49 protein-coding genes and 1 pseudogene (2 of these 50 running past the window's edge) are annotated in these 57,276 nt (G+C 64.9%); 25 read left to right on the forward strand and 25 right to left on the reverse strand.

Going from position 1 to position 57,276, the window contains the following annotated elements:
- Positions 1–432, reverse strand: the start of a protein-coding gene (locus tag RP6297_RS00240) for a class I SAM-dependent methyltransferase (protein WP_037028766.1). 762 nt of this gene lie to the left of the window's left edge; the window shows 432 of its 1,194 coding nt (coding positions 1–432); its start codon is at positions 430–432; the stop codon falls past the left edge of the window.
- A gap of 16 nt (positions 433–448) precedes the next feature.
- On the opposite strand from RP6297_RS00240, the gene RP6297_RS00245 reads away from it, so the two are divergent.
- Positions 449–1,267 (forward strand): SDR family oxidoreductase, encoded by an 819-nt coding sequence (locus RP6297_RS00245; protein ID WP_037027964.1) that lies wholly within the window; start codon positions 449–451, stop codon positions 1,265–1,267.
- Positions 1,268–1,285: 18 nt separating this feature from the next.
- Positions 1,286–1,684, forward strand: coding sequence for a dihydroneopterin aldolase (locus RP6297_RS00250; protein ID WP_004635799.1), 399 nt, complete (start codon positions 1,286–1,288; stop codon positions 1,682–1,684).
- Positions 1,685–1,982: 298 nt separating this feature from the next.
- Here RP6297_RS00250 and RP6297_RS00255 read toward each other — a convergent pair whose 3' ends face one another.
- A complete protein-coding gene (locus tag RP6297_RS00255) occupies positions 1,983–2,912 on the reverse strand; it encodes an arginase (protein WP_037027966.1) in 930 nt (309 codons plus the stop codon).
- A 25-nt stretch (positions 2,913–2,937) separates the two neighbouring features.
- Positions 2,938–4,164 carry an ornithine--oxo-acid transaminase gene (gene rocD, locus RP6297_RS00260; protein ID WP_037027967.1) on the reverse strand — a complete coding sequence of 409 codons (1,227 nt, stop codon included), beginning with the start codon at positions 4,162–4,164 and terminating at the stop codon, positions 2,938–2,940.
- A 129-nt stretch (positions 4,165–4,293) separates the two neighbouring features.
- Between rocD and RP6297_RS00265 the strand changes: the two genes are divergently transcribed.
- The 6 genes from RP6297_RS00265 (at position 4,294) to RP6297_RS00290 (ending at position 10,976) form a co-directional block, all read left to right on the forward strand.
- A complete protein-coding gene (locus RP6297_RS00265; RefSeq protein WP_037027968.1) occupies positions 4,294–5,217 on the forward strand; it encodes a LysR family transcriptional regulator in 924 nt (307 codons plus the stop codon).
- A gap of 85 nt (positions 5,218–5,302) precedes the next feature.
- Positions 5,303–6,049: a TetR/AcrR family transcriptional regulator gene (locus tag RP6297_RS00270; RefSeq protein WP_037027971.1), complete on the forward strand. Its 747-nt coding sequence runs from the start codon at positions 5,303–5,305 to the stop codon at positions 6,047–6,049.
- Between the two features lie 65 nt (positions 6,050–6,114).
- Positions 6,115–7,089 (forward strand): HlyD family secretion protein, encoded by a 975-nt coding sequence (locus RP6297_RS00275; RefSeq protein WP_037027973.1) that lies wholly within the window; start codon positions 6,115–6,117, stop codon positions 7,087–7,089.
- On the forward strand, positions 7,086–8,057 hold the full coding sequence (locus RP6297_RS00280) for an ABC transporter ATP-binding protein (RefSeq protein ID WP_037027975.1): 972 nt from the start codon (positions 7,086–7,088) through the stop codon (positions 8,055–8,057). Before RP6297_RS00275 ends, RP6297_RS00280 begins: the two co-directional genes overlap by 4 nt.
- Positions 8,054–9,220 carry an ABC transporter permease gene (locus RP6297_RS00285; protein ID WP_037027977.1) on the forward strand — a complete coding sequence of 389 codons (1,167 nt, stop codon included), beginning with the start codon at positions 8,054–8,056 and terminating at the stop codon, positions 9,218–9,220. The genes RP6297_RS00280 and RP6297_RS00285 overlap by 4 nt, the downstream gene beginning before the upstream one ends.
- Positions 9,221–9,233: 13 nt before the next feature.
- Positions 9,234–10,976, forward strand: a complete 1,743-nt coding sequence (locus RP6297_RS00290; RefSeq protein ID WP_306303466.1) for an efflux transporter outer membrane subunit — start codon at positions 9,234–9,236, stop codon at positions 10,974–10,976.
- Between the two features lie 21 nt (positions 10,977–10,997).
- Here RP6297_RS00290 and RP6297_RS00295 read toward each other — a convergent pair whose 3' ends face one another.
- The 6 genes from RP6297_RS00295 to RP6297_RS00320 are packed head-to-tail and all read right to left on the reverse strand — an operon-like array spanning position 10,998 to position 19,022.
- Positions 10,998–11,264: a PAAR domain-containing protein gene (locus tag RP6297_RS00295; protein ID WP_012760890.1), complete on the reverse strand. Its 267-nt coding sequence runs from the start codon at positions 11,262–11,264 to the stop codon at positions 10,998–11,000.
- A 5-nt stretch (positions 11,265–11,269) separates the two neighbouring features.
- Entirely contained in the window at positions 11,270–11,932 is a 663-nt protein-coding gene (locus tag RP6297_RS00300) for a hypothetical protein (RefSeq protein ID WP_037027982.1), read from the reverse strand.
- A complete protein-coding gene (locus tag RP6297_RS00305; protein WP_037027984.1) occupies positions 11,929–13,059 on the reverse strand; it encodes a DUF6708 domain-containing protein in 1,131 nt (376 codons plus the stop codon). The genes RP6297_RS00300 and RP6297_RS00305 overlap by 4 nt, the downstream gene beginning before the upstream one ends.
- On the reverse strand, positions 13,056–15,644 hold the full coding sequence (locus RP6297_RS00310; RefSeq protein WP_037027986.1) for a T6SS effector BTH_I2691 family protein: 2,589 nt from the start codon (positions 15,642–15,644) through the stop codon (positions 13,056–13,058). The genes RP6297_RS00305 and RP6297_RS00310 overlap by 4 nt, the downstream gene beginning before the upstream one ends.
- 4 nt (positions 15,645–15,648) lie before the next feature.
- Positions 15,649–16,551, reverse strand: a complete 903-nt coding sequence (locus RP6297_RS00315) for a DUF4123 domain-containing protein (RefSeq protein ID WP_037027989.1) — start codon at positions 16,549–16,551, stop codon at positions 15,649–15,651.
- Between the two features lie 2 nt (positions 16,552–16,553).
- Entirely contained in the window at positions 16,554–19,022 is a 2,469-nt protein-coding gene (locus RP6297_RS00320) for a type VI secretion system Vgr family protein (protein WP_037027992.1), read from the reverse strand.
- A gap of 178 nt (positions 19,023–19,200) precedes the next feature.
- Between RP6297_RS00320 and RP6297_RS00325 the strand changes: the two are divergent.
- Positions 19,201–19,347 (forward strand): annotated as a pseudogene (locus RP6297_RS00325) (TolC family protein); the annotation flags it as partial.
- 281 nt (positions 19,348–19,628) lie between these two features.
- Here the strand turns inward: RP6297_RS00325 and panE are convergent.
- On the reverse strand, positions 19,629–20,582 hold the full coding sequence (gene panE / locus RP6297_RS00330; protein WP_037027993.1) for a 2-dehydropantoate 2-reductase: 954 nt from the start codon (positions 20,580–20,582) through the stop codon (positions 19,629–19,631).
- A gap of 166 nt (positions 20,583–20,748) precedes the next feature.
- Between panE and ttcA the strand changes: the two genes are divergently transcribed.
- The 7 genes from ttcA to RP6297_RS00365 all read left to right on the forward strand — a co-directional run bounded on the left by ttcA (position 20,749) and on the right by RP6297_RS00365 (position 28,354).
- On the forward strand, positions 20,749–21,696 hold the full coding sequence (gene ttcA / locus RP6297_RS00335; RefSeq protein WP_037027994.1) for a tRNA 2-thiocytidine(32) synthetase TtcA: 948 nt from the start codon (positions 20,749–20,751) through the stop codon (positions 21,694–21,696).
- A 338-nt stretch (positions 21,697–22,034) separates the two neighbouring features.
- The gene (gene glmU / locus RP6297_RS00340) at positions 22,035–23,402 is read left to right on the forward strand and encodes a bifunctional UDP-N-acetylglucosamine diphosphorylase/glucosamine-1-phosphate N-acetyltransferase GlmU (RefSeq protein ID WP_037027995.1); all 1,368 of its coding nucleotides are present in this window, start codon (positions 22,035–22,037) and stop codon (positions 23,400–23,402) included.
- A gap of 117 nt (positions 23,403–23,519) precedes the next feature.
- Positions 23,520–25,358, forward strand: coding sequence for a glutamine--fructose-6-phosphate transaminase (isomerizing) (gene glmS, locus RP6297_RS00345; protein ID WP_037027997.1), 1,839 nt, complete (start codon positions 23,520–23,522; stop codon positions 25,356–25,358).
- 124 nt (positions 25,359–25,482) lie between these two features.
- Positions 25,483–25,788: an aromatic-ring hydroxylase C-terminal domain-containing protein gene (locus tag RP6297_RS00350; RefSeq protein WP_037028001.1), complete on the forward strand. Its 306-nt coding sequence runs from the start codon at positions 25,483–25,485 to the stop codon at positions 25,786–25,788.
- Positions 25,789–25,916: 128 nt separating this feature from the next.
- Entirely contained in the window at positions 25,917–26,189 is a 273-nt protein-coding gene (locus RP6297_RS00355) for a hypothetical protein (protein ID WP_037028002.1), read from the forward strand.
- Between the two features lie 108 nt (positions 26,190–26,297).
- Positions 26,298–27,218 (forward strand): patatin-like phospholipase family protein, encoded by a 921-nt coding sequence (locus tag RP6297_RS00360; protein WP_004633574.1) that lies wholly within the window; start codon positions 26,298–26,300, stop codon positions 27,216–27,218.
- A 122-nt stretch (positions 27,219–27,340) separates the two neighbouring features.
- Positions 27,341–28,354, forward strand: a complete 1,014-nt coding sequence (locus tag RP6297_RS00365) for a zinc-binding alcohol dehydrogenase family protein (protein ID WP_037028003.1) — start codon at positions 27,341–27,343, stop codon at positions 28,352–28,354.
- A 1-nt stretch (position 28,355) separates the two neighbouring features.
- Here RP6297_RS00365 and RP6297_RS00370 read toward each other — a convergent pair whose 3' ends face one another.
- The 3 genes from RP6297_RS00370 to RP6297_RS00380 form a co-directional block, all read right to left on the reverse strand.
- Positions 28,356–29,270, reverse strand: coding sequence for a LysR family transcriptional regulator (locus tag RP6297_RS00370; protein WP_037028004.1), 915 nt, complete (start codon positions 29,268–29,270; stop codon positions 28,356–28,358).
- 166 nt (positions 29,271–29,436) lie between these two features.
- A complete protein-coding gene (locus RP6297_RS00375; protein WP_037028005.1) occupies positions 29,437–31,227 on the reverse strand; it encodes a thiamine pyrophosphate-requiring protein in 1,791 nt (596 codons plus the stop codon).
- Between the two features lie 52 nt (positions 31,228–31,279).
- Positions 31,280–31,756, reverse strand: coding sequence for a hemerythrin domain-containing protein (locus tag RP6297_RS00380; RefSeq protein WP_037028006.1), 477 nt, complete (start codon positions 31,754–31,756; stop codon positions 31,280–31,282).
- A 196-nt stretch (positions 31,757–31,952) separates the two neighbouring features.
- Between RP6297_RS00380 and RP6297_RS00385 the strand changes: the two genes are divergently transcribed.
- Entirely contained in the window at positions 31,953–32,423 is a 471-nt protein-coding gene (locus RP6297_RS00385; RefSeq protein ID WP_037028007.1) for a PRC-barrel domain-containing protein, read from the forward strand.
- Between the two features lie 61 nt (positions 32,424–32,484).
- The gene (locus tag RP6297_RS00390) at positions 32,485–32,673 is read left to right on the forward strand and encodes a hypothetical protein (RefSeq protein WP_009239291.1); all 189 of its coding nucleotides are present in this window, start codon (positions 32,485–32,487) and stop codon (positions 32,671–32,673) included.
- A 69-nt stretch (positions 32,674–32,742) separates the two neighbouring features.
- Here RP6297_RS00390 and RP6297_RS00395 read toward each other — a convergent pair whose 3' ends face one another.
- The gene (locus tag RP6297_RS00395; RefSeq protein WP_024973780.1) at positions 32,743–33,096 is read right to left on the reverse strand and encodes a glyoxalase superfamily protein; all 354 of its coding nucleotides are present in this window, start codon (positions 33,094–33,096) and stop codon (positions 32,743–32,745) included.
- 126 nt (positions 33,097–33,222) lie between these two features.
- Here RP6297_RS00395 and RP6297_RS00400 point away from each other — a divergent pair, with 126 nt between their 5' ends.
- The 4 genes from RP6297_RS00400 to RP6297_RS00415 are packed head-to-tail and all read left to right on the forward strand — an operon-like array spanning position 33,223 to position 35,637.
- Positions 33,223–34,443, forward strand: a complete 1,221-nt coding sequence (locus RP6297_RS00400) for an aminotransferase-like domain-containing protein (protein ID WP_037028008.1) — start codon at positions 33,223–33,225, stop codon at positions 34,441–34,443.
- Between the two features lie 20 nt (positions 34,444–34,463).
- Positions 34,464–34,970 (forward strand): helix-turn-helix domain-containing protein, encoded by a 507-nt coding sequence (locus RP6297_RS00405; protein WP_037028009.1) that lies wholly within the window; start codon positions 34,464–34,466, stop codon positions 34,968–34,970.
- A complete protein-coding gene (locus RP6297_RS00410; RefSeq protein ID WP_004633594.1) occupies positions 34,970–35,386 on the forward strand; it encodes a VOC family protein in 417 nt (138 codons plus the stop codon). Before RP6297_RS00405 ends, RP6297_RS00410 begins: the two co-directional genes overlap by 1 nt.
- Positions 35,383–35,637: a hypothetical protein gene (locus RP6297_RS00415; protein WP_037028010.1), complete on the forward strand. Its 255-nt coding sequence runs from the start codon at positions 35,383–35,385 to the stop codon at positions 35,635–35,637. Before RP6297_RS00410 ends, RP6297_RS00415 begins: the two co-directional genes overlap by 4 nt.
- Positions 35,638–35,944: 307 nt before the next feature.
- On the opposite strand, the gene RP6297_RS00420 is transcribed toward RP6297_RS00415, so the two are convergent.
- From RP6297_RS00420 to RP6297_RS00455, 8 genes are all read right to left on the reverse strand, one after another.
- Complete coding sequence (locus tag RP6297_RS00420; protein ID WP_037028011.1) at positions 35,945–37,141, reverse strand: MFS transporter; 1,197 nt, start codon at positions 37,139–37,141, stop codon at positions 35,945–35,947.
- Positions 37,142–37,203: 62 nt separating this feature from the next.
- A complete protein-coding gene (locus RP6297_RS00425; RefSeq protein WP_037028767.1) occupies positions 37,204–37,911 on the reverse strand; it encodes a glutathione binding-like protein in 708 nt (235 codons plus the stop codon).
- A gap of 94 nt (positions 37,912–38,005) precedes the next feature.
- A complete protein-coding gene (locus RP6297_RS00430) occupies positions 38,006–39,199 on the reverse strand; it encodes a low temperature requirement protein A (protein WP_037028012.1) in 1,194 nt (397 codons plus the stop codon).
- Positions 39,200–39,232: 33 nt separating this feature from the next.
- Positions 39,233–39,880, reverse strand: a complete 648-nt coding sequence (locus tag RP6297_RS00435) for a LysE family translocator (protein WP_037028014.1) — start codon at positions 39,878–39,880, stop codon at positions 39,233–39,235.
- A gap of 611 nt (positions 39,881–40,491) precedes the next feature.
- Positions 40,492–41,637 carry an IS481 family transposase gene (locus RP6297_RS00440; protein ID WP_009239574.1) on the reverse strand — a complete coding sequence of 382 codons (1,146 nt, stop codon included), beginning with the start codon at positions 41,635–41,637 and terminating at the stop codon, positions 40,492–40,494.
- 166 nt (positions 41,638–41,803) lie between these two features.
- Complete coding sequence (locus RP6297_RS00445) at positions 41,804–42,784, reverse strand: DMT family transporter (RefSeq protein ID WP_037027874.1); 981 nt, start codon at positions 42,782–42,784, stop codon at positions 41,804–41,806.
- A 106-nt stretch (positions 42,785–42,890) separates the two neighbouring features.
- On the reverse strand, positions 42,891–43,613 hold the full coding sequence (locus RP6297_RS00450; protein ID WP_037027876.1) for an AraC family transcriptional regulator: 723 nt from the start codon (positions 43,611–43,613) through the stop codon (positions 42,891–42,893).
- A gap of 231 nt (positions 43,614–43,844) precedes the next feature.
- Positions 43,845–47,060, reverse strand: coding sequence for a BTAD domain-containing putative transcriptional regulator (locus RP6297_RS00455; RefSeq protein ID WP_037027879.1), 3,216 nt, complete (start codon positions 47,058–47,060; stop codon positions 43,845–43,847).
- A gap of 363 nt (positions 47,061–47,423) precedes the next feature.
- Between RP6297_RS00455 and RP6297_RS00460 the strand changes: the two genes are divergently transcribed.
- Positions 47,424–49,064: a hypothetical protein gene (locus RP6297_RS00460; RefSeq protein ID WP_037027880.1), complete on the forward strand. Its 1,641-nt coding sequence runs from the start codon at positions 47,424–47,426 to the stop codon at positions 49,062–49,064.
- Positions 49,065–49,309: 245 nt separating this feature from the next.
- On the opposite strand, the gene RP6297_RS00465 is transcribed toward RP6297_RS00460, so the two are convergent.
- The 3 genes from RP6297_RS00465 to RP6297_RS00475 form a co-directional block, all read right to left on the reverse strand.
- A complete protein-coding gene (locus RP6297_RS00465) occupies positions 49,310–49,666 on the reverse strand; it encodes a DUF427 domain-containing protein (RefSeq protein WP_037027883.1) in 357 nt (118 codons plus the stop codon).
- A gap of 79 nt (positions 49,667–49,745) precedes the next feature.
- Complete coding sequence (locus tag RP6297_RS00470) at positions 49,746–50,948, reverse strand: ammonium transporter (protein WP_037027886.1); 1,203 nt, start codon at positions 50,946–50,948, stop codon at positions 49,746–49,748.
- A gap of 259 nt (positions 50,949–51,207) precedes the next feature.
- Complete coding sequence (locus RP6297_RS00475) at positions 51,208–52,233, reverse strand: hypothetical protein (protein WP_037027888.1); 1,026 nt, start codon at positions 52,231–52,233, stop codon at positions 51,208–51,210.
- A gap of 342 nt (positions 52,234–52,575) precedes the next feature.
- Between RP6297_RS00475 and icmF the strand changes: the two genes are divergently transcribed.
- Positions 52,576–55,863 carry a fused isobutyryl-CoA mutase/GTPase IcmF gene (gene icmF, locus RP6297_RS00480; protein WP_037027890.1) on the forward strand — a complete coding sequence of 1,096 codons (3,288 nt, stop codon included), beginning with the start codon at positions 52,576–52,578 and terminating at the stop codon, positions 55,861–55,863.
- 580 nt (positions 55,864–56,443) lie between these two features.
- Positions 56,444–57,276 carry the 5' portion of an IS481 family transposase gene (locus RP6297_RS00485; protein WP_009239574.1) on the forward strand. It continues 313 nt past the right edge of the window, so only the first 833 of its 1,146 coding nucleotides appear in the window; its start codon is at positions 56,444–56,446; its stop codon lies beyond the right edge, outside the window.

The raw sequence follows: 57,276 nt of genomic DNA on the forward strand, positions 1-57,276 counted from the left end.
CTGGCGCTGGCGCAGCTCGCCGGAGAGTTCGACGATGCCGTAGCTGTCGGGCCGCGCGCCCAGCGCATCCAATTCGGTGAGGATGTCGGCGGCAAGCTTGCCGGTGCCGGCGCCAAATTCCAGCACGCGACGCTGGCCTTCGGGCAATGCCTGCAGCACTTGCGCGATCTGGTGTGCCACGGTGCGCCCGAAGAACGGCGTCAGTTCCGGCGCGGTGATGAAGTCGCCGCCGTCCTCCACGCGCCTGCCGAACTTGGCCGCGCCGCCGCTGTAATAGCCCAGGCCGGGCGCGTAAAGCGCCAGTTCCATGTAGCGGTCGAACGGAAGCCAGCCCCCGGCGGCCGCAATGGCGTCGGCGATCACGGCGAACAGGTGCGCGGACTGCGCCTGCGCCGCCTCGTTGGGAAGCGGTAAACTCATGGTTTTGCTCATCGGCGAATTGTAAACAATGGCGCAGACGCCCAACCAGTCCACTGCGGAATCGACCGCAGAATCCGCTACACAGCGGCGCATCGCTCTCGTCACAGGCGCAGGCCGTCGCGTGGGGCGCGTCATTGCCCTGGCCCTGGCCCGTCACGGCTGGGATGTGGCAGTGCATTGCCACCGCTCGCGCACCGAGGCCGACGCCGTGGCCGCCGAGATCACCGCCATGGGCCGGCGCGCCGCCGTGCTGCAGGCCGACCTGTCGGACGAAGCCGCCGCCGGCCGCCTGATCGCCGATTGCAGCGCTGCATTGGGTACGCCCACGTGCCTGGTCAACAACGCGTCGCTGTTCCAGTACGACGTCGCGACCAGCTTCAGCTATGCGTCGCTCGATACGCACATGCGCACCAACGTGGCGGCGCCGCTGCTGCTGTCGCGCGAGCTGCACCGTGCGCTGACTGCCGATGGCGCCGAGCACCGCGGCGTCGTCATCAATCTGCTCGACCAGAAGCTCGATAACCTGAACCCGGATTTCCTCTCTTACACGTTGTCGAAGGCGGCGCTGTCGACCGCCACGATGCAGCTTGCGCAGGCGCTGGCGCCCGCGCTGCGCGTGGTGGGCGTGGCGCCGGGCATCACGATGGTGTCGGGCGACCAGTCGCAAGGCGGGTTTGCACGCGCGCACCAGATGACGCCGCTGGGCCAGTCGTCCACGCCGGAAGACATCGCCGAGGCGGTGTGCTACCTCGCCACCGCCCGCGCCGTCACCGGCACCACACTGTTCGTCGACGGAGGCCAGCACCTGATGCCGCTGGCTCGCGACGTGATGTTCCTGACTGAATAATCTTTCCCCGGACGCCCCATGCTTTCCCTGCTATCCCACCCGCGCCTGTCGCACTGCCGCCGCATGTTTCTGCGCAATTACGAAGTGCAGATCAACATCGGCGTGCATGAATTCGAGAAGAAGGGCGAGCAGCGCGTCCTGATCAACATCGAGCTGTACGTGCCGCTGGAGCATTCGTCGCCCACGGAAGACAAGCTGCATGAAGTGGTGGATTACGACTTCATGCGCGAGACCGTGGCGCGGCGCATGGCGCAAGGCCATATCCATCTGCAGGAGACGCTGTGCGATGACGTGCTGACGGCGATGCTCAAGCACCCGCATGTGCTGGCCGCGCGGGTGTCGACGGAGAAGCCGGATGTGTATCCGGATTGTGAGTCGGTGGGGGTGGAGGTGTTTCGGATCAAGGAACAGGCCTGAGCGCTTGTTCTTCTTTGCACCACCGGCGTTTGTGGTGCATCCCTTGTTTCATCCCCTGCCGGGGCTGACTCACTTTCTTTGTCTTGCCAAAGAAAGTAACCAAAGAAAGGCGCGCCCGATGCGGCGAAAAACTCCTTGAATTTATGTCGCAAGGAGGGGAAGGGAAAAACTCGCTGCGCTCAGACAGTTTCCCTTCCTTTTTCCTCCTTGCAACAGAAATTCAAGGCGCCGCATAGGGCAGGGTACGGCCACACGGTCTGTGTGCGGGCGTTGGCGGTCCGCTTTTTTTTACGGCGGCTTAAGCCGCCGTTGCGTATTCGCGGCGCTGGGCGTGCAGCGCGCCTGCGACGCTGGCCAGCAGGTCCAGGGCCAGATGCGCTGTGATTCCGTCCTTGTCGTGGCGCGGGTTGTATTCCACCAGTTCGAATGCGGCAAACCGTGCGTCGCGCGCGCACGCGGCGAGTGCTTGCGCCATGCCCTGCCCGGTGAGGCCGTCTGTTTCGGGCGTGCCGACGCCCGGCGCGACGGCGGGGTCGAAGGCGTCCAGATCGAGTGTCACGCCAAAGGCGGCCGTGTCCGATTTGACTTGGCGGATGGCGTCGGCCATGACGGCGCGCAGACCATTGCGTGCCACTTCGGCGGCGTCGATGACGCGCACGCCAAGCAGGTCAAGCAACGCGCGTTCGGCGGGCTCGTAGCTGCGCGCGCCGATCACCACCACGTGTTCCGGCAGCAGCTTCGGCGCGGCATCGCGGATCTGCGTGAGGGCCGCTGCACCGTGGCCGAGCAGCGCCGCCAGCGGCATGCCGTGGATGGCGCCGGAATCGCTCGTCTGCGGCGTGTGGCTGTCGAGATGGGCGTCGATCCAGATCAGGCCGAGCGGACCCTTCGGCCGCAAGGCGTTTGCCACGCCTGACCAGGTGCCGATGGCACAGGAGTGATCGCCGCCGATGACCACAGGCACATGCCCCTGGTGCACGCTGTGGGCGGTTGCGTCACCGAGCGCGCGCGAGAAACCGGCAACGCCCGGGAGCGCGGCCAAGCGCGCTGAGCGGCTGTGCCCGGCCGACGTGGCCAGTTCGATGTCGTGTACGAGCGTGGCCTGCGTGTCCGGCGTCTGCAATCGCGCCAGCGCGCCGGCCTCGAGCAGCGCACGCGGGCCGTCCTTGCAGCCGTCGTCTTGCGCTCCGCAGCCGATGGCCGCGCCGATCAGATCGATGATGGTCATGTCACTCCCCTTGCAAGTTCTTCCGTCACGCCACCTTGCGCCGTGGCCAGCCGGCCAGCGTCTGGCGGATGGCCTCCAGTGCCAGTGCCAGTTCAGCTTCGCCAATCACCAGCGGCGGTGTCAGGCGCACCACGTTGCCGTAGGTGTCCTTGGTCAGAACGCCGCGCTCAGCCAGCGCGAAGGCGAAGTCGTGCGCGTCGATGTCGGCATCGAGTTGCAGGCCGATCATCAAGCCGCGCCCGCGCACCTGCCGCACGCCGTGGCCAACGAGCGTCTTCAGTTCGTTGACGAACGCTGCGCCCACGCGCGCGGCACGCTGTGGCAGTTGTTCTTCAATCAGCAAGCCGAGTGCCGCGCGTCCGATGTGCGCTGCGAGCGGGTTGCCGCCAAACGTGGAGCCGTGGTCGCCCGGGTGGAACACGCCGATGACCGCCTCGCGCCCGGCAATGGCCGATACGGGCACCATGCCGCCGCCGAGCGCCTTGCCCAGCACCACCAGATCGGCGTCCACGCCTTCATGCCAGCTCGCCAGCACATCACCGGTTCGGCCCAGGCCCGTTTGCACCTCGTCGCAGACGAGGAGCACGTTGTGCCGCGTGGCAAGTTCACGCGCGAGTTTGAGGTAGCCGGCGGGCGGTTCGACGATGCCGCCTTCGCCTTGCACCGGCTCCATCAGGATGGCGCCCGTGTTGGGCCCGATCGCCGCACGTAGCGCATCAGCGTCGCCGAACGGAATGCGCCGGAAGCCCGCCGCGAACGGGCCGAATCCATAGCGGTATTGATCGTGCGAGGAGAACCCGACGATCGTTGTCGTGCGGCCGTGGAAATTGTTGTCGAAGACGACGATTTCGGCCGCCTCGGGCGGCAGGCCCTTCACGTCGCGCGCCCATTTTCGGGCTGCTTTGATCGCGGTTTCGACGGCTTCCGCGCCGGTGTTCATGGGCAGCGCGCGGTCCATGCGCGTGATGCGGCAGACGTCAGCCAGGAAGGGCCCCAGCTCGGTATTGTGGAAGGCGCGCGACGTGAGCGTCAGCCGGCCGGCCTGCTCCGTCAGTGCAGCAACGAGTTTCGGATGTGAATGTCCGAAGCTGACGGCCGAATACGCCGACATCATGTCGAGGTAGCGCCGGCCGTCCGTATCGAACAGCCACACGCCTTCGCCGCGTTCCAGCATGACCGGCAACGGCGCGTAGTTGTGTGCGCCGTAGCGGTCTTCCAATGCATAGCTCGGATGTTGCATTGCGGTCGTCATGATGGCCTCCTGCCTGGATCGGTCGTTCACTTGCGGCGCATTGTGCGATCTGACAGACTTGAAATCAAATCGAATGTTTTTCGTTTTTCGATCCAAAAATTTGATAGATAAGGGCACCCGTCTTCTGCCATGTCGCACTCGCCGCTGCGCTATCTGCATAGCTTCCTGACCGTCGCCAACGAGGGCAGCTTCGTGCGGGCGGCAGACCGCCTCGCCGTGTCGCAACCGGCGTTGTCGTACCAGATGCGGCAGCTCGAACAGTGGCTCGGCGTTCCCTTGTTTGAGCGCTCGGGGCGCAAGCTCGTGCTCACGCGCGCCGGCACGTCGGTGCGGGCGTGGTGCCGTGATGCGTTTGCCGGGTTGGATGAACTCCGCGCCGCATTGCACAGCGGCGAGATGGAGCGCGTGTCGCTCAAGCTGGCGAGCGGCTCCAGCTTCGGGCGCTATGTGCTGATGCCGGCGCTCCTGACGCCGTCGCCCGAGTCGGATGCGCCGCTGTTGGACGACGTGCGCCTCGAACTCGCCTTCGGCAGCGACGAAGAGGTCTTCGGCCACGTCGAATCCGGCCGCGCCGATCTCGGTTTCGTCTACACGCCGCGCACGTCTCGCCTATTTGAGCACCACGCCGTCTATACCGAAGAGTTCGTGCTGGCCTGCAGCGCCCGCGCACTGCGTGAGCACGCTGCGCCACGCACGCTGGCCGACTGCGCGGCACTGCCCTTCGTCACCTACGACGAATCCGATGCGGTCTACGGGCTGTGGTTCAGGGCGCTGTTCCGGCGCATGCCCGAGACGACCGTCAGCGCACATCACGTGTCCGACCTGGAAGAGGTGAGCACATTGGTGGAGGCCGACATGGGCTGGTCGGTGCTGCCGCTGCATGCCATTCAGGATGCAGTGGAGCGCGGGCGCCTGGAGGTCGTGCGCCCGATCGTGGCGCGGCGCTGCCTGAACACCGTGTTTGCCGTGCGCCGCACATCGAGCTTTCCGAGCGAAGCCCAAGACCGTTTGCTGGTGCGGTTGGCACAGCTTGACGCCGCGGCGCGCGTGTAGGTGCCGGTCGCGACCTTCCAGGCCGATTTGCGATCCGCCAAATGCCGCCTTGAAATTAATTAACTAGACAATTAATATCTGCGGCATGGCAACCCGCAAACCTTCCCCGCGCGGCCCGGGCCGCCCCCGTCGTCAGGATGGCGCGGCGCAGGACGGCCTCCGCGACCGTTTGCTCGACATCGCTGTCACCCTGTTTGCGCGCGACGGCGTTGGCCCGACCACGCTTGCCGCCATCGCGCGCGAAGCCGGGGTGACTGCACCGATGGTGCATTACCACTTCAAGACGCGCGATCAGTTGCTCGATGCGGTGGTGGAGGTGCGCATCCGCCCGTTGATCGATCAAGTGACGGGCCCTGCGCTGGCGATCATCGCCGATGGCGCGCATCTGCCTGACCTCGCGCAGACCATGGCCGGTGTCGCGCAGCGCATGGTGGCGGTGGCCAAGGCCACGCCGTGGTTTCCGACGCTATGGATTCGCGAGATCGCCAGCGAGGGCGGTCAGTTGCGCGAGCGTGTGTTCGCGCGCATTGCGCTGGAGCGCGCCACGTTGCTGGTCGACCGCATTGCCCGCGCACAAGCCGCCGGGGCGGTGAACGCGGCACTGCAGCCACCGCTGGTGATGGTGTCGGTGATTGGCCTGGCGATGCTGCCTTTGGCAACGCGCGCGCTCTGGGGCCGCCTGCCGCTGGCGGATCGGGTCAGCGACGAGGACATCGGGCGGCACGTGGCCGCGCTGCTGTTGCACGGTATCGGCCCGGTCGCACCGCCCGAGGACGCCAGCAGGCAGAAGACGAAGCCAAAGTCGACGCCTGAGAGCACGGGGCGCAAGTAGGCGAACACGGCACGCAATCGAATCAATCGCAACAATCGAACCAATCGAATCCCGCGGAGGGCGGTATGCGGCAAGCGTTGTGCATCGGCAGGGCTGGGTGTGTGGCGGCGGTATCGGCTGCGGCAATGGTGTTGGTGGGCTGCGCCAAACACGACGACCGCACCTACCAGGGCTATGTGGAAGGCGAGTTCGTCTACGTGGCCTCGCCGGTGGGCGGGCGGCTCGAACATCTCGGTGTGCAGCGTGGGCAGACCGTCAACGCGGGTGCGCCGCTCTTCGTGCTGGAATCGGTGGACGAGACGGCGGCCCGCCAGCAGGCTGCCGCGCAACTGCAAGGCGCCGAAGCGCAGCTTGCCGATCTGAACGTCGGCAAGCGCGTGCCGGAAGTGGACGCGGTGCGCGCGCAACTGGCCCAGGCGGTGGCGGCGGACAAGCTCTCGTCGACGCAGCTTGCGCGTGACGAAGCGCAGTTCCGCGCAGGTGGCATCGCGCAATCGCAGCTCGATGCAAGCCGCTCCAGCGCGCAGACCAACGCGCAGCGCGTGCGTGAACTGACCAACCAGCTGCGCATTGCCCAGTTGCCGGCGCGCAATGACCAGATCCGCGCGCAATCCGCCCAGGTGGAAGCGGCGCGTGCGGCTGTGGCGCAAGCCCAATGGCGGCTCGATCAGAAGGCACAGAAGGCTACGCAGGGCGGTCTCGTGTTCGACACGCTGTATCGCGAAGGCGAGTGGGTCGGCGCCGGCAGCCCCGTGGTGCGCATGCTGCCGGCGGCCAACGTCAAGGTGCGATTCTTCGTGCCGCAAGGCGTGCTCGGCGCGCTCAAGCCGGGGCAAGCCGCGCGCCTGCACTGCGATGGCTGCGCGGCGGATATCAACGCCACCGTTACCTACATCGCCACCGAAGCCGAATACACGCCGCCCGTCATCTACAGCAATACGACGCGCGACAAGCTTGTCTTCATGGTGGAAGCGCGGCCGACCGCGGCCGATGGCCCGAAGCTGCGCCCGGGCCAACCCGTGGAGGTGACGCTGCCATGAGCGCTACCAGCCACGACGGTCAACCGCACACACGTAACGGCGACTACGCCATCGACGTGCATGGCCTGAACAAGCACTTCGGCGACAAGCACGTTGTGAAAGACCTCTCCATGCGGGTCGCGCGCGGCGAGATCTTTGGCTTTCTGGGCCCCAATGGCAGCGGTAAGACCACGTCGATCCGCATGATGTGCGGGCTGCTGACGCCCGATAGCGGCAGTGGCTCGTGCCTCGGTTACGACATCCTTAAAGAGTCTGCGCAGATCAAACGGCGCGTCGGCTACATGACGCAGCGGTTCTCGTATTGGGACGATCTTTCGATTCGGGAGAACCTGGATTTCGTTGCGCGCCTGTACGAGATGCCCAATCGGCGCGAGGTGGTTGATCATGCGCTGGAGCATCTCGGGCTGGCCTCGCGCGCCAAGCAACTGGCGGGCGCGCTGTCGGGCGGCTGGAAGCAACGCCTGGCGCTGGCCGCGTGCATGCTCCACAAGCCTGAGCTGCTGCTGCTCGATGAACCCACCGCCGGCGTCGACCCGAAAGCGCGCCGCGATTTCTGGGAAGAGCTGCACCGGCTGGCGGCGGAGGGCATCTCGGTGCTCGTCAGCACGCACTACATGGACGAGGCCGAGCGCTGCCACAAGCTGGCCTACATCGCGTATGGCGAGCTGCTCGCACAAGGCACCGCCGATGAAGTGATCGCCGCGCAGCGCCTGTCGACGTGGTCGGTCTCGGGTGGCAATCTCGTGGAACTGGGCCGCAAGCTCGAAGGGCAGCCCGGCGTCGATCAGACCGTCGCGTTTGGTTCGGTGCTGCACGTGACCGGCGCGGATGCGCAAGCGCTGGAGGGCACGCTGCGCAAGCTCGCCGCAGAATTCGGCGCCCGCACCGCTCCGATCGACACCGGCCTCGAAGACGTGTTCATCCACATGATGAAGCGCTCCTCCGACAACTACGGGGCGCAACCATGAAGCCGGACGCCAATCGCTTTTCGTTGGTGCGTTGGTGGAGCGTGGTGCTCAAGGAGTTCCTGCAACTGCGCCGGGACCGCGTGACGTTCGCGATGATGATCGGCATTCCGATCATGCAGCTCTTCCTGTTTGGCTTTGCCATCAACGCCGACCCGAAGCACCTGCTGACCGGCGTGATTGCCGCAGACCAGAGCGAGTTCACGCGCAGCTTCCTGGCCAGCATGCGCAACTCCGACTACTTCGACTTGGCCACCACGCTGCCGGATGAAACCGCCGGGCGCGAGGCGCTTGCCAAGGGCCAGCTTCAGTTTGTCGTAACGATTCCACCGGACTTCACACGCAAGCTGGTGCGCGGCGAAAAGCCCTCGCTGCTCGTGGAGGCCGATGCCACCGACCCTGCCGCGACCGGCCTGGCTGTAGCGTCCCTCTCGCAACTGGTGCAGGGCGTCGTCAGCAAGGATATGAAGGGCGCATTGTCACCGCTGGCCGGGGGGGCGGGCGGATCTGCGAGCACAGCGCCGCCATTCGATGTGCGCATCCACAAGCTCTACAACCCGGAAGGCATCACGCAATACAACATCATCCCCGGTCTGATGGGCACCATCCTGACGATGACCATGGTGATGATGACGGGCCTGGCCATGACGCGCGAGCGCGAGCGCGGCACGATGGAAAACCTGCTCGCCACGCCGGTGCATCCGCTCGAGGTGATGACGGGCAAGATCGTGCCGTACATCTTCATCGGGCTGGTGCAGGTGACCATCATCCTGCTGATGGCGTTTTTCGTTTTTCAGGTTCCGTTTGTCGGCAGCGTGTGGATGGTCTACGTGTCGGCGCTGCTGTTTATCGTGGCGAGCCTGACGGTGGGGATTACGCTGTCGTCGCTGGCGCAGAACCAGCTGCAGGCGACGCAGCTGACTTTCTTCTACTTCCTACCGAACATCCTGCTGTCGGGCTTCATGTTTCCGTTCGTGGGGATGCCCAAGTGGGCGCAGGTGATTGGGAACCTGCTGCCGATGACGTACTTCAACCGGCTGACGCGCGGCATCCTGCTCAAGGGCAATGGCTGGTTTGAGCTGTGGCCGAGCATCTGGCCGTTGATGGTGTTTACGGTGGTGGTGCTGGGGGTGGCGTTGCGGTTTTATCGCAAGACGTTGGATTGAGGTGGCTATGTGGATGCTGCGGATTTCGTGGGGCGAGGGGAGTGATGTTGGTGGTCCATCCCCTGTTTCGTCCCCTGCCGGGGCCGACTTACTTGCTTTGTCTTGCCAAAGAAAGGTAAGCAAAGAAAGGCGCGCCCGAGATGGCGACTTCCCCTTGAATTTATGTAACCGGGCGGAGACGGGGAAAACTCGCTTCGCTCAGACAGTTCCCCGTCTTGTTTCCGCCCGCTTACACAAATTCAAGGCGCCATCTAGGGCAGGGTACGGCCAAACCATCGGTGGGCACCTATTGGCGGTGGGGCGTGCGTTGTTGGGTGGCGAGCGGTTGCTTGGCGTTGTGATTGTTGCCGCGTTATCTCTGAGCGGCTGTGCCGTCGGTCCCGATTTCAAAGCGCCGGCGGGGCCTGCGGCTAACGGGTATTCCGCGCAGCCCGTCTCGCGCGAAACCGCATCCGCGCCCGTTGTTGGCGGGGAAGCGCAGCATCTTGTCGATGCCAACGTGCCGGCCGATTGGTGGCGCCTGTTCCGGTCCCCCGCGCTCGATGCGTTGGTGGACGAGGCGTTGCGCGCGAGCCCGACGGTCATGCAGTCAGAGGCGCGCTTGCGTCAGGCGCAGGCCGAAGCGCAGGCGCAGTTCGGCTATGCGTTGCCTTCGGTGGATGGCACCGTGTCGGCCGTGCGTCAGCAGATCAACCCGGAGGCGTTCGGTTTCAACACGCCCAAGCCGGGGCCGTTCACGCTGTATTCGGCGTCGCTGTCGGTGTCGTATGCGCTGGATATTTTTGGCGGCGTGCGCCGCGCGCTGGAAGCATCGCAAGCGCAGGTCGATACACAGCGTTATGAGCTGGAGGCGGCGCGGCTGTCCCTTGCGGGCAATGTGGTGACGACGGCGGTGCGGATTGCCGCGCTGGAAGCGCAGATCGCCACCACACAGCGATTGGCGGCCGAGCAGCGCAAGCAGCTGGAAATCACTGAGCGGAGGCTGAGCGTGGGCGGCGTCGCGCAGGTCGATGCGTTCTCGCAGCGCACGCTCGTCGCGCAGACCGACGCCACGTTGCCGCCGCTCACGCAACAGGCCGCGCAGCAGCGGCACCGTCTATCGGTATTGCTGGGCCGCGAGCCCGGCGCCGGCTTGCCGGAGCTGCCGTCGCTTGACGCGCTGCATTTGCCCGATCCGCTGCCGGTGTCGCTGCCATCCACGCTCGCGCAGCGACGCCCCGACATTCGCGCCGCCGAAGCGATGTGGCACGAAGCCAGCGCCAACGTGGGCGTGGCCACGGCCAACCTGTTCCCACGCATCACGTTGTCCGCAGGGTTGGGTTCGGAAACCATCAGCTTCCGCAACCTGTTGGGCGCCGGGTCGAGCATCTGGAACCTGGGCGCCGGGCTCACGCAGCCAATCTTCCACGGCGGCACCCTGCGCGCGAAAAAACGCGAAGCCGAAGCCGCCTACGATGCAGCCGGCGCCGCCTACAAACAAGCCGTACTGCAAGGTCTGCAAGAAGTGGCCGACGCCCTGCACGCCGTCAACAACGACGCCCAAACGCTGCAGGCCCGAGCGCTGGCAACCGACCAAGCGCAACAGACCCTGCGCGCCGCCGAAGCTCGCCACGCCGCCGGCGGCATCAGCACGCTAACGTTGCTGGACGCCCAGCGCCAGGTCGATCAGGCCACGCTGCAACAGGTGCAGAGCCAGGCGGATCGGTTGCTGGATTCCGCCGCGCTCATGCAGGCGTTGGGTGGCGGTTGGCAGTAGCCTCTGCGTGATACTGGCGCGCTATATGACGACGGCGCTGCCGTCTCCGATGAGCGTCGCGCCGCATTCCGTCATGTCGCCGTGAAGGGCTGCGGGCTGGCCATCAATCAGCATGTCTGAGCTGACTTTACTGATGCTGTTTGGGCCATGAAGGGGGCAATCCACCATGTCGTGCAGGCGGGCAATGGGTTTGCCATCCAGCAGACTTTCTGATGAGCCTGTGGTGACGTGTCCGCCGTGCGAGTGTTGGCAGCCGACAGTGATCATGCTTCCTTGTAGTTCATCCATTGGTGCTACCTCCTACGATTTGGCGGGCGTTTCAGAATTTCTAGCGGGATGTACGGCACGAAGTGCCAGTTTTCCGCCTCGGGGTCGAATAGCCCAATCTGATCTGCATCGCTCGGCACGAGGCCGCGAACGTGATTCGCCTTATGAAAGGCACTGTGCATTGTGTGTGTGATCTGCGCCTGCTTCCACGTGGTGGATATCCGCTGTGCGGTTTCCTGCCAAGCGAAGAGGCCGACGCCCTCATGCAGATGATTAATCTCGCGCAGGACATCATCTGGAAAATCTATGCACAGTTCGTCTTGGTCAAGCTGAAGTCGGATGTCCCGCTGTAAGCGGTAGCTGACCAGGGGAGATTGCTGACCATCCAATAGTTGCGCGTCCTTTGCACGAAAGCCGCAGAGGATTTCCAGCGAGACACCTGCTGGAAATGCCGCCCTCAGGTCCTGGGGGCGAAGCGAGTCCAGCCGGATTGATCGGTACTCGCAATCGGGATTGTCCTTGCGGACCATATCCATCATGGCGTCAAACGGCGATAGATAGCAGCCCAGTACGGCACCACCGTCATCTTTGAGCGCGCGGATCAGCAGCGAGGTTGTGCTCGTGCCGCTTGGCCCTCGATCCCTCGCAAGCACCACATACAACACAGGCGTCGTGGTGATCGTTGTCATGTGCTCGCCTCCGCCAGTTTCTGAATAAGTGCCTCCGCCTCGGCGCGCGTGAGAACGCCTTCCCGCCGCCGGTATTTCTCCAGCGCCAGCATCCGGTCGATGTCATCGCGCGAGGGGTGGCCATTGGGGCCACTGGAAAAGCCGATAAAGTCATCGGCATAGGGGCGGGCGTAAGGGTCGTTCGGCTCGGGTTTGCAGGCCGCTTCGATCTCGGCGGGCCACCCGGGGTCGCTGCAGGTGATGAGCGTGAGCCAGCGGCAGGTCGCCTCCAGCAAGGTGAAGGGCAACATGACGTAGCGCATGGATGCAAAGAACAGATCGGTAAACCTCGGCCCCCAGCAGATTCTGTAGCCTTCGGCAAAGGTCTCGCGCGGTGCCCAGAAGCGGTAGGGCTCGGGCAGGTTGGCGGGCCCGTCTTGCATATAGCGTCGGAAGTACTCCCATTGCAGTTGAGCCTGCTCGACGGTGAACACCATTTGCCCGAGCACAAAGGCACGCACCACGTTGCCGTGTTCGTCCAGCGTGTAATGGCGCACGTCGTACATGTCATAGCTGCGCTTAAAGCCGCTGACTTTGCGCTTGCCAATGCAGAAGAACTCCTCGTTGCTCCAGGGCACTTCCCAAATGCCGTCAGGGTCCTTGGTGCGGATGGCGTAGATACGGCGGGTCTTGCGGTTCAGGCGGATGGGGCGGCGCTTCAGGGTAAAGAGGTTGCGGCGCAGGATGTCGTATCCGACAGTGCTGAAAAAGGCGGTGAACGCCACGAATGTGACCACACCCAGAATCGTCCAGAACCAATAGCCGTCTTGAGCCATTGTTTGAGGGCTATCGACAAAAGGGCCGGCCACCCACATGCCACACCAACCCAACGAGAATGCCGTGGCCGCTATGCAAATCACTGATCCCAGCCCCATGATCTGAATTTGGTCCTGCGCGTCATCGATGATTTCCAGACAAGTGGAGTCGATGCGATACACATTGCCCATTTCTTCCACGGTTTCAAGCACGGGCCTGTCAATGCGAAGCCGATGTTGCATCTCCCATTCGCCAAGCGGCTTGCCTTTCTGCTTGGCATAGATCGACTGCGGCAAGCGCTCATCCTTGCTCGGAAACGAAATCTTGATCACCTCGGTTGCTCCTCTTCGACTCGAATCCCGAGTTGGCTGAAGGCAAACGACTCGTCTTCCATGCTGGGGAACTTGGGTTCGCCACCGGGTGCGCTGAAGCGGCAGCGCTGTGCCCACTTCAGGGTGGCAGGGGCGTCCACGATGCTGATGCCGACGTTTACCCCGAAGAGCACCACGAGGAAGGGCCAGGCCATGCCGCCGACAAATCCCGCAGAAACGGCTGTCGCGGATAGTCCAGAGATGGCAGATCCGGCATACAGGGCCGTGAGGAGGATGTTCCCTTTCTGAGCTTCCTGGACCGTATGAACCCCATCCCACCCGATCCCCACGAGCGCGCCAGCGAAGCCAATCCATCTCCCTCGCTGAGCCAGTCGCTGGCCCTTCGCAATCCACTCTTCTTGAGGTATAGCCCGCATGACCCGCGCCACAAACGGATGAGTCGGTGCCTTCTCAACCAAAATGCCCGCCTGCTCCATGAGCGTGCCGGTCATGGAGACCAGCCCGCCCATCAGCTTCATGCCTGTCTCCTCTTCATCAAACTCCCCCGCTGCGCGGAAGGACTGCGTGGCATGGAACAACGCCAGGCCCTGCAAGATGACGGACACCGCGCCGATATTCACGTGCCGCGAGCCGAGCACCGCGCGCACCTGCTTGAGGCCGGGCACTTCGTGTTGATCGCGCAGTTGTAGCGAAGCCAAATCCTTGGCGGCCGCCAGATCGCGTTTGTCGTACCAGACGAGGTTGCTGTTAGCCGCCATGCGCTTGGCGCGCCTAGACACCACCACGGCTTCCTCGCGCCGGCGCGAGCGACCCAAATGCTTGTAGAGCGCGGGATTGGTGGTGTTCAGGTCATGGAGCACCGTGTGCCGGACGCTCATGACGTCGCGACTGATTCCCACTAAGCGCACGCCGCCCGCCAGGCTCAAGCCATTGAGGAACATCCTGGCGGTCTTGGTGTGTAGAGAATGGGCTAGCGCCGGAATGATCTGGTTGCCCAGCACCCAGGTCAGGCGCGGCATGAGGCCGATCTTGCTGAGCTGATCGGGCAGCGCCATGGCTTTGGAGGTCTGATCGAACTTGTCCAGAATCGCCTTGAATGTCTCCAACATGGCGGCGAGGCCCTGGTCGGTGTAGCCGGCGGCTGTCTTGATCAGTTCGTCATGGTTCAAGTGCAGTCCACGCGCCAGCAGATTGCTGGGGTTGAGCGGATTGGCCTCGTCACACCATCGCTTGACCACCCCTAGGCATTCGGCATTTCCCACGCCGTGTTCGAGGCAGCGTGCCATCGCCTCGTTGTACACGCAGCCGTGCGCAATGTCGCGCGAGTCGTGGCGGTAGGACATGTACTGCTCCAATTGGCCGCTCATCAGCCACTGCGCGTGCGACCTCGCAATCGGCGCCAGAATCGTTTCATTGAGGGCCTTCAGACGCGGCCCGTGGTCTCGATGTCGCATGCTTTTGTCCAGCACCTTCGCATACGGTTTCCATGCCGCCTCGGCAACGTCCTCCTGCTTGGTCTGACGGTCTGCCTCGCGTTCGGCATCTTCCCGCTTCCACCGTGCGGCGGTCTTTTCCGGCGAGAAGACCGCAGACAAGAACTCATACGTTGGGTACCCCTCCAGCGTTACGCCGTTGCGCTCGTTCTCCACGGCCGCGTCCTCGGCCTCCTTGGTCATATTGCGGACCGCGTTCTCGCGGATGTTGGCCTCCAGCGCATTCAGCAGCAAATCGGTCTTCTTGTCCCAGACGACACCGTCGTGCGCCTTGGGGTGCAGCACGTCATTGGAAAGCAGCGCCAGGTCTTCCGTCATCGCCAGCGGGTCATTGCATGCCAGCATGAGCGCATGTCCAGGGGAGGCGCGCTCCATTGCCAGGGAGAGGATGGCGCCGGCCGCTTCGCCAATGAGATCAAGGCGGTCACCGGCCTTGATGCGCGGCGGTGCAGACAAATGGCGAAACGCCTCGTCCTGATCCTTAGGCGGCATGGCAAACGAGGCCACATGCTTGCCGAGTTCGGTCGAGCGCGCGGCGTGGGGCTGATTGGCGCTGTCCAACCAAGCCTGCACGTTGAGCATCTGCATATGTTGAGCGCGCACCTCCGGCTTGAACTTGTTTTCATCAAGCTGCGCCGGTGTCCAGGCCACGTGGGAGTACGCATACCAGACCCGCGTTGCACGCTTTGGGTCGGGAATCGTGAAGTACATCGACATGTAACCGTGCCCGATGCCCACGCTGCAAGAGAACTCCGTTGACACTCTGGGCGGTGTCGGGCGCTCGGGGATGATCTTCCACAAATGCCCGCCGTTCACCACGAGATAGCAATCCCAGTGCAGCGTGGCCTCATGGAAGACATACAAGAAGCCCGGCCGCATGGTGCGCAGCGTGTACTGAGCACCGCCACCGAGTTGCGTGGGTGCGTGCTCGATGTGGAAGTTGCCGGCCAGGGGTGGTGCGCCTTCCTTGTCTTCTGGCCCGACCACGGCATAGCGCACGGGCAGCACGGCTAGGCCTGGCCTGCGATCGCAAAACGAGCAGCCATGCACCGGTGGGGTGAAGCGGTCTACAGCGGATTGGATGTTGATCATGATGTTACGAACCGGTGAACTGTTTGGCAGTGCGCGCCATGATCGTCATGAGTTTCCAGTCGTCGCGCGTGAGCACAGCCAGTGCCTGGCGCAGGGACAACTCCCCACTGGCAACGGCAGGCCATACGGCTTGTAGCTTGGGCTGGTCTTCAAACGGGCGGCCGAAGGCGACCGCGTGGGTGGCGTAGGTCTGGCGATCGCTGTCGAGCGAAAGGTGCAGGGTTTCCGCGGCGTGGCGCAGTGCCCGATCAACGGCAGGGGCCTGCGAGACAGAAGGCTTGGCATTGAAGGCAACGCGTGCCAACGCACATTCGATGCACACAGCGTTTTGCACCGTGCGCCATTGCTTTGCGTCGGGCCACCACGGGCGAGGGTCGGCGTCGGTGGGCTCGGACGCCGAGGGCCGTTCCAGTTCGTACCAGTCTCCGGCCCATGCAAAGCCCCATTGCTGGCAAGGGCCGAACAGCGCTTGTAGCTGCGCTGGACGCAGCAGCCAGGCCATGTGGATGAAGACGCGCGGGTCGTAGAAGCGCCAGAGCGCACGCCCTCCCGCATGGTCGGTGCCGGTCAGGCGGGCCGCCAGATGGTCGGCGACTTCATTTGCAGGTGCGGGCCCTTGTAGCCGGGCGCAGACAAACGGTGGGTCGCCGCGTTGGGCGCTCTGCCAAGCTTGGGCCAACAATGCTTGTTGCATGTGAACCGGGGTTTCGCTCAGGTTGAGCAACACCGGCATCAGGTGGGCGTTGTCGCCGATGCCGGCCGGCAGGCATTCCAGCAGAGGCAGTTCCGATAGGTCCAGTAACGCCGGATCATGGTTGAGCAAATCCAGTATCAGAATTCCGCTGTCCCATGTTTGTGGCCAGTCTTTCGGCCTGATGTGGCTGGTTGAGAATTGGGTCATCAGCATCCTCAATGCAGCGGCACGGCACCCGCGCCGCTGGCGGCTGCGCCCTCAGCCAGGTGGGTGCAGAGCTTGGTGGTGGGCATGGCGTAGGGGGCCGCTTTGGGGCCGGTGAGCAGCTTGCTGCCCGAGTAGACCGCCCACTTGCCGGCCGACAAGTTCTCGATGCCTTCCGGTGTGATGCGAATCTCATTGCCGCCCACGTTCAAGCGGATGCCCTTCTTGCCGCTGATCTCGACCCAATCCGTCGTGGAAAGAAGGCGAAGTACCTTTTGCGCGACCAGGTTCATCGCATCCGATTGCGCTTGCACCTCGACCTTGCCCTTTGCGGAGAACAGCTTGATGCCATCGCGCTGCACGAACAGCGAAAAGCGCTCAGTTGCGGTGGCATACAGGCCACCGCCGGAAGAGAACGACAGGTGTTGCCCGCTGGTCAGCGCGATGTGTTCTCCGCTGGCGACATGCGTGCTACCCGGCGCCGAGGTTGCGATGCCCGCTTGGCTGGCAATGGCGATGTGTGGCTCGCGGAATTCGGCCAGCTTGCCGCCGCCCTGGATTGCCTCTGCCTGCAGGCGCAGCGCTTTGGCGACCTCTTTCTGCTGGCCGGCTTGGGCCTGTGCGTTGACGGCGCTTTGTGCGAGCGAGTCAGCCAGCGTGAGCGCCTCCTGCATGAGTGCGATCACGTCTTCAATGCTCATCGCTCCGCCATCGGCCTTATCGCGCCGGTGGGTGGTGAGCAGCAAGCCCAAGGCGGCCCGAAGCGAGGCATGGCCATCGGTTCGTGCCTCCAGCCCCTCGCCACGCTTATCCTGACGGCCGGCATGATTGGGTATCCCGGTGAGGTACCCCATGCTGATCTGCGAGGTCAGGTGGTCTGACGAAAGTTGCGCCTGAATCTGCCCCTTTGTGTCGTCAAAGACTAGGTGGTTGCTGCGTGAGCCCTCGTGCTCGCGCGTGCGGATGCCGGTCAGGACATGCTGGTCCGGCAGGCGCCAGGGGGGCATGTTCAAGCTGTTGGCGACGGCGCCCGTAATGATGGGCTTGTCCGGGTTGCCGCCGTCCAGAAAGCTGACCAGCACCTCCGTCCCGATTCGCGGAATGCTGATCTGCCCATACTGCGAACCGGCCCACGAGGTGGACACCCGCATCCAGCAGGCCATTTTCTTGAAGCGATCCCACGGAAACTCGACCCGGACCCGCCCGTACTGATCCGCATGGGTGACGTGGCCATCCGGACCGACAACGGTCGCGCTTTGCGGGCCTGTGATGACCGGCCACGGTGTGTTGCGCGCTGGCCGGAAAATCTCATGCGTTGGGTGGCACTCGAACTCGACGCGGCAATGCCAGCGCTGGCCCTCACCTGAAGCTGCAGCCACATCTTCGAGCGTCAGGTTGGCCCCGATCACCACGTATTCGCGGTTGGCTGCCTTCTGCGGGTGTCCTTGCAGTACGAAAGTATGGCCGGGGATGACTGCTCGCAGATTGCCCGTGCCAAAGCAGCGCAGGCCGCGCGAGCGAACCGCTTCCATGCGGATGCGCGCAATCATGTCGCCCTCGTTCCAGGGGCGGTTGTCGGTGGTCGGCTGCGCGTGCTCACTCGGGAAGTCGTAGACCTCCTGATGTACGTTTCCACTGTTCATACCCGTGTCGCGCGGGTCGGAACTGCTGGCGGTTAGATCGCCACGCGGCTGCGTAAAGCTATAGGCACTCGTCGTGTACTTGCCCGCAACCACTGCGTCGACGACGGCAAAGGTGTCCAAGTGTTCCTGATCCGGCTTGAAGTCCGGCGGATATACCTCCAGCGTGTGATATGCCTCGCTGGCAGGGCGCCGGTAGGCACCTGGCATGTCGGCGAGGATCAGCCTGTGCTTGCCTTCCACATGTTCGAAGAACCATGAAATGCCCCAATGTTCCATGAGGCGGGCGATGAAGGCGTAATCGCTCTCGTCGGCCTGGGTTCGGTAGATTCGCCTGGGATACTTCGCCGTGTCGAGGCGACGCTCCACCGGGAAGTTGTACGCCGACAGGACTTCTTCAATGACCTCAATATCGGTCTTGTTCTCAAAGATCCGGCTGTTCCGGTTTTGCGAAGCAATCCAGAGCCAGGGGCGCAGGGTCAGGCCGTAAACAAAATGACGGCCCTCGGCACGCAAGTAGCGAGCGCGGTCTACGATGCCGCTGATCTCGCGCGAGCCGGCACCGACGCCGCCATCTAACCCCGTTCCCATGCCGTCCAGCTCGACGCGCACGGTCAGCTCACGGCCATTCATGGCGCGCAGATCGAAATTGCCTTCTGGGCCGCCGAAGTTGTAATCCTTGTCAGGAGTTTTCAGCTCGACTTCGTATTCGTACAAACTGCACAGGTTTTCTGTGCCTTGCAGGCGAACGAACGTGAAAAGCGGTTTGCCCATGACGTCCGGCAGCGCAGGGCCGCTGACAGAAACGGTGCGTGCGGAAACAGGCAAATGACTGCCCATGCGAACTTCTCCCTTGGCAATTGAGGTGCGTGGCGGAGGGGGGCGCTTTGCCGTCACGACTCATCTGATCGAAGGCAGGGAGGTTTTCAGATTCGCAGAAAAAAGCTCATAGGAAACATCTGAATTTAATTCAAGGGAATTAAATTCAGATTTATTGAAATGCAGAAAATGGGGGGGCTATGCCGCAGGCGGCGTCACCACGCTCGCGCTGCTCGATGCGCAACGCCAGGCCGATCAGGCGACGTTGGAGCAGGTGCAGAGCCGCGCGGACAGGCTGCTCAACTGTGCCGCGCTCATGCAGGCGTTGGGTGGCGGTTGGCAATAAACCCACGACAAAGGGAAACCAAATCGACAACCCAAGCCTTCAGTCGGTGTGGCCGTACCCTGCCCTAGATGGCGCCTTGAATTTTCGTAAGCGGGCGGAAAAAAGACGGGAAACTGTTTGAGCGCAGCGAGTTTTTCCCGTCTCCGCCCGGTTATGAAAATTCAAGGGGAAGTCGCCATCTCGGGCGCGCCTTTCTTTGCTTACTTTCTTTGGCAAGACAAAGAAAGTGAGTCAGCCCCGGCAGGGGATGAAACCGGGGATGAACCACAAACGCAAAACAATCAAACAGCCGCCCGCAACAATCGCTGCTGATAAGCCTGCAAATGCGCAAACGCCACCCGCAGCAGCGACACATCAACGCCCAACGCCCGCCCGCGGCGCAGCATGTCTCCCACGATGTGATCTGCCTCCACACGCCCGCCACTCTCAAGATCCCGCAACATCGATGCCGTCAGCGGTGACCCAGCCTGCGTCAGCACATTCAGCGCACGTTCGCGCGCCGCCTGCCGATTCGGATACCCCGACGCCGCAGCCACGCGCTCGCACGCCAAGAACATCGCTTCATTCAGCGCAGCGCCCTCGTCCGTGGCGACGATTTCGCCCACCGTTGCCCGCATCAGGCAAGTCATCGCGGCCAGAGAAGTGAGGAACGTGAACTTCTCCCACATGTCCTGCATGACGTTTTCGGCGAGCACCGAATCAAAGTTGGCCGTGGCAAACACGTCGCGGATTGCTTCGGTGCGCTCGCGCGGCGCATGCGGCGTGCGCTCGCCAAAGGTGATGGAGTGCACGGCGGCGCCTTGGCCATTGCTCAGGTGCAGCACGGCACCATCCGGCGCACTCGTCGCACTGATGTGGCACAGCCCACCCAGCACGCGCGATTCCCCGAACGCGGCATCAAGCCGTTCCAGATGCGCCAGACCATTGAGCACCGGCAGCACCACCGTGCGCTCGCCCACCACGGGGCGGATCGCGGTGATGGCATCTTCCAGGTCGTATGCCTTGCAGCTCAGTAGCACCAGGTCGGCGCGGCCCCAAGCCGTGGCTTGGTCCGCGGTGATGGTCTGCACGGGCAATTGCGCATCGCCGTGCGGGCTGCGAATCACGAGACCGTGTTGGCGCAACCGCGCCGCGCGCGCGGGCCGCACGAGAAACGTCACGTCCGCGCCGGCCTGGGCGAGCCGCCCGCCAAAATAACCGCCGGTGCCACCGGCGCCAAGCACCAGAATCCGCATTGCTGTCGTCATGGGGTTCGTTTCCATCGAGCAGAAGATAGGCAAACGATTCTAGGCCTGTTCGCGTGACCCTGCAGAGGGCGCCCCGTGCGCGCTAAAATGCTGATTTTCCTCACAATTTGACGCCCGTTCGGCCATTATTCAGCGCTGGCGGGGTCGAGATGCCATGACGTTTTCCAATAATTTCCACCGCCTCGAAACCCGACTGCAGTCGCAGGTTGGCCGCGCCATCGGCGACTTCAACATGATTGAAGACGGCGACACCATCCTCGTGTGCCTGTCCGGCGGCAAGGATTCGTACACGATGCTGTCGGTGCTGATGGCGCTGCAGAAGCGCGCGCCGGTCGATTTCAAACTGATCGCGATGAACCTCGATCAGAAGCAGCCGGGCTTTCCGGAAGAGGTGCTGCCCAACTACCTGAAGAAGCTGGGCGTGGAGTATGTGATCGTCGAGGCGGACACGTATTCGATCGTCAAGGAGAAGGTGCCCGAGGGCAAGACCACGTGCTCGCTGTGCTCGCGCCTGCGCCGCGGCGTGATCTACCGCACGGCCAAGGAGCTGGGCGCCAACAAGATCGCGCTGGGTCACCACCGCGACGACATCGTCAACACGTTCTTCCTGAACATGTTCTTCGGCGGCAAGATGAAGTCGATGCCGCCCAAGCTGGCCACCGACAACGGCGACCACATCGTCATTCGGCCGCTCGCCTATTGCGCGGAAAAGGACATCGCTTCGTACGCCCGCGCGATGGAATTCCCGATCATTCCGTGCAACCTTTGCGGCTCGCAGGAAAACCTGCAGCGCAAGAAGGTCAAGGAGATGCTGCTGGAGTGGGAGCGCCAGACACCGGGCCGCATCGACAACATCTTCGCTTCGCTGCAAAACGTCGTGCCGTCGCACCTGGCCGATACCGATCTGTTCGACTTCAACGGCCTGACCACGGGCCTGGCGAAGATCGGCGAAGACGCGCTGTTCGGCCAGACCGCCTACGACCAGGCCCCACTGGTGTTTGCCGGCTCGCACGATGACCGGATCGAGTTCGTGCGGTTTGAGCGCAAGCCCGGCGACAAGTCCGCCGAGCAAGCCGTGCCCGGAGAGGCGGCGGCAAACTGAGCGCAGCCCGCTCCATATCGAGTGTCGTATGGCGCACTCATGCGCGCGGCGCGCCATTTCGCACGTCCGCCATCCGTCCGACCGGCCGGCGGTCTACCCGTCTCGGTCATGGCGCGATTGCAACAATTCCACCGTTTGACCGGTTCAGGGGGAGGGCGGGCCCCATGCTAAAATTTTTCCATCTGTGTCTTATACGCCGCAAAAGCGCCCCGCAGAAGGGTTTGCAGGCGGTCCGGCCATCCTGAGGGGAGGTGGCGGGCGGTGGGTTACAGGCAGCCATTCCCGGTGCCGGCAACCCGTCGCAGGCTATCGCTTCGAGTCACTCTAGGAACCTCCTTGTGAATATCGTCATCCTGGCTGCAGGCATGGGCAAACGCATGCGCTCCGCCCTGCCGAAAGTGCTGCACCCCCTGGCCGGCAAACCGCTGCTGGCGCACGTCATTGAAACCGCCCGCACCATGTCGCCGACGCGGCTGGTGGTCGTGGTGGGCCACGGTGGCGACCGGGTGCGCGAGATGGTCGGCGCGACCGACATCGCCTTCGCCACGCAAGACAAGCAGCTTGGCACGGGCCACGCTGTCATGCAGGCCGTGGACCAGCTCGACGAGAGCGTGCCCACCCTCGTGCTCTACGGCGATGTGCCGCTCACCCGCGCTGAAACGCTGAACGCCCTGGTGGGCGCCGCCGGCAATGACCACCTGGGCGTGCTGACCGTGCATCTGGGTGACCCGACTGGCTACGGCCGCATCGTGCGCGACGCCGCCGGCCGCATCACGCGCATCGTCGAGCAGAAAGACGCCAACGAAACGCAACTCGCCATCCATGAGGTGAACACCGGCATCCTGGTGTGCCCGACGGCCAAGCTCAAGAACTGGCTCGCGACGCTGTCGAATGACAACGCGCAGGGCGAGTATTACCTGACCGACGTGATCGAGCGTGCTGCCAGCGAAGGCGTGCCCATTACGTCCGCGCATCCGCTGGCCGAGTGGGAAACGCTGGGCGTGAACAGCAAGGTGCAACTGGCCGAGCTGGAGCGCATTCACCAGCGCAACCTCGCGCAGCAACTGCTGGAAGACGGTGTGACGTTGATCGACCCGGCGCGCATCGACGTGCGCGGCAAGCTCACGTGCGGCCGCGACGTGGTGATCGACGTCAACTGCATCTTCGAGGGCAGCGTCACGCTGGCTGACGGTGTGCGCATCGGCGCTAATGCGGTGATCCGCGATGCGGCGATCGAAGCCGGCGCCGAGATTCTGCCGTTCTGCCATATCGAGCGTGCCAAGGTTGGCGCCGACTCCCGCATCGGCCCGTACGCGCGCCTGCGCCCGGGCACCGAGCTGGCCGAAGACGTGCACATCGGTAACTTTGTCGAGGTCAAGAACAGCCAGATCGCGGCGCACAGCAAGGCCAACCACCTGGCCTATGTGGGCGACGCCACGGTCGGCTCGCGCGTCAACATCGGCGCGGGCACCATCACGTGCAACTACGACGGCGCGAACAAATTCCGCACCGTCATCGAAGACGACGTCTTCATCGGTTCCGACACGCAGCTCGTGGCGCCGGTGCGCGTTGGCAAGGGCGCGACGCTGGGTGCCGGCACCACGCTGACCAAGGATGCGCCCGAGGGCAAGCTGACGGTCTCGCGGGCGCGGCAGGTCACCATCGACAGCTGGCAGCGCCCGGTCAAGCAGAAGAAGGAAGGCTGACAGGTTTTCTCCTGCGCCGAACAGCGGATGCCGCTTCGGCACACGAGCATCGATACTGAATTACCGAGTGCGGCGCACATAGACAGTGCTGCCGCACCCCAAACTGGAGAAATCAACATGTGCGGTATCGTTGGCGCGGTTTCCACGCGCAATATCGTTCCCGTCCTGATCGAAGGCCTGCGCCGTCTGGAATACCGCGGCTATGACTCGTGCGGCGTCGCCATTCAGCGCGATGGCCAGCTCGAGCGCGCGCGCACCGTGTCGCGCGTGGCCGATCTCGATGCCCAGGCACAGACCAGCCACCTGGACGGCGCCATCGGCATCGCGCACACGCGCTGGGCCACGCATGGCCGGCCGGATACCGTCAACGCGCACCCGCATTTCTCGGGCGACACCATCGCCCTGGTGCACAACGGCATCATCGAAAACTACGAAGCGCTGCGTGAAGAACTGAAGGCCGTCGGTTACGGCTTTGAATCGCAGACGGACACCGAAGTCGTCGCGCACCTGATCCACCAGGCCTACACGTACCCGAGCAGCAAGACGCGCGGCGACCTGTTCGCCTCGGTGCGTGCGTCGGTCAAGCGCCTGCACGGCGCTTATGCGATCGCCGTGTTTGCACGCGACAACCCCGACGTGGTGGTGGGTGCGCGCGCCGGCTCCCCGCTGGTGGTGGCGATTGGCGAGAACGAATCGTTCCTCGCATCCGACGCGCTGGCCGTGGCCGGTACCGCCAGCCGCATGGCCTACCTGGAAGAAGGCGACGTGGTGGAACTCACCCGCGAAGGCTTCACCGTGGCCGATGCAAACGACAAGATCGTCGAGCGCGAAGTGAAGGAAGTCGGCACCTACGCCGCCGCCGTGGAACTCGGCCCCTTCCGCCACTTCATGCAGAAGGAAATCTTCGAGCAGCCGCGCGCCCTGGGCGACACGCTCGAAGGCGTGCAAGGCTTTGCGCCGGACCTGTTCGGCCCCGAAGCAGCCCAGGTGCTGCCCAAGGTCGACAGCGTGCTGATCCTGGCGTGCGGCACGAGCTTCTACTCGGGCTGCACGGCCAAGTACTGGCTTGAATCGATCGCCAAGATCCCGACGCAGGTGGAAGTCGCCAGCGAATACCGCTACCGCGAAACGGTGCCCAACCCGAACGCGCTGGTCGTCGTGATCTCGCAATCGGGCGAAACCGCCGACACGCTGGCCGCACTGCGCCACGCACGCGAACTCGGCCACACGCATACGCTCGCCATCTGCAACGTGGCGACCAGCGCCATGGTGCGCGAGACGCAGCTCAAGTTCCTCACGCGCGCCGGCACCGAGATCGGCGTGGCGTCCACCAAGGCATTCACCACGCAGCTGGCCGCGCTTTACATGCTGGCGCTCACGTTCGCCAAGCTGCGCGGCCATCTGAACGCCGAACAGGAAGAAGATGCGCTGCGCCATCTGCGCCACCTGCCGTCGGCGCTGAACGCGGTGCTGGCCCTGGAGCCGCAGATCATCGCGTGGTCGGACGAGTTTGCCCGTCGCGAAAACGCGCTGTTCCTCGGTCGCGGTCTGCATTACCCGATCGCCCTGGAAGGCGCGCTCAAGCTCAAGGAAATCTCGTACATCCACGCCGAGGCCTACCCGGCCGGCGAACTCAAGCACGGTCCGCTGGCGCTGGTGACCGAGCAGATGCCGGTCGTGACCGTCGCCCCGAACGACGCGCTGCTTGAAAAGCTCAAGTCGAACATCCAGGAAGTGCGCGCGCGCGGCGGCAAGCTGTACGTGTTTGCCGACGCCGATACGCACATCCAGTCGAGCGACGGCATCCAGGTGATCCGCATGCCCGAGCACTACGGCCAGCTCTCGCCGATCCTGCACGTGGTGCCGCTGCAGCTGCTGGCGTATCACACGGCACTGGCGCGCGGCACTGACGTCGACAAGCCGCGCAACCTGGCGAAATCGGTGACTGTTGAATAAGTTTCGGCAGGCGCGGAAACAGAAAAGGCCGTCCTTCGGGACGGCCTTTTTTCGTGGTGTGCGCTTCGCCAGGACGAGCGGTCCAAGGCGCTGAGCGAGATCACCTCGGAGCTGTTTCGCATGGATGAACTACGCAGGCGGCTCGTGGGGATGGTCTCCGCGCTCGACGTTCGCTACGACTTCGGTGAAGGACACCCGCTGCTCGGCCGCCGCATCCCCGATCTCGACCTGGCCCCCGCCATGGGCCAATCGCGTGCGGCGGGCCGACGCCCGCTATGCAGGAACGCGCGCGCTGCCGGTGGTTGGCGCGGTGCCCGCGCCATCCGCAGTGCTGGTGCGGCTCGACGGCCACGTGGCGTGGGTTGGTGACGGACCGACCGAGGGGCTGCAGGCGGCGTTGCTGCGGTGGTTCGGCTCGGCGACGGCCTGAGCGCCGCCCGCCGGCAGATGCAGCCGGGTGGAGGGCGGCGTCTATCCAGGTGTTTGAAGCGGACGGAGGGACCGCGGTGGCCGGTATGCTGCACGGCATCGGAATCACTGTCCCTCTGGAGTCCTGGCATGTTCAACGTCCTCAGCAAGATCGTCCTCCTCGCTGTGTATGGCCTCGCGTTGCTCAGCTATGCCACGCCACTGCCGCTGTCGACCGATGCCATCGGCTGGCTGCGCATCGTGGCGCTGGTGCTGCTGGCTGCGCACCTGCTGGAAGTGGTGCTGTGCTTTCGCAAAGTGGCGCTGCACAAGGGGCCGCTGTTCGACAGCGTGCTGCTGACGTTGCTGTTCGGTTTTCTGCACTGGAAGCCCCTCGCAGACGCCGCGCGGCAAGCCCGCTGATCGCCGTAGACCGGCCCGACTAGCCGCAACGGCGGGGCAGACCTACTCTAGTTCCAGTCGTCCCTGGATTGACCAGTTGGGACTCCTTGCTGCAACGCGGCATCGATCATGGACAGAGTGGAACGAACGGCGTTTGTCTTTGCCGGTGGCGGCAGCCTCGGCGCTATCGAGGCCGGCATGCTGCGCGAGCTGGTGGCGTCCGGCGTGGTGCCCGACATGGTGGTGGGCGCTTCGGCCGGCGCCATCAACGCTGCCTTTTTTGCGTGCAATCCGCACGCGGCCGGCACCGCGCAGCTCGAGGCGCTGTGGCGCGGCGTGCGGCGCGCCGACGTGATGCCGTGGTCCTGGCGGGCAATGTTCAGCATGCTGGGCATCCTGGGCGGGCGACGCGAACACCTCGTCGATGCATCCGGCCTGCAGCGCCTGCTGACGCGGCATTTCGCGCAGACCCTGCTGGAGGCGGCCACGCTGCCCCTGCACGTTGTGGCCACCGACATGCGCACCGGCGCCGAGGTGGTGCTGTCGTCTGGCGCCATCGTGCCGGCCGTGCTGGCCAGCGCTGCCATTCCCGGCGTGTTTCCGCCGGTGCGCATTGGTGATCGCCTGTTGATCGACGGCGGCGTTGCCAACAACACGCCGATCTCTGCGGCCATCCGGCTGGGCGCCACACGCGTCGTCGTGTTGCCGGCCGGGTTTGCGTGTGCCGACCGTCGTGCCCCGCGCAGCGCCATCGAGCACGCGCTGAACGCCTTGTCACTGCTGGTCGCGCGCCAGCTTGTGCAAGACCTGGAGCGCTGGGCTGGGCAGGTGCCCATTGCCGTCGTGCCGCCGCTGTGCCCGCTGGACGTGTCGCCCTACGACTACGCCCGCTGCGGCGAACTGATCGACCGCGCTGCTGCGGCCACGGCGGCATGGCTCGCAGCCGATGGTCTGGCGGGCACCGGCATCCCGGGCGCGCTGCGTGCGCACGACCACAACGAAGATCACCCGAACTGCAGCGCAGACCTCCACGGCATGCCCACGGCTTGATGCGGCAGGATGGGATTTTCTGTCCGGCGTTGAAACTGAATCTGCGCGGCGCGGCTGTTTCCCCTGGCGTGGCGCGCCCATGATGCGGCTATCCAACGATCCAAATCACCGGGAAGCCTGCCATGAAAGCCGTTGCCTACTACCAAAGTCTGCCCATCGACCGCCCCGAGGCGCTCGTCGACCTGACCCTGCCCGAACCCACGCCAGGCCCGCGCGATCTGCTTGTGGAAGTGCGCGCCATCTCCGTCAACCCGGTGGATGTGAAGGTGCGCCTCGGCATGCCGCCGGTGGATGGTCAGCCCCGCGTGCTGGGCTGGGATGCTGCGGGCGTGGTGCGCGCCGTCGGCGCCGAGGTGTCGCTCTTCAAGCCGGGTGATGCGGTCTGGTATGCCGGTGCCCTGCAGCGCCCGGGCACCAACAGCGAGCTGCATGTCGTGGACGAACGCGTGGTCGGCGCGATGCCCGCCACGCTCGGGTTTGCGCAGGCAGCCGCGTTGCCGCTCACCGCCATCACCGCCTGGGAATTGCTCTTCGACCGGCTGCAGGTGCCGGAGTCTGCTGCGCCCAGCGGCAAGACGTTGTTGATCGTCGGTGCGGCGGGCGGTGTGGGGTCGGTGCTCGTGCAGCTCGCGCGCCGGTTGACCGGCCTGACCGTGATCGGCACCGCCTCGCGCCCGGAAACGGCCGCCTGGGTGCGCGAGCTGGGCGCCCACCATATGATCAACCACGCGCAGCCGCTGGCCGCGGAACTGCATCGCATTGGTGTGCCGACGGTGGACTACGTCGCCAGCCTGAACCAGACCGAGCACCACTTCGAGCAGATCGTCGAGGCGCTCAAGCCGCAAGGTCGTCTTGCGTTGATCGACGACCCCGCGCAGCTTGATGTGCGCAAGCTCAAGGCGAAGAGCCTGTCGCTGCACTGGGAGTTCATGTACACGCGCTCCATGTTCGGCACGGACGACCAGATCGAGCAGCACCGCCTGCTCAATCGCGTAGCCGCGCTCATCGACGAAGGCACGTTGCGCTCCACCATGAACGAGCACTTCGGCACCATCAATGCCGCCAACCTCAAGCGCGCACACGCCTTTATTGAAAGCAATCAGGCGCGCGGCAAGATCGTGCTGGAAGGGTTTTGATTCAGGCGTCGGCCAGATAACCGGCGATGCGCTCTTGCAGGAAGTCGCGCAGCCGCATCAGCGTGGGCGACAGCGCGAGGCGGTGCGTGCAGATCAAATGCAGCGGCGCCGCCTCGCCGCGCCAGTCGGTCAGCGCGGGTTGCAGACGGCCGGCGCGCAGATCGGCCAGTACATCCAGCCGCGACTTGTAAGCGATGCCATGCCCCGCAACGGCCCAGCGGCGCACGAGTTCGCCGTCGTCGGCAATGCGGTTGCCGGTGACACGCACAACGTGCTCCTGACTGTCGTCGCTCGCGCCGTGAAAGGTCCACTGGTCGTGCGTGGTGTCGGACAGGGCCAGCAACAGGCAGTTGTGCCGACGCAGATCGTCGGGGGTCTTGGGCACGCCGTGCCGCGCAAAGTAGGCCGGCGCCGCGCACAGCACGCGGCGGTTGTCCGGCGCCAGCGGCAGCGCCACGAGGGACGAATCCTCCGGCTCGCCATAGCGCACCGCGGCATCGACGCGCTGCCGGAACATGTCGACCAGCCGGTCGCCGATGCGCACCTGAAGCGCCACCGCTGGGTGCTCGGCGAGGAAGTCGTCGAGCCAGCCAGTGAGCACGTTGCGCCCGAGGTCTGACGGGATCGACAGCGACACATCGCCGCCGATGGCTTGGCGTCCAAGGGCGAGCGCATCCTGCCCGGCCTGCAGATCGGCCAGCGCACGGCGTGCGTGTTGCAGATAGCGCTCGCCTTCGTGCGTGAGCGCCAGGCTGCGCGTGGAGCGCGCCAGCAGCCGCACGCCGAGTTCCGCCTCCAACCGCTTGACGGCTGCACTTGCTGCCGCGGGTGCAATGTTCAACACGCGTGCGGCCGCCGACAGGCTGCCGTTATCCACGGCCAGCACGAGGATGGTGAGGTCGTCGAAGCGGATCATCGTGCCTGGTGTGGAGTGGAGTGGAAAAACCGGGGATGGACGGCATCTTACCGAGCACATCGGCTTTCCGCACCTTGCCCCTTCGACTCGCATCCCACATGTCTTGTCGACATGCGCTCACGCTTCGACGCGCCACCGCGTGAGCGGGGGCGTTACGTCCATACGCCTATTCCCTATGCACCGGAAACAGCGCCGACAGCACCTGCCGTGCCGTCCCGCGCAGCACACCGCTCGCATCCGGGTCGCCATACGCCAGTGCCGTCGCAAAGTTGCGTGCCTGCTGCAGCGTGACGTGGGGCGGCAGCGGCGGCACATTGGGATCGGTCTTCACTTCCAGCACCACGGGCCGGTCGGCGTTGAGCGCTTCGTCCCACGCACCGGCCAGCTGGTCGGGGTTGTCCACGTAGATGCCCTTCAGCCCGATCAACTCGGCAAAGCGGTGATACGGCACGTTCGGGATGTCTTGTGCCGCCGAGAATTTCGGGTCGCCTTCCATCACGCGCTGCTCCCAGGTGACTTCGTTCAGATCCTGATTGTTGAGCACCATGCAGATCCACTTGGAAGACTTCCAGCGCTTCCAGTATTTCGACACGGTGATGAGTTCGGCCATGTTGTTCATCTGCATGGCGCCGTCGCCCACCAGTGCGATGACAGGGCGCTCGGGATGCGCAAACTTGGCGGCAATCGCATACGGCACCGCCGCCCCCATCGATGCCAGCCCGCCCGAGAGCGAGCCCATCATGCCGGGCTTGAACTTGAGATCGCGCGCATACCAGTTGGCGCAGGTGCCGGAGTCGCTCGTGACGATCACGTTGTCCGGCAGCTTCGGTGACAGCTCCCAGAAGACGTGCTGCGGGTTGACGGGATAGGCCGGTTGCAATGCGCGGTCTTCCAGCGTCTTCCACCATCTTTCATTCCAGCGTGCAATGCGGTCGGGCCAATAGGGATCGGTCTTGCGCTGGAGCAGCGGCAGCAGTGCACGCAGCGTCTGCGCGCTGTCGCCCACGAGGTTGACCTCCATCGGATAGCGCAGCCCCAGCATGCCGGGGTCCAGGTCGATCTGCACACCGCGCGCCTGGCCTTCCTTGGGCAGGAATTCCGCATAGGGGAAACCGGAGCCGACCATCAGCAGCGTATCGCAATGGTTCATCAGCTCCCAGCTCGGCTCGGTGCCGAGCAGGCCGATGGCGCCTGTCACATAAGGCAGGTCGTCGGGCAACACGGCCTTGCCGAGCAGCGCCTTGGCCACGCCCGCCCCCAGCGTTTCCGCCACGGCCGCCACTTCCGCGCTGGCTCCGAGTGCGCCCGCGCCCACGAGCATCGCCACCCGGCGGCCGCTGTTGAGGATGTCCGCTGCGCGTTCCAGGTCGGCGGCTTGCGGGATCACGCTCGGTGCGCTGTAGCCCACGCCCGAGTGCACCGTGCCATGCGCACGCGGCGGTTCGGTGTAGGGCATTTCCTGCAGATCGTTTGGCAGCACGAGCGCCGTCACCCGGCGTTGCCCGATGGCGATGCGTACCGCGCGATCCAGCAGGTGCCGCACCTGCGCCGGCATGCTGGCCTGGTGGACAAACGCGCCGGCCACGTCGCGGAACATCGCCGCCAGATCCACCTCCTGCTGGTAGTGCCCGCCGACTGCGGTGCGCGCCTGCTGCCCGGTAATCGCCAGCACCGGCATGTGGTCGAGCCGAGCGTCGTACAGCCCCGTGATGAGGTGCGCAGCACCCGGCCCGGACGTTGCCATGCACACGCCAAGCTCACCCGTGAACTTGGCGTGCGCCGATGCCATGAAGGCCGCCATCTCTTCATGCCGCACCTGCACGAACTCGATCTTGCCGCCGGCGCGCTGTAGGGCCCCGAACATGCCGTTGATGCCGTCGCCGGGGTAACCAAAGATGCGCCGCACGCCCCACTCGGACAGGCGGGCGACGAGGAAGTCGCTGACGGTGGCTTGCATGATGTCTGTCCGGTGTCAGGTGGTCGGGTCCGTCTCGGGTCCGTCAACTCGGTCAGCTCGCCGTCTCGGCCAGCAGCGCTTCCTTGCGCGCGGCCATAGTCTCCTGCAGCGGTGTCAGGTCGACATGCTGTCGGACCAGCTTGGGAAAGAGTTCAGTCTCTTCCTCTTCGACGTGGTGGGAGACGTACTCGGCCAGCACGGTGAACTTGGCCGCGAACAGATCGTCGCCCGCGTGCATGCCGTTCAACTGCTGGATCAGATCCTTTGCGGTGGCGTGCTCCACCACGGCTTCGTCGACGAGGTCCTTGAACGCTTCGCCGCCGTTGTCGCGTACGTACGGGTAGAACACCTCTTCTTCGAGCTGCGTGTGCACGGTCAACTTTTCACACGCGTCGCGCACGATTTGCTCGCGGGCCGCTTCGTCTTTCTCCTGCTGGAACGTCTTGAACAGTTTTTTCACCTCGCGGTGATCGTCCAGCAGCATCGACAGCACGGCGCGTTGCGCCACAGGGATTTCAGCTTTGTTCATGAGGCTCTCCGGTAGGGGTTTCTGGTTTGATGCGCCGTACCGTCGAGCAAGCGGCATGCCGCACGCGCGCCTTTGCGGGCGATGTGCCGCAGGCAAGCTTCGTGCTGACACAGGTGGTTACGTGCGAGACGCCGCGCCGATGCGTGGCCGCCGCACATCATCCTGAACGTCAACTGATTGATGGGAGGTAACTGCTATGCAAACCACGACAACCGGCACCGCGCTGGGCACCGGTACTGGCACCGGTGTAGGAACCACCGCCGGTGTACGCATGCGCATCATCGGGCGTGCCGACTCCGATTCGGCGGGTCCGGGCCCGGAACTGATGGCCGCGGATACGCTGGAGGGCGATCGCGTCGTCAACCTCAATGGAGAAGACCTCGGCAAGATCACCGACATCATGCTCGACGTGCAACGCGGCCGGGTCGCCTATGCGGTGATGTCGGTGGGCGGCTTCCTGGGCATTGGCGACAAGCTCTTTGCCGTGCCGTGGAGTGCCATGTCGCTCGACGTTGACCGCAAGTGCTTCGTGCTCGATGCCAACAAGGATCGCCTGGAAGCCGCTCCGGGTTTCGACAAGGACAGCTGGCCCACGATGGCCGATCCGACCTGGGCGCAGTCCGTGCATGAATACTACGGCTCGCGTCCGTACTGGGAAGAGTATTGAGTGCGCTCGGGCACGCCGTTCGCTTGCATGTCGTCAACCACGCTTGAAACAGGAGGTCGCCATGGAGAAGGGCAAGAAAGAGAAGCATCCGCACGCACATAAGCGTGAAGAGCTGGTGGAAAAGGCTGTGGAAGACACCTTCCCGGCCAGTGATCCGCCCGCCACGGGCGGCATCACGCGCGTTGTCGACAAGGACAAAGACGCCGACGCACACCAGGACAAGCGCACCCACAGCGGCAAGCACCGGTAGCAGTCCGCCGGCACTGCCGCGCCCGCATCGCCTCTGGCATGCGGGCTTTTTTTTTTCGAGGCTGGCGGCTTACCGGTGCGCCAGGATGTTCACGACATTGCCGAACGGATCACGCACGTAAAAGCGGCGCACGCCCCACGGCTCATCGACGAGCGGGTAGACGATTTCCAGGCCCAGCGACACGGCACGCGTATGCACCGCATCCACATCGTCCACCTCCACCGACAGCGCCGGCACCGGTGTGCCGTTTCCACCTTCGCTGGCAATGCTGACTTGCGGCGTCATGGTGGCGGCCGTGTCGGCAAAGGTGACGATCCAGCCGTGGTCCATCACCGCTTCCAGGTCGAGCAGTTCGGCATAGAACGCGCGGGCACGTGCCGGATCGGCAGCATGCAGATTGGGGACGATGCGTCGGACAGCCATGCAGAGGCTCCTTTTTACCGATTCGGTGACGGCATTCTAGTCACGGCTGTGACGCCCTGTTGGCATGCGCACGCGGCGCACATCACGTAAAGTGGCGGGCACTCGAACTACAGAGACACGCACGCCATGGAATTCCTGCAATCGCTGCTGGCACCCCGCCTGCAAAACGTTGAAACCTCCGCCATCCGCGAGCTGTTCAAGGTGCTCGGCAAGCCGGGCCTGATCTCGTTTGCGGGCGGCTTTCCTGACTCGGCCCTGTTTGACGTGGAAGGCCTGAAGGCCGCGGCCGACAGCGCGCTCACCACCGACGCCGCCCGCGCGCTGCAATACGGCGCCACCGAAGGCTTCGAGCCGCTGCGCGAGGCCATCGTCACGCTGATGAAGGCGCGCGGCGCTAACGTCGCCAACACCGACATCCTCGTCACCACCGGGTCGCAGCAAGGGCTGGATCTGCTGGGCAAGGTGCTGATCGGTGAAGGCGACACAGTGCTGACCGAAGCGCCCACCTTCCTCGCCGCCATCCAGGCGTTCAAGCTGTACGGCGCCAAGGTGGCCGGCGTACCGACCGACGGCGACGGCCTGGATGTCGACGCGCTGGAAAAGGTGCTCGCCGGTGGTGGTGCCACCGCGCGCCCCAAATTCCTCTACGTGATTCCCAACTTCGGCAACCCGAGCGGCGCGCTGATGAGCCTGGAGCGCCGCAAGCGCCTGTTGGACGTGGCCGTGCGCCACAACCTGCTGATCGTGGAAGACGACCCGTACGGCGATCTGTATTTCGATGCACCCCCGCCGCCCTCGCTGTACGCGCTGTCGCAGCAGACCGACGGCGCCCAAGGGCGTGTGATCTACCTGGGCAGCCTGTCGAAGGTGGTGGCGCCGGGGCTGCGCGTGGGCTGGATGATCGCCTCGCAGCCGGTGCTGGGCAACGCGGTGATGGTCAAGCAGTTTGCCGACGCGCACACCTCCACGTTTGCGCAGGCCACGGCCGCTGCCTACCTGCGCAGCAATCGCCTGGACACCGTGCTGCCGCGCACGCGTGCCGCCTATGCCGAACGCGCCCACGCCATGGCCAACGGCCTGCGTGCGCTGCTGCCCGACACCGAACTGACCTTCAACCGCCCGCGCGGCGGCATGTTCCTGTGGTGCACCTTGCCGGGCCGCAATGCCGGCGATGTAGCCAAGATGGCCATCGAACGCGGTGTGGCGTTCGTGCCGGGTGCGGCGTTCTACCCCGTAGACCCGGATCGCTCGACGCTGCGTCTGTCATACGCGACCTCGTCGCTGGCGCAGGTGGAAGAGGGTGTGCGCAAGCTTGCGCACGCCATCGGCGAGTTCAAGCTGGGCTGACCGCACCGGCGCAGGCCGCGGTGGCACAGGCACACACCGACGCGCAGCAAGACCCCGCGCTGCTGCGCCGCCTGTTGCGCGCCAAAGACCGCATGGACGCCGCCTCGCACGAGGCGTGGCCCGTCAAGCGGCTGGCCGAGGTGAGCGGCGTGTCGGCGGCGCATTTTGCGCGTTCGTTCAAGCAGGCCTTCGGCATTCCGCCGCACCGCTACCTGCTCACGCGCCGTATCGAGCAGGCCACCACGCTGCTGCGCGACACCGATCTGCCCATCATTGAAATCGCCTACGCCACGGGGTGGGAAAGCCTCGGCACCTTCGGCCGCATCTTCCGCGACATCACCGGGCAGAGCCCGAGCGCGCTGCGCCGCCACGCACAGGCAACCGCGTCGCTGCAACAACTCGACCGCGTGCCCGCCTGTGTGCTGAAGGCGGCGCAGCGGCCCGACCTCGTCACAGCAGTTTCGGAGAAGCGCCGCCAACTGGCGGCGGGTACAAATCCGTCACCCACCAACAACGAGGAGCAGTGATGAGCCAAGGGATCAATGTCGTCGGGCTGTATGTGGACGATCAGGACGCGGCGCTGGCGTTCTATGTCGACAAGCTGGGGTTTCGCGTGCACACCGATGTGCGCAACGGCCCGTACCGGTGGCTGACGGTGCAGCATCCGGAGCAACCGTCGTTTCAGCTGGGCCTGTTCCAGCCCGGTCCGCCCATCCACGACGAGGCTACGGCGCAGACGCTGCGTGCCATGGTGGCCAAGGGCGCGATGCCGCCGCTGGTGCTGACCGTCGCCGATTGCCGCGCCGCCTACGCGCAATTGCGCGAGCGCGGCGTCGAATTCACGCAGGAGCCGATCGACCGCTTCGGCAGCGTCGACGCCGGCTTTCGTGACCCGGCCGGCAACGGCTGGAAGATGATCCAGGCCGCCGGAGGTGCACAGTGAGCGCCCGCAACGCAATCCGCCAGTTTCACCGCTGGGTGTCGATGGCGTTCACGCTCACCGTCATCGCCAACTTTGTCGCCATGGGGGTGGGCAAGGGGGCGCAGCCGCCTGCGTGGATCACCTATGCGCCGCTGCTGCCGCTGGCGTTGCTGCTATTCACGGGGCTCTATCTGTTTGCGCTGCCGTACCTGGATCGGCGGGGTGCTCGGCGTTCGACCGGTGATCGGGGGGCGCCCACCGCGGCCATCTGAGCGTGGCGCGTGAGGCTCTGAGGCCCGATTGCCGAGCTCAGACTGTCGAGCGTGAGCCTCGAAGGCTTGGGCACCAAGCTCAACGCCCGGAGCATGACAGTTCGAGGTCGAAAAAATCGGGCTCAGAGGGCCGAGCGCGAGGGGTCGAGGGCCGGACGCCGAGCCTTTGAGGCCCAAGCGTCGACCTCAAAGCCCGGAGCGCGAGTGTTTGAGGTCGAAAATGTCGAGCTCGAACTGTGGAGCACGACGGTTTGAGGCTCGACCACCGGGTTCAGAACCTGGCGCGTCGCGTTCCGCGCCCGGGGGTTCAATGTGCGACCGACGTGGCTGCCGGTTCATCGGCCAGCGCCGCCTCATGCCGCCCACCCATGCGCCACAGCACCACGGCCACCACATGGCACGCGGCGGCGGCCCATCCCAGCATGCCGGGCCCGCCATGCGCCAGCGCCAGCGCGCCAACGCTCGACCCCAGCGCAATCCCCGCATACACGGCCGACGCATGCAACGACAGCGTGATCGGCGACACATCGGGCGCCAGGCGGATCAGCCGCGTCGCCTGCGCCGGGCCGAAGCCCCAGCCGGCCATGCCCCACAGCACGACCGCGCCGATGGCGACGGCGCCGGCCACCGTGCCGTGCAGCACCTGTGCCGACAGCGACAGCACCGAGAAGGCCAGCACGATGCCCGCGCTGCTGACCGCCAGCACGCGCGCCACGCCGGCGCGGTCGGTCAGGTGGCCGCCCAGGCCCGTGCCCAGCGCCGCAAAGCTGCCGACCAGGAACAGCACGATGCCCACGTGCTGCGGCGCGAAGCCCAGCCCCTGCACAAAGAACGGTGCGACGTAGGTGTAGAACGTAAAGCCGCCTGCGGCCCACAGCGTGGACACCGCCAGCGCACCCAGCATGCCGGGCCGGCGTGCCACGGAGAGGCGTTGCGCCAGCGTGGTCACGCTGTGCGGCAGCGCGCGCGGCAGGCCAAAGGCGAGGCCTGCCGTGGCCAGTGCCGACAACACACCGCATGCGATGAATGTCGAGCGCCAGTCGCCCTGCGCCGCAATCCAGGCGCCCAGCGGCACGCCGAGCGCCACTGCCACCGTGCCGCCGCCCGTGATGATGGCCAGCGCCGAGCCGCTGCGCGAGGCCGGCACCAGCGAGGTCGCCACCGCATTGGCCGTCGGCAGAAACACGCCGGCTGCCAGCGCCAGCAACACGCGCGCCGCCATCAACTGTCCGAAGCCGTGCGCGGTAGCCGCCAGCAGGTTGCCTGCCGCAAAGATGGCCAGCGCGCCGATCAGCACGCGTCGGCGGTCCACATTGCCGAGCAGCGTCGCCATCACCGGCGAGCCCACGGCATAGGTGACGGCAAACACGGTGACGAGCTGCCCAGCCGCCGGCACGCCCACGCCCAGGTCTGCGGCCAGCACCGGCAGCAGACCGGCGATCATGAACCCTTCAGTGCTGATGGCGAACGCGCCCAGGCACAACCACCACAGCGATGCCGGCATGGTCGGCTCCTGTCAGAAGAGGAAAGCGGAGAGAGGGGCGGAGCGCAGAGGCTCCGCGAGGATCAGCGCGCGGTGGAGCTGGCCGTCTGGCCCAACAGCACGTTGCGCTCGTCGTCGGAGATGTCTTCGCGGCGGCGTGAGTAGGCGCGCTCGACCCCGGCATAGGCGCGCTGCGTGGCAGGGCGTGCGCCAACGGCTTCGAACCAGCGCTGCAGATTCGGAAAGTCGTTCAGGTCCTGACCATGCCCGGCGTGCGGCACGATCCACGGATAGGCCGCGATGTCGGCGATGGTGTAGTCGTTGCCGGCAATGTAGGGGCGATCGGCCAGGCGGCGGTCGACCACACCGTACACGCGGTTCGTTTCCTTGGTGTAGCGCTCGATGGCGTAGGGCACGCGCTCCGGTGCATACACGTTGAAGTGGCCGATCTGCCCGGCCATGGGGCCCAGACCACCCACCTGCCAGAACAGCCACTTGAGCACTTCCATGCGGCCGTGCAGGTCGGTGGGCATCAGCTGCCCGGTCTTCTCAGCCAGATACAGCAGCATGGCGCCCGATTCGAACAGCACCACGGGCTCGGTCCCCTGGCCTGGGTCGTGATCGACCATGGCCGGGATCTTGTTGTTGGGCGAGATGGCCAGGAACTCGGGCTTGAACTGGTCACCCCGGCTGATATCGACGGGGATGACGCGGTGCGGGAAGCCGGTTTCGGCAAAGAACAGCGCCATCTTCAGGCCGTTGGGCGTGGCGCAGTAGTAGAGGTCGATCATGGCGGGGCCCTCGTGTTCTGTCATGTTGGTTGACAGCGTAGGCGCGCGAGTGGCCTTTTGTAATGTCCAGAAACTGGAATTTTCAGGTAACCACTTACGGGTTGTGCGCCGCTTCGGGTTCCGCTGTCTCGCAGGAGCGTGCGTACCATTCCCACGCCGCGGTGCCGCACAGCACGCCCGTCGCTAGCGCGGACACCGCGAGCGCCGGCAGTTCACCCGCCGGCAGCCAGGCGCCGCCCAGCACCACCAGGCCGACAGCATGTGCCGGGCGCAACCGCCCGAAGATCGCCCACTTGAACAGCAGGTTGCCCAGCAGATATAGCGCTGCGCTGCCCAGCACCGCCAGCGTCGTCCCTTCATGGGCGCGGCCCACCGGATGCGCCAGCACGAACTCATCGGCCACGGCCCCGACGATGATGCCGGCCACCAGCACCACGTGGATGTAGGTGTAGGCCAGCCGTGCAAGCCGCCCCGGATCCGCCGAATCCGCCATGGTGCGCGCGCCGCGCTCGGCAATCCTGTCGAAATACAGCCACCACATCGCCAGGCTGCCGATGAACGACAGCGCCATCGCCGCGATGTTTTCTGCGGTCCAGTCGAGGCCAGCAAACGTGGAGCCCGTCACCAGCACCGATTCGCCGAGCGCGATGATGATGAACAGCGAGCAGCGCTCGGCCATGTGGCCGCCTTCCACGTTCCAGTCGTTGGTGGTGGAGCGGCCCAGGCCCGGCGTGTAGAAGCCTATCGATGGCCCAAGCCATTCGATGACCAGCGCGAAGATCCAGCACGCCCAGCGCACGGAACCGTCCGACAGGCCGCCCGCCAGCCACAGCACCGCAGAGATGCCGAGCCACGTGGCGATGCGCTGGAAGTTGCGCCGCATGGGCAGCGACTCGCCGCGCACGGCCCACAGGAAGAACACCGTGCGGCCGAACTGCATGAACACATAGGCCAGCGCAAAGGCCAGCCCGCGCGAGCCGAACGCCTGCGGCAGCGAGGCCGAGAGCAGCAGCCCGCCCGTCATCAGCACGAGCATCAGCATGCGGATGGCGAGCTTGTCCGGATCGAGCCAGTTGGTCACCCACGACGTGAAGATCCACACCCACCACACCGCCAGCATCAGCAGCAGCGCCTGTGCGCCGCCTTGCAGCGTGAAGTTGCCGATCAGCAGGTGCGAGAGCTGCGTCACCGCAAACACGAACACCAGATCGAAGAACAGCTCGATGTTGGTGACGCGGTGATGGCCGTGGGCCCCTTCGGGCGCGGGGCGGAGGTAACTGCGGGGCATCGGGTGTCCTCGGTGCGGCCTTGGGGGGGGCGATCAGGCCGAATGCATGCCGAGCGTGAACGTGCCTGCGCCCACCATCACCGCGCCGCCCGCGTAGCCGAAGCGGCGTTGCGCGGCCACGCTCGTCAGGCGCTTGGCGAGCAGCTTGGCGGCCAGCGCGTACATCGATGCATTGGCGGCAGCCAGGATGACGAAGGTCGGCAGCAGGATCACGCTCTGCGAGAGGAAGGTCTGCTCGGCCGACATGAACTGCGGCACGAAGGCGACGAAGAAGACGATGCTCTTGGGGTTCAGCGCGGTGACCGTCCAGGCCGACAGGAAGCGGCGGCCAGCGGACTTCTGCTGCACGGGGAGGGTGGCCTCCGGCGCGTCCGCCTGTACGTCATCCTGCAGGCGGCGTGCGCTGAGGATGGACTTGATGCCCAGATAGACGAGGTACGAACCGCCGATGAGCTTGAGCGCCGTGAAGGCCGCGGCCGATGCGGCGAGCAGCGCGCCCGCACCGGCAAGGGACACGGCCATGGCGGTCGTGTCGCCAGCGGCCACGCCGGCAACGGTGCTCCACGCCGAGCGGCCACGGTTGGCCAGCGAATCACCAATCACCAACAGGATGGTCGGGCCGGGGATGAGCAGGATGATGATGCTGGCGCCGATGAAGGCCAGCCAGGTTTGGAGGGTCATGGGGTGGCTCGCTGTGTTGTTGGGGGGGGGGAGACAGTTATCCATGAAAAATTTGGGGCGTCAAATGGGGAGGGGGTTTTGGTTTTGGTTTTGATGTTTGTGGTGCATCCCTTGTTTCATCCCCTGCCGGGGCTGACTCACTTTCTTTGGTCTTGCCCAAAGAAAGTAAGCAAAGAAATGCGCGCCCGAGATGGCGAAAGACTCCTTCAATTTCCGTAACCGGGCGGAGGCGGGGAAAACTCGCTGCGCTCAGACAGTTCCCCGCCTTTTTTCCGCCCGCTTACAAAAATTGAAGGCGCCATCTAGGGCAGGAACGGCCAAACACTCGGTATGCCGGTGCAAACGAAAAAGCGAGCCTTGGTGGCTCGCTTCGTGTTCGACGGTTTGCTTTTCCCTTGCCCTAGATGGCGCCTTGGATTTTTGTTGCGGGGAGGAAAAAGGAAGGAGCCTTGTCTGAGCGCAGCGAGTTTGGCTCCTTCCCCTCCCCGCGACACAAATCCAAGGAGGGGGTCGCCATCTCGGGCGCGCCTTTCTTTTGCTTACTTTTCTTTGGCAAGATGTATGGACCGGGGACATAGGTGACAGGTGTGCGAGGACATGGTTGACACATGTCAGCAGTCATCGGGCAGGTTCAGATCGATACGGCCAAGGTGTTGGTGAACGAAGTACAGATCGAATTGATCCCTGTGTTTAGGGTCGGGGCGCAATGCCACCGGCAAGCCGTGCAGGGCATTGGAGAGCTTGAAGCGCCAACTCCTGAAGCGTAGCTCCCCATTCCATCCGACGTTGAGGACGATGTCCTGCGGGCTGTACTCGATCGGTGCCAACGTAGACGGATACGGTCGCGGGCTGGGCCGGTAGCGTGTGATGGGCGTGGCCAGGTCGATGGCCTGGTGCGGGCGCTCGCAGTTATAGACGGTGCGCCAAGCATCCAGCGCGTGCTGGACCGCGTCGCAAGAGGCGAAGTAGCGCCCGGCCAGGGCCTCGGCCTTGAGCGTGCGGTGGAAGCGCTCGTCCTTGCCGTTGGTCTGCGGGTGGGCGGGGCGGCTGTAGCTCAGGCGCACACCGAGGCGGATGAGCCAGACGCCCAGGCCCGTGAGTTGCCCCGGCCGGGTGGGACTGCCCCAAGGTGCGCCGTTATCGGCGTTGATGCGCAGCGGCAGCCCATAGCGCTCGAAGGCCTGGCGCAAGTGACGCTGCACGACCGCGCTCTGCGTCTGCGTGCAGGCCGCCAGCACCAGGTTGAAGCGGGAGTGATCGTCGATCACGGTCAGCGGCGAGCAGCGCTGGCCGTCGGCCAACGCGAACCCGCCCTTGAAATCCATCTGCCAGAGTTGGTTCGGTTCAGCGTGCTCAAAGCGCTGCCAGGGCGTGGAGGCGTCTGAGGCTTCGGGTGCAATCAACCCATACCGATGCAGGATGGAGGTCACGGTGCTGGGCGCCGGTACATCACTCCAGCCCAAGTCGGCCAAGCGGCGGCTGATCTTGCGCCCGCCCCACGCAGGATGCTGCTGGCGTAACGCGATGACGGCCTGTTCAAGCTCGGCCTCGGTACGCATCGGGCTGTGCGAGGGACGGCGCGTCCGGTCAGCCAGTCCGGCGTCCCCCGACTCAACGTAACGAGCCAGCCACTTGTAGCCGGTTTGCGGGCTGATGCCGAACCGCCGACACAGCTCGCGCCGGTTACAGCCTTCCTGCCGGGCCAATAGAACGAATTCCTGACGAAGGCTCATGGTGTCTCGTGTGCTCCAGGGCATGGCCTGACCTCCGAGCGAATGTGCCGCTCAAAGTGTCAACCATGTCCTCGCACACCTGTCACCTATGTCCCCGGTCCATACAGCAAGACAAAGAAAAGTAAGTCGGTCCCGGCAGGGAACGAAAGGGGGATGGACCACCAAGTCCAAAACACGCACAAAAAAAAACCTACCCATGTCGCCGCGCCGCCAACCCCACCCCACTCACCAACAAAACCGCAGCCGCCACTTCAAGCCCATGAGGCCGTCGTGCCTCATAGATAAACCCATACAAAAGCGCAAACACCGTCTCAAACACAATCAACTGCCCCGACAGCGTCAACGGCAACTTGCGGCTGGCTGCATTCCACAGGCTGTTCCCGAGCACAGACGCCCCCAGCGCCACGCCCATATTCACCAGCCAGAACATCGCCCACGCCGATGCGGGCTGTGCAGAAGCCGTTGCCATACCGGGCAAGAAGAACGCCGGCACGGCCAGTGCCAATGACAACACCCCGGTCGCAACGCCGGTCAACAGCGACCACTCGCGGCTCGTGAATTGCGGCCGCGCGCGCAGGTACCGCGCATTGCATACCGCATACACCGTCCAGCACGCCAGCGCGCCCGCGGCCATCAGCAGCCCGATGAAACAGGTTCTGCCGCCCGCATCCGAATGCACGTCGGGCGCATCCAGGTAAATGCACACCACACCCGCGACGGCCATCAGCAACGGCACGGCCAGCTGACGCAACGGCAGACTGCCCCGTTCGGCCGCGCCCGCAAGCGTGACCGTCACCGGCAACAACCCGACGATGAGCGATACCGGCGCCACGCCCGCGCGCTGCACGCCACCCGCGACGCACAGGTAGTAAAGAAGGTTGCCCGGCAGCGATAACAGCAGCAGCGCCGCCCAGTCGCGCCGCGTCGTCTTGCGCCACAGCATGCGCCACATCGGCAGCGCCAGCACGAGCGAGAGAACGCCATACAGCACGTATCGCGCGGCAGACAGCGCCAGCGGTGAGAACTGCGGCAGCATCTTCGGCGCGACGAAGATCACACCCCACAGCGCGCCGGCCGCGACGCCGTAGCCGATGCCCGTGAGGTGGTCGCGCCGCGCGTCGTGCTGACCGTGATGCAGCTGCGTTGCAGTGGAGGTGTCGCCAACAGCCATGGAGCGCCTGTCCGAAAAGATCAATCGAACCGGCACTCTGCGCGTGCGCGTGCCGCGCGTCTTGGCGAAGACGGCTGCGCTTTGGCAAAAACGGAAAGGGCCCGAGCTAGCGCCGCACCGCTGCGGGCGTGATGCCGTGCGCGGCCTTGAGGTGGCGCGTGAGGGCGCTTTGGTCGTAGTAGCCGGTGCGTGCGGCAATCTCGGCGATGGGCAGGGCGGTGGTTTCCAGCAGCGTCAATGCATGCCGCAGCCGTACCTGGGCCAGATGCGCATGCAGCGTGGTGCCGTAGGCGGCGCGAAACAGCGTGGCGAGGCGGCGCGCGCTGACGCCCGTCTCGGCGGCAAGTGCATCGACCGTGAGCGGCTCGGCGTAGCGGTGCTCGATGGCGTGCCATGCGCGCTCGGCACGTGCGTCGGGGCGCGCGCGGATCTGCGTGGATTGATTGGCCGGATGCGCCGCGAGCGTCGCCAGCGCGAGAGACGACCACGCATTGGCCAGTACGGCATCGACGATGGGCGCGTCCTGCAGCCAGATCGTCAGCGCGCGCAGGCCCGGCGTAAGTGGAAAGAACACGCGATCGGCCAGGCCGCCCAGGCTGGGGGCGTCCACGGTTTGGCCGGGAATGTCGAACACGATGAAACGGTTGGCACCCGTGGCTTCAAACGCATGCGTGGCGCCAGCCGGGATGAGCGCGGCGTGGTGCGTGTCGACGCGGCCGCCGCGGCCGTCCACGTCCATCTCGAGGATGCCGCGTGCGGGCATCACGACTTGCATGAAGTCGTGCGAGTGTGGGGGCGCGGCGAGGCCGTAGGTACGGAAGTCCAGCATGATCAATTTGACAACCCGGTGGATATAACCTTCATGTCACATTTTCCCCGGGATTTTTCGTGCATGTAGCGTACTCCTGTATTGAGATCTCGATGCCGACCATCTCAGACGAGAGGCCTCTGGCGCTAAAGGAAGAGATCGGCCGGACACGCCGCTGCCCACAACCTGAGTCGGGCAACCCGCTGATCGCGCGAAACCCACGGCATATCGGTTTTCATCGGTGGGGTAGACCTATCGTATCCAGTCCAGCATCGCCACTAGAGATTGCGATGGCGCGGCGCCATAAACCACCTTGAGTGTGTGCTGCCATTCGGCGAAGAACGCGCTGGCTTCAGCAGACCGGCCTTCTGCCCGCAGGCATTCCAGCAGGTGACGGCAGATGCCTTCTGCTGTCGGGTGCAGGCGAAGCGCGCGCTGATACACAGTCGTTGCCGACGTCGGTGCATTGAGGGCTTCCAGCTTTTCCCCCACCGTGAGCACGGTGCGCACCAGTTCGGCACGCAGGCGTTCCCGCTGCGGAAGCAGCCATGGTTGCTCGGCCTCGTCGGCGAGGAAGTCCCCGGTGTAGGCGGCCAGCATGTCCAACGCGGCTGTCAGTAGCGTGTCGGAATCGGCGTCAGGTGTCTTTGCCAGATCGAGTGCGATTTGGCGGTGCGCCTGGAACGTCCAGAGATCGAGCCCGCACAAGTGCATGTTGAGCCCAACCTTGCCGTTGCTGACCACGATGGCATCGGCATTGCCGAGCAATTTGCGCAGCCGGTGAATGGCCACGTCGAACGCACCTTTGGCGCTGTCGCCATCCGCGTCGGGCCACAACGCGGCTGAGAGATGGTCGATGGCGACTTCCCGTCCCCCATACGCGACGATCGCCTTGAGCGTGTCCAGCGTGCGCCGGTTGCCCTTGCCGCTCTGCGCTAGCGGCTCACCTGAGCAACTCACGCTGAAAGCCCCGAGCACGCGCAGTTCAATCTCCCACGGCCAGTGCTTCACGCGCGCAGTTGGCGCCTGTAGACGGCGTTTGCGGACCAGTGCGGTCACGTAGTTCGTCTCAATGCCGGTTGCCAGCGCATGGGCCGCCAGGCGGGCGACCATCGGGTCATGCCAGCCAGGGAAATTCGTGATGCCGAAGCGTCGGCCCAGCGCCAGCGCCTCCGGCAGCCATGGGCTGGTTGGTGCGCCACGATCCAACGCCATCACCGCGCGCACCATCAACGTGTGGCAGAGCGCCACCTTGCTATCGACGTCGCGCGACAGCGCCTCTGCTTCTTCGGCAAACGTGTCGGCCTGTTCTGCCTGGCCGAGCAAGTGCGCGATATATGCGCCGGTGGCAAGGGTGAACGCCTCGCCGAAGCGGAAGTTGAGTGACCGAAAGCCATTGCGCCCGAACTCAACCATGAGTTCCGCCTCGCGCAAGCGGTCTTGCTGCAAGGCCAGCCACCCGCGCTCGAAATGGTGCATGGCCTGATCGAGTGGCCGGCCCATGTGAATGTCTTGCGCCAGCTTGGCCCGGAACGATTCCGCCACCATCACATTGCCGGCGGAGATAGCCGCCGCCAGCCCATGATTCAGTAGCGCGTGCTTCCACAGGTAGATGTCGCTGGCGTGCATCAAGGCTTCCGTTTGCTCTACCACGGCGATGCATGCATCGTTCTCGGCAAAGAACCAGTAGCCCATCGCCTCGGTGGTGAGGATCGTGGTGCGCAGCAGGTCGCTGGTCTGCGGAGATGCCACGGCCGCCCGCATGAGCTGGAGCACCACGCGCGCACGCTCAAGATCGCCCGTCCACAGGTGATAGACCGTCAGCATGAAGCCGAGCGAGGCTTGCGTCTGCACGTCCACCGTGCCGATGAAGACGAGGGCGCGGTCGGTCCAATGTCGGCTGTCCGCATGGCCCATGGCGTGAAACGCCAACGCCGCGAGCACGCCGGCCAGCACGCGCGCTTCGATTTGCGCATCGGGAAACGCCGGGTAACGCGCGCGCAGCGTGTCCAGCATTTCCAGCCAATGCGTGAGCGGCCGGTAATCGCGGGATTCGAAATAGATGCAATCGACGATGCTAGACCAGGCGAGGTAACAGCCAGCGGCATTGTCATGCGCCTGGAACAGCGTCAACGCCGGCTCGAAGTAGAGGCGTGCATTGCCCGGGTCCAGCGCCATGCGGCTGGTGCCGGCCCAGAACAGCAGCCAGGGGTCGGCATTGAGCACGGCGGTGGGGAGTTGCCCAAGCAAGTCGCTCAACGTGCGATAGCGGCCTTGCTGGAGAACCATTGGTGCATGGCGCAGAGCCAGTGCCGCCAGTTGCGGCATCAGCCCGGCATCGGCGAGCAATTCGCCGGCGCCGGCAAGCTCGCCGCGCGCTTCCAGCAAGGCGGCGGCGTTGGCTGTCAGCTGCTGCCGCTCGTCAGGGGAAAATGCATCGGGTAACCGTGACAGCAAAAATTCGCGGAACAGCGCGTGGTACTGGTACGACGCCCCCGCCCCGCTGCCGAACTGGTCGATGAAGTACTGCTGGCAATGCGCGGAGGTAACGAAGTGATCGACATCCGTGCTGCCGGTGAGTTGGCGTGCCTCGGCCAGATCGAAGTTCGGCAGGATTGCCGTGCACAGCAGGAAGCGGCGCAGCTCGGGCGACGCGGCGCCGATCATCTCCTGCGCGAAATACGGGAACAGCACTTCACGCGAGTCCAGTCGGTCGACGTCATAGCTGCCCACGCGGCTAATCTGGTCCAGCAGCAACACCACGGCGGCTACCCAGCCGCCGCTGCGCGCATGCAGCCGGCCGGCAAGCTCGCGCTCTGCATCGGGGCGCTGTTCCAGCGTTGCCAGCGCGGCGGGGTGGCCGGCCAGGATGGCGCCGGTTTCTTCCTCGGTCAGCCGCAGGTGTTGCCAGTCCACCAGCGCGAGTTGCTGATTGGCTTGCAGCCGCGCCAACTCAGGCGGCGGCGCGGATCGGCTCAACACCAGAATCCGCACGTGCTCGGATGCCTCGGCCAACGCGGCTTGCAGGATTCCCTTGAAGCTGGGCTCGGCCTCCGCTGCGTGCACGTTCTCAAGCACCAGCAGGGTGGCTTCTGGTAGCCCCGAGAACACGGCCCGGAAGTAACGCCGCGCAAACGCTGCCAGGTCAAACAGATGGTCGGGGCTGAACAGCGGCGGCTGGGTGGCGCTGTCTGCACCAAGATGCGCAGCGCAGGCTTGCCCGAAGGTCCGGAAAAAGCTGGCCGGGTCCATGTCGCCGGCGTCCACCTCGTACCAGATGGCGGGCAGCCCGCTCGCTTCCAGATAGCTGATCGCCAGTTTGGTCTTGCCCGAACCGGCAGGGCTGGCCACCCACACGATGGGGCTGGCCGCAAAGCCGCGCCCGATGCGGTTCAGCACACGCGGGCGCAGCACGATGCCGCCCGACTGCGGGCGGTTGATCTTGGAGAGCGTGGGAGCGGAGTTCAAGCGGGGGTCGAGTGCCAGCAGGAGGTTCGCGGAATGTGCGGCAAGGGTGCAGCGGGATTATCCCGTGCGCCGCGCTGCTCGCATGCCTCGGGATTTCCAGAATGTCATGCACTTCGGCTCGGGTGATTCCCCTCGGAAGGAGGGGGTGTTTCGGCACATCGAGCCCCATCGCCGCCCAGATCGGTAAGTCATCGGTAAGTGGCTGCGTGGCGTAATGCCTGAGCGCGGTCCACAGGAGCCACACGGCGTCTTCATTCATTTGAATGATGCGCGGCGCCATGTGCTTCTAGAGGATCCGATCTAATCCGGTCCGAAACCGAGCGATTCCGTACCACACCACAAAAGAGCCCGAGGGAGGGAACCATGAAGCTCACACCGATCGCAATCAGCGCTGCAGTGCTTGTTTTGACCGCTTGCGGCGGAGGCGGAGATGCTCCGCCTCAGCTAACCACGCAGCAATCGCAGACGATCAGCGGCGTGGCGGCCACTGGCGCGGCCTTGCCCGGTGCAACGGTCAACGTGACCTGCTCGGCGGGTTCGGGTACGGCCACCACGAGAGCGGACGGCAGCTATTCGGCACCCGTCACGGGCGCCAGCCTGCCTTGCGTGGTGACGGCCACCAGCAGCGACGGCAAGACGGTGCTGCACTCGCTGGTTGCCGGTTCAGGATCGATCGGCAGCACCGCCACGGCCAACATCACGCCGCTGACGGAACTGCTGCTGGCACAACTGGCCGGACAGGACCCGGCAAAGTATGTGGCCGGATTCAGTTCGACGACGACCGTGACTGCCAGCGACGTCACCGCCGCGCAAGGCGCCCTGGTCAAGGTGTTGCAGATCGCCGGCTTTGACGCGTCGGGCATCGGTGACTTCCTGGGCGGCACGCTCAGCGCAGGCAGCGGCCAGGGTTATGACGGGGTGCTCGACACGCTGCAATCGAAGCTGGCCGGCGCGGGCGTCACCCTGACCGACCTGAGCACCGCGGTTGCCAGCACCAGCGGCAGCTCCAGCGGGTCTGCAGGCTCGACGGTGGGCACCGTGCTGGCGCCGGCCAATTCGGCCTGTCCGGCGCTCAAGAGCGGCGATCATCGGCTGATCAAATTCTCGGATGGTTCGGCACAGGTGGTGACCATCGACGCGGCCAAGCTGACCGTCGCGGTGGGCGGCTCGAGCTACCAACTGACCCAAGGTGCGACGGCCTGCGATTACACGTTGAACGATACCGGTTCGACGCGCGTGCTGGTGGCCAAGTCGGGCATGGCGGTCTGGACCAACGGCAGCGGTGGCACGGGCGTACTTTCGCTGTCGCTTCCCAAGCAGATCGTCGATCCGACCGCTATCAACGGAAACTACATCTATGCGCTCCTGAGCGGGGCAGGCCAAGGCACGTTTGGCACGAATAACTATGCGAAGGGCGTCGTGACGGCTGCCACGAATTGCGCGGTCAACGCGCCTTGCGCGCCTGATCTGAATTCACCGTATGGGCACATGGTTGCCACGTCGGATGGTGGGGTCGACTGGGTTGATGATGGCGCCTCCGCAGGTACCGTCAACGCCCACGCCTATGGGTTCCGGAACGCGCAGGGGAATACGGTTTTCGTGGTTGCGCTGACCGGGGGCGGCGTAGGCATCTTCGCCCCGCAGACGACGCTGTCCATGCCAGCAGTCGGCACGACCAACGCCTTCTGGCAAAGCAACGTCAAGTCGACCGGTCTGAGCGCGGTGACGGAAGACAGCAACACCATCACGGCGGTGAATGGCTCGACGGTGACACGCACCTTTGCCGATACCCATACGGACCAGATCATCTACAACGATCCATTCGCCGGCCTGCGCCATCGGCCCGGTACCAAGGTCTGCACGAACACGAGCGGTGTTGCGGTTACGTGCAACGAGACGTGGCAACTGCCGTTGAGCGGCCTGACGCTGGCATTGAGCGGGTCGCCGTCCGTCACGCCATCCACGTACCAGGTGAACGTCTCGGTCAACAAGCCCGGTAACTAAATCGAGAAAGGCGCTGTCATCAAAAGCGGCAACGGCCAGGGCGCCAACCGAGCGCCCGGCCGCAGCCGCCTTCGGGGAAGTTGGCACCGGCTCATCGCGAGCCGGTGCCAGCGCAAAAAAATACCCGGCCACAGATCGTCTGCGCCGGGTCTCGGAACTTTCACGGAAAGAGGATCCGTGAGAAGAGGAACAGGCGCATCGTGCGCTGCTTGCATGACAGCGGCATGTCAGCCGCGCCTGCGTCCTCATTCCTCCTGGATCGTCACCTTGTTGGGATAGAACGCCAGATAGCCGGCCACCTCGCGCGCCACGGGCTTGGGCTGTTCGTACGTCCAGACGGCGTTGTCGGCGCGCACATCGCCGGCCACGATCGTGTAGTACGACGCATCGCCCTTGTACGGGCAATGGGTGTGATGCTGCGTGCGCTCCAGCAGGTTCATCTGCACATCGTCGCGCGGGATGTACTGCACCGGCGGGTACGACGCCTCGCGCAGCGTGCGCGCCAGATGCGTGTTGGCAATGGTGAAACCATTGAGCGTTACGGTCACGCGGCGCGGGTTGGACTCGACGGTGATGGGGTGATTCGGATCAATATCGGACATGCGGCACTCCTGCAGTTGAGCGAGGGAAGACGCTGTCACTGTAGCAAGCGCCGCGCGCGCCTTCTGTCGCCGTCCCTGCTTACCAGTGCGTTTCCGATTCCGGCGTGGACGAGACGCGGTGAATCGCCAGGTCGGCGCCCATGAATTCGGCCTCGCGGTCCAACCGCAGCCCCACGAGCTTGCGCAGCGTGCCGTACACCACCGTGCCGCCAATCAGCGCAATGGCAATGCCGCCGGCCGTGCCCGCCAGTTGCGCCCAGAACGACACGCCGCCCAGGCCGCCCAGCGCCTTCAGGCCGAAGATGCCGGCCGCGATGCCGCCCCACGCGCCGCACAGGCCATGCAGCGGCCACACGCCGAGGACGTCGTCGATGCGCCAGACGTTCTGCACGCGCGTGAACATCCAGACAAACAGCACGCCCGCGATGCCGCCGACGGCAAGCGCCCCCAGCGGGTGCATCACGTCGGAGCCGGCGCACACGGCCACCAGGCCGGCCAGCGGCCCGTTGTACGAGAAGCCCGGGTCGTTCTTGCCCATCCACCACGCGGTGAGCGTGCCGCCCACCATGGCCATCAGCGAATTGATGGCGACCAAGCCGCTCATCTTGTCGAGCGTCTGCGCGCTCATCACGTTGAAGCCGAACCAGCCCACCGCCAGCACCCAGGCGCCGGCGGCCAGGAACGGGATGTTGGACGGCGGATGCGCGGCGATGCGGCCGTCGTCCTTGTAGCGGCCGTGGCGGGCGCCCAGCAGCAACACCGCCGGCAGCGCGATCCAGCCGCCCACTGCGTGCACGACCACCGAGCCCGCGAAGTCGTGGAACTCCGCGCCCGTCACGCTCTGCAGCCAGTGCTGGATGCCGAAGCGCTCGTTCCAGGCGATGCCTTCAAAAAACGGGTAGACGAAACCGACCAGCACGAAGGTCGCCGCCAGTTGCGGCTCGAAGCGCGAACGCTCGGCAATGCCGCCCGAGATGATGGCCGGGATGGCCGCCGCAAACGTCAGCAGGAAGAAGAACTTCACCAGCTCGTAGCCGTTCTGCTGGGCGAGCACATCGGCGCCGGTAAAGAAGTTGACGCCGTACGCGACTGAATAGCCGATGAAGAAGTACGCGATGGTCGACACGGCAAAGTCGACCAGGATCTTGACCAGTGCGTTGACCTGGTTCTTCTTGCGGACGGTGCCCAGCTCAAGGAACGCGAAGCCGGCATGCATGGCCAGCACCATGATCGCGCCCAGCAGGATGAAGAGCGCGTCGCCCCCGGTTTTGATGGAGTTCATTGCGGTTGTCGTGCGGGTTGAAGGTCAGCGCCATCCGGGTGCAGGGTTTGCCCACAAATGACGCAAAAAGCGCCGACAGATGCAAAAGTTGTTCCAGCGGTGTGCAAAAAGGTGATATGGCGCACCATGGTCGTGCGCGGGAGGTCGTTGCCCGGCAGCGCGACGGCCGTGGCCCGAAATCGGTGCGTTCGTGCTTTGAATTGGTGCATTTGGCGCTGCACGTGCGCTTTGATGGTGCGTTGCGCCGTTCTGACAGGCGCTACGGCTTGGCGCCGGACACGCTGAACGACGCGGCCACGGCGTCCCACAATGGTTCGTACCGCAAGCGCACGGCGCTGGCCTGCTCGGGCGATGTGGCCAGAGACTGCATGTGCAGCATCAGCAGCGCGCCGTCGGTCGGCACCATGAAGACGCGGCCGACCAGCGTGTTGCCAGGGGCGCGCGGGATATTCGGCCCGGGCGATTCGCCGATGTAGCTGGCCCACACGCCGATGCGCCCGCCCAACGATTGCGTACCCCAGCCGAGCAGTCGGCAGGGGGCGGCCACGGCTTGCTTCACGGCATCGCGCATCCAGCGCGGTTCGCGGCTGTCGGGCACGGTTTCGGGGTCGCCTTCGGTGGGGCGCACGATGAGCTCAATGCGCGACAGCCCAGAGCCGCCCTGATTGGCCCATGCGCCGATCGCCACCCGTGCCGGGTCGGGCTTGCGCGGCGCCGTGGGCGGCACGCGTTCCCACGAGAACGGCAGCCGCAGGGCGAGGCTCGCGCCGCGCGCATTCGGCCAGTCAGACAGGGTCGCGGCCTGGGTAAAGCGGCTGCCCAGCTCATCGGCGGGGCGGTCGTCGTAGACCACCGCCAGCAGGGTCTGCAGCGTGGCGCGGTCCTGGCTTCCCTGCGCACGCGCAACCACGCGTTCGGCCAGCGAGTGGGCGGTCTCGGCCGTCTGGGTGGCAACGCCCACGCTGGGCTGGTGGAGGTCCAGCGCGCGCTCGATCAGCAGTTGGCGCTCGTCGTCGGATAGCGGAATGCCGGCGATCAGGCGGCGCGTGCGCGCCAGCGCTTGCGGGAAGGTGTTGTCGAACTGGGTACGGGCGCGGATCAGCTCTTCACGCTGGCCGGGAAAGCGCTGGATGGCGCGGTCGAGCGCCTGCGACTGCACGGTCAGGAAGCCAAGCACGCTGATCAGCCCCGGAATGGCGCCGGGCGTGTAGTCCCACGCCAGGGCGTGACCGGACCACGCCAGCAAGGCGGTCAGACACCAGCGCATCGTTGCGCGGCTTGGCATTGGAAGTTCCCCCTATGGCCGGACCCGTTTCCGACCAGAACGCGACTGTAACGATTTGTTTCGATTGTGTGCAAGCTGGGTGTTGCACCGAGATCGGACCGTTCAGGCCGTCCAATTTGCGCAAATGGCTCGGGCAGTCTGCGCCCCTATTTAAGGGAATGGCGCGCATCTCACCGTGAACCCGCAAGGGTAGGCGGGCGAAAAAGTCAGAGCCCGTGCGGCCCGTTGACGAGTGCGTCAAGCCCGAAAATACTGTCTGTTCGACCCGCTGACCGGCACGCTTCGCCTTGTGTGTCGCACAACACATCCAACGCCGGCGCCCCACTTATAGAAGGTGGAGACATGACCGATCTTTCCGCCGCCCGCGCGGCCGATCCCACGCCTGCCAGCGAACCTGGGCTCGCGCGCAACAAGGTGCGCTTCGTGACGGCCGCTTCGTTGTTCGATGGGCATGACGCGTCGATCAATATCATGCGGCGCATCCTGCAGTCGATGGGCTGCGAGGTGATCCACCTCGGGCACAACCGCTCGGTGGACGAGGTGGTGAACGCGGCGCTGCAGGAAGACGTGCAGGGCATTGCCGTGTCCAGCTACCAGGGTGGCCACGTCGAATACTTCAAGTACATGATCGACGCGCTGCGCGCACGCGGCGGCGAGCACATCCAGGTGTTCGGCGGCGGGGGCGGCGTGATCGTCCCGGCGGAGATCCGCGAACTGCAGGACTACGGCGTCGCGCGCATCTACAGCCCAGAAGACGGCCAGCGCATGGGCCTGGCCGGCATGATTGCCGACATGGTGCAGCGCTGCGACATCGATCTTTCCGTCTATGCGCCCACCACGCTGGAGCCCGTCGCCAACGGCGACCGCCGCGCCCTGGCGCAATTCATCACCGCATTGGAGTCGGGCCGGATCGATCCGGCATTGCGCGACGCCGTACGCGCGGCTGCAGCAGCCACGCCGACGCCGGTGCTCGGCATCACGGGCACGGGCGGCGCGGGCAAGTCGTCGCTGACCGATGAGTTGATCCGCCGCTTCCGGCTCGACCAGCAGGACACGCTGCGCATCGCCGTCATCTCGATCGATCCGTCGCGGCGCAAGTCGGGCGGCGCCCTGCTGGGTGACCGCATTCGCATGAACGCGATCAATCATCCGAACATCTTCGTGCGTTCGCTGGCCACGCGCGAGGCCAGCCGCGAAATTTCCGACGCGCTGCCTGACGTGATCGCAGCATGCCGCGCCGCCGGATTCGATTTCATCATCGTGGAGACCTCGGGCATCGGGCAGGGCGATGCGGCCATCGTGCCGCATGTCGATCTGTCGCTGTATGTGATGACGCCCGAGTTTGGCGCCGCCAGCCAGCTGGAGAAGATCGACATGCTCGACTTTGCCGATCTGGTGGCGATCAACAAGTTCGACCGCAAGGGCGCGCAGGACGCCTGGCGCGACGTCGCCAAGCAGGTGCAGCGCAACCGCGAGCAATGGCATGCCCGCCCCGAAGATATGCCGGTGTTCGGCACGCAGGCCTCGCACTTCAACGACGACGGCGTGACGGCGCTGTATCACGCGCTGGCCGATCGACTGAGCGAGCGCGGCATGGCGCTGGCCGAGCGCACGCTGCCACGCACGGCCGGCAAATGCTCCACCAGCCACGACGCCATCGTGCCGCCGGCGCGCGTGCGCTACCTGGCGGAGCTGGCCGATACCGTGCGCGGCTACCATCGCCGCGTCGACGCGCAAAGCCGCCTCGCGCGCGAGCGCCAGCAGTTGCGTGCCAGCCACCGCATGCTGGAGCAGGCCGGCGCCACCGTGCAGACGCTGTCCGCGCTCGACAAGCAGGCGGCCGAGCGCGACGCGCAGCTCGGCGCCGCCGAGCGCAAGCTGCTCGCCATGTGGCCTGACCTGCGCCGCGCGTATTCCGGCGACGAATACGTCGTCAAGATTCGCGACAAGGAAATCCGTACGCAGCTCACGCACACCACGCTCTCCGGCACCACCATCCGCAAGGTCGTACTGCCGCCGTATGAAGACGACGGTGAAGTGCTGCGCTGGCTGATGCGCGAGAACGTGCCGGGCAGCTTTCCGTACACCGCCGGCGTGTTCGCCTTCAAGCGCGAGAATGAAGACCCGACGCGCATGTTCGCAGGCGAGGGGGATGCCTTCCGCACCAACCGCCGCTTCAAGCTTGTCTCGGAAGGCATGGCCGCCAAGCGGCTGTCGACCGCATTCGACTCCGTCACGCTCTACGGCGAAGACCCGGCGCTGCGCCCCGACATCTACGGCAAGGTCGGCAACTCGGGCGTGTCGATCGCCACGCTCGACGACATGGAAGTGCTCTACGACGGTTTTGACCTGACCAGCCCCGCCACGTCGGTGTCCATGACGATCAACGGCCCCGCGCCGACGATCCTGGCGATGTTCATGAACACCGCCATCGACCAGAACCTGGCCAGGTTCCGTTCGGACAACCGGCGAGAGCCGACGCAGGACGAGGAAGCGAAGATTCGCGCGTGGGTGCTGCAGAACGTGCGCGGCACGGTGCAGGCCGACATCCTCAAGGAAGACCAGGGGCAGAACACCTGCATCTTTTCGACCGAGTTTTCGCTCAAGGTGATGGGCGATATCCAGGAATATTTCGTGCACCACCAGGTGCGCAATTTCTACTCGGTGTCGATCTCGGGTTACCACATTGCCGAGGCGGGCGCCAACCCGATCTCGCAACTCGCATTCACGCTCGCCAACGGTTTCACGTATGTGGAGGCGTACCTCGCGCGCGGCATGCACATCGACGATTTCGCGCCCAACCTGTCGTTCTTCTTCTCCAACGGCATGGACCCGGAGTACAGCGTGCTCGGCCGGGTCGCGCGTCGCATCTGGGCGGTGACGCTGCGCGACAAGTACGGCGCGAATGAGCGCAGCCAGAAGCTGAAGTACCACGTGCAGACCTCGGGCCGATCCCTGCACGCGCAGGAGATCGCCTTCAACGATATCCGCACGACGCTGCAGGCGCTGATCGCCATCTACGACAACTGCAACAGCCTGCACACGAATGCCTACGACGAGGCCATCACCACCCCGACGGCCGAATCCGTGCGGCGCGCCCTGGCCATCCAGCTCATCATCAATCGCGAGTGGGGCCTGGCCAAGTGTGAGAACCCGAACCAGGGCAGCTTCGTCATCGATGAACTGACGGACCTCGTGGAAGAAGCCGTGCTGCGGGAGTTCGAGCGCATTGCCGAGCGCGGCGGTGTGTTGGGGGCGATGGAAACCGGCTACCAGCGCGGCAGGATCCAGGAAGAGTCGATGCTGTATGAGCAGCGCAAGCACGATGGCTCGTTGCCGATCATCGGTGTGAATACGTTTCGCAACCCCGACGCCGAGAGCGTGGTGCCGCCGCACATTGAACTGGCGCGCTCCAGCGAGGAAGAAAAGCAGAGCCAACTCGCGCGGCTGCAGGATTTTCATGCTCGGTATGCCGGGGAAGCCCCGGCCATGCTGCAGCGCCTGCAGCGCGCGGTGATTGACGATCAGAACGTGTTTGCGGTGCTGATGGACGCGGTGCAGGTTTGCTCGCTGGGGCAGATCACGCATGCGTTGTTTGAGGTGGGGGGGCAGTATCGGCGGAATATGTAGGGGTTTTTGGTTTTCGGTTTTTGGTTTTTTGTTTGTGGTGCATCCCTTGTTTCATCCCCTGCCGGGGCTGACTCACTTTCTTTGGTCTTGCCCAAAGAAAGTAAGCAAAGAAATGCGCGCCCGAGATGGCGAAAGATTCCTTGAATTTATGTCGCAGGGAGGGGAAGGGAAAAACTCGCTGCGCTCAGACAGTTTCCCTTCCTTTTTCCTCCCTGCAACAGAAATTCAAGGCGCCATCTAGGGCAGGAAAGTCAAAGGACAACCGCCACACCCTCTCGGCACTCACCAGAACGACAAGGCCAACCGCGCGACGGGTTGGCCTTTTTCTTTTGACGTTGAGCCCTTGATGGCGCCTTGAATTTTTGTGAGCGGGCGGAAAAAAGAGGGAGGCCTGTCTGAGCGCAGCGAGTTTGCCTCCTTCCCCGCACGGTCACACAAATTCAAGGGGAAGTCGCCATCTCGGGCGCGCCTTTCTTTTGCTTCTTTTCTTTGGCAAGATGTATGGACCGGGGACATAGGTGACAGGTGTGCGAGGACATGGTTGACACTTTGAGCGGCACATTCGCTCGGAGGTCAGGCCATGCCCTGGAGCACACGAGACACCATGAGCCTTCGTCAGGAATTCGTTCTATTGGCCCGGCAGGAAGGCTGTAACCGGCGCGAGCTGTGTCGGCGGTTCGGCATCAGCCCGCAAACCGGCTACAAGTGGCTGGCTCGTTACGTTGAGTCGGGGGACGCCGGACTGGCTGACCGGACGCGCCGTCCCTCGCACAGCCCGATGCGTACCGAGGCCGAGCTTGAACAGGCCGTCATCGCGTTACGCCAGCAGCATCCTGCGTGGGGCGGGCGCAAGATCAGCCGCCGCTTGGCCGACTTGGGCTGGAGTGATGTACCGGCGCCCAGCACCGTGACCTCCATCCTGCATCGGTATGGGTTGATTGCACCCGAAGCCTCAGACGCCTCCACGCCCTGGCAGCGCTTTGAGCACGCTGAACCGAACCAACTCTGGCAGATGGATTTCAAGGGCGGGTTCGCGTTGGCCGACGGCCAGCGCTGCTCGCCGCTGACCGTGATCGACGATCACTCCCGCTTCAACCTGGTGCTGGCGGCCTGCACGCAGACGCAGAGCGCGGTCGTGCAGCGTCACTTGCGCCAGGCCTTCGAGCGCTATGGGCTGCCGCTGCGCATCAACGCCGATAACGGCGCACCTTGGGGCAGTCCCACCCGGCCGGGGCAACTCACGGGCCTGGGCGTCTGGCTCATCCGCCTCGGTGTGCGCCTGAGCTACAGCCGCCCCGCCCACCCGCAGACCAACGGCAAGGACGAGCGCTTCCACCGCACGCTCAAGGCCGAGGCCCTGGCCGGGCGCTACTTCGCCTCTTGCGACGCGGTCCAGCACGCGCTGGATGCTTG

The sequence above is a fragment of the Ralstonia pickettii genome (assembly GCF_016466415.2).
Lineage (GTDB): Bacteria > Pseudomonadota > Gammaproteobacteria > Burkholderiales > Burkholderiaceae > Ralstonia > Ralstonia pickettii.

What these genes read in the sequence shown, in the direction of transcription:
- RP6297_RS00245 (WP_037027964.1), top strand. Translation starts at nt 449, where the DNA reads ATGGCGCAGACGCCCAACCAGTCCACTGCGGAATCGACCGCAGAATCC.
- RP6297_RS00250 (WP_004635799.1), top strand. Translation starts at nt 1,286, where the DNA reads ATGCTTTCCCTGCTATCCCACCCGCGCCTGTCGCACTGCCGCCGCATG.
- RP6297_RS00255 (WP_037027966.1), bottom strand. Translation starts at nt 2,912, where the DNA reads ATGACCATCATCGATCTGATCGGCGCGGCCATCGGCTGCGGAGCGCAA.
- rocD (WP_037027967.1), bottom strand. Translation starts at nt 4,164, where the DNA reads ATGACGACCGCAATGCAACATCCGAGCTATGCATTGGAAGACCGCTAC.
- RP6297_RS00265 (WP_037027968.1), top strand. Translation starts at nt 4,294, where the DNA reads ATGTCGCACTCGCCGCTGCGCTATCTGCATAGCTTCCTGACCGTCGCC.
- RP6297_RS00270 (WP_037027971.1), top strand. Translation starts at nt 5,303, where the DNA reads ATGGCAACCCGCAAACCTTCCCCGCGCGGCCCGGGCCGCCCCCGTCGT.
- RP6297_RS00275 (WP_037027973.1), top strand. Translation starts at nt 6,115, where the DNA reads ATGCGGCAAGCGTTGTGCATCGGCAGGGCTGGGTGTGTGGCGGCGGTA.
- RP6297_RS00280 (WP_037027975.1), top strand. Translation starts at nt 7,086, where the DNA reads ATGAGCGCTACCAGCCACGACGGTCAACCGCACACACGTAACGGCGAC.
- RP6297_RS00285 (WP_037027977.1), top strand. Translation starts at nt 8,054, where the DNA reads ATGAAGCCGGACGCCAATCGCTTTTCGTTGGTGCGTTGGTGGAGCGTG.
- RP6297_RS00290 (WP_306303466.1), top strand. Translation starts at nt 9,234, where the DNA reads ATGCTGCGGATTTCGTGGGGCGAGGGGAGTGATGTTGGTGGTCCATCC.
- RP6297_RS00295 (WP_012760890.1), bottom strand. Translation starts at nt 11,264, where the DNA reads ATGGATGAACTACAAGGAAGCATGATCACTGTCGGCTGCCAACACTCG.
- RP6297_RS00300 (WP_037027982.1), bottom strand. Translation starts at nt 11,932, where the DNA reads ATGACAACGATCACCACGACGCCTGTGTTGTATGTGGTGCTTGCGAGG.
- RP6297_RS00310 (WP_037027986.1), bottom strand. Translation starts at nt 15,644, where the DNA reads ATGATCAACATCCAATCCGCTGTAGACCGCTTCACCCCACCGGTGCAT.
- RP6297_RS00315 (WP_037027989.1), bottom strand. Translation starts at nt 16,551, where the DNA reads ATGCTGATGACCCAATTCTCAACCAGCCACATCAGGCCGAAAGACTGG.
- RP6297_RS00320 (WP_037027992.1), bottom strand. Translation starts at nt 19,022, where the DNA reads ATGGGCAGTCATTTGCCTGTTTCCGCACGCACCGTTTCTGTCAGCGGC.
- panE (WP_037027993.1), bottom strand. Translation starts at nt 20,582, where the DNA reads ATGCGGATTCTGGTGCTTGGCGCCGGTGGCACCGGCGGTTATTTTGGC.
- ttcA (WP_037027994.1), top strand. Translation starts at nt 20,749, where the DNA reads ATGACGTTTTCCAATAATTTCCACCGCCTCGAAACCCGACTGCAGTCG.
- glmS (WP_037027997.1), top strand. Translation starts at nt 23,520, where the DNA reads ATGTGCGGTATCGTTGGCGCGGTTTCCACGCGCAATATCGTTCCCGTC.
- RP6297_RS00350 (WP_037028001.1), top strand. Translation starts at nt 25,483, where the DNA reads ATGAACTACGCAGGCGGCTCGTGGGGATGGTCTCCGCGCTCGACGTTC.
- RP6297_RS00355 (WP_037028002.1), top strand. Translation starts at nt 25,917, where the DNA reads ATGTTCAACGTCCTCAGCAAGATCGTCCTCCTCGCTGTGTATGGCCTC.
- RP6297_RS00360 (WP_004633574.1), top strand. Translation starts at nt 26,298, where the DNA reads ATGGACAGAGTGGAACGAACGGCGTTTGTCTTTGCCGGTGGCGGCAGC.
- RP6297_RS00365 (WP_037028003.1), top strand. Translation starts at nt 27,341, where the DNA reads ATGAAAGCCGTTGCCTACTACCAAAGTCTGCCCATCGACCGCCCCGAG.
- RP6297_RS00370 (WP_037028004.1), bottom strand. Translation starts at nt 29,270, where the DNA reads ATGATCCGCTTCGACGACCTCACCATCCTCGTGCTGGCCGTGGATAAC.
- RP6297_RS00375 (WP_037028005.1), bottom strand. Translation starts at nt 31,227, where the DNA reads ATGCAAGCCACCGTCAGCGACTTCCTCGTCGCCCGCCTGTCCGAGTGG.
- RP6297_RS00380 (WP_037028006.1), bottom strand. Translation starts at nt 31,756, where the DNA reads ATGAACAAAGCTGAAATCCCTGTGGCGCAACGCGCCGTGCTGTCGATG.
- RP6297_RS00385 (WP_037028007.1), top strand. Translation starts at nt 31,953, where the DNA reads ATGCAAACCACGACAACCGGCACCGCGCTGGGCACCGGTACTGGCACC.
- RP6297_RS00390 (WP_009239291.1), top strand. Translation starts at nt 32,485, where the DNA reads ATGGAGAAGGGCAAGAAAGAGAAGCATCCGCACGCACATAAGCGTGAA.
- RP6297_RS00395 (WP_024973780.1), bottom strand. Translation starts at nt 33,096, where the DNA reads ATGGCTGTCCGACGCATCGTCCCCAATCTGCATGCTGCCGATCCGGCA.
- RP6297_RS00400 (WP_037028008.1), top strand. Translation starts at nt 33,223, where the DNA reads ATGGAATTCCTGCAATCGCTGCTGGCACCCCGCCTGCAAAACGTTGAA.
- RP6297_RS00410 (WP_004633594.1), top strand. Translation starts at nt 34,970, where the DNA reads ATGAGCCAAGGGATCAATGTCGTCGGGCTGTATGTGGACGATCAGGAC.
- RP6297_RS00420 (WP_037028011.1), bottom strand. Translation starts at nt 37,141, where the DNA reads ATGCCGGCATCGCTGTGGTGGTTGTGCCTGGGCGCGTTCGCCATCAGC.
- RP6297_RS00425 (WP_037028767.1), bottom strand. Translation starts at nt 37,911, where the DNA reads ATGATCGACCTCTACTACTGCGCCACGCCCAACGGCCTGAAGATGGCG.
- RP6297_RS00430 (WP_037028012.1), bottom strand. Translation starts at nt 39,199, where the DNA reads ATGCCCCGCAGTTACCTCCGCCCCGCGCCCGAAGGGGCCCACGGCCAT.
- RP6297_RS00435 (WP_037028014.1), bottom strand. Translation starts at nt 39,880, where the DNA reads ATGACCCTCCAAACCTGGCTGGCCTTCATCGGCGCCAGCATCATCATC.
- RP6297_RS00440 (WP_009239574.1), bottom strand. Translation starts at nt 41,637, where the DNA reads ATGCCCTGGAGCACACGAGACACCATGAGCCTTCGTCAGGAATTCGTT.
- RP6297_RS00445 (WP_037027874.1), bottom strand. Translation starts at nt 42,784, where the DNA reads ATGGCTGTTGGCGACACCTCCACTGCAACGCAGCTGCATCACGGTCAG.
- RP6297_RS00450 (WP_037027876.1), bottom strand. Translation starts at nt 43,613, where the DNA reads ATGCTGGACTTCCGTACCTACGGCCTCGCCGCGCCCCCACACTCGCAC.
- RP6297_RS00460 (WP_037027880.1), top strand. Translation starts at nt 47,424, where the DNA reads ATGAAGCTCACACCGATCGCAATCAGCGCTGCAGTGCTTGTTTTGACC.
- RP6297_RS00465 (WP_037027883.1), bottom strand. Translation starts at nt 49,666, where the DNA reads ATGTCCGATATTGATCCGAATCACCCCATCACCGTCGAGTCCAACCCG.
- RP6297_RS00470 (WP_037027886.1), bottom strand. Translation starts at nt 50,948, where the DNA reads ATGAACTCCATCAAAACCGGGGGCGACGCGCTCTTCATCCTGCTGGGC.
- RP6297_RS00475 (WP_037027888.1), bottom strand. Translation starts at nt 52,233, where the DNA reads ATGCCAAGCCGCGCAACGATGCGCTGGTGTCTGACCGCCTTGCTGGCG.
- icmF (WP_037027890.1), top strand. Translation starts at nt 52,576, where the DNA reads ATGACCGATCTTTCCGCCGCCCGCGCGGCCGATCCCACGCCTGCCAGC.